The organism is Flavobacterium restrictum, from assembly GCF_007097245.1.
Lineage (GTDB): Bacteria > Bacteroidota > Bacteroidia > Flavobacteriales > Flavobacteriaceae > Flavobacterium > Flavobacterium restrictum.
Window position 1 is genome coordinate 1 of record NZ_VJZT01000002.1, and the last position, 57,671, is coordinate 57,671.

Consider the following 57,671-nt stretch of genomic DNA (forward strand, 5'->3'; position numbering starts at 1 on the left):
CAGATAATTTCATAAAAATGGTATATTATTTAGGTAATGCCTAAAAACACAATTCCACTAATTTAGGCGAAGAGCCTTTTTTATTTTGTGCCAAATTTATTTAATCTTGATAAGGCGGTTTACAACTTGCAGTCAAATGACGCTTAACTGTTTGACCAGAACAACTTGGTATTGTTTCAAAAGTATGATAAGTACCGTCTGGTTTTTTCAACTCTAATTTGGTAGTATAATTATCCCCATCATCATCAACATCTAAAAAATCTGGGATTCCATCAGCTTCCGTGTCATCTGGATTTACTGTAGGAGGAGTAGTCGTAGGATATTTGACTAAATCACGCATATCATAAACATATCCATCTCCATTTTTATCTTCTTGATACGAAAAAATGCCATCAGCATCTTGATCCAATCGCTGTATTTCGTATAATTTGAAGCTAAAAACTAAAGGTGCATAAGCTGGAATTGTTCCTGATCCATAATTGTAATACGCCAATCCAGAAGGAATAAACATTACTCCAGCTCCAAAATCATTGTAACTAACGGTTCCATTGGGATTTGAAGCATACGTTCCTGTTTTAAATTGAGGAAAAATTTCACCCCAACCAGTTATTGTGGAGTATAAACTTAAATAAGTTTGCGGAAACTTTAACTCTTCAAATTTAGTTGCTGTAAGTGTAGTGACTTTATCAGCCGTTATTTGTTCTAAATAATCGCCTCTGTAAGATGTTAAAACACCGTCAACATTGCACGGTTTAGAGCCTGAACCCTCTCTTAAAACCAAATAATACAATTTATAAACAATGCCATGAAGCGGTACATCCCTACTTGTTAATCTAGGATAACCCAAATTATCTTTATACGACATGATAGAAGGTTGCGTTGCTGGATCCGTAATTTTAGTAAACACAACATCCTGATCATCAGTGGCACCAGGGTCATTGGTAACGGTAATAGAAAACGTATTCAAATATTGCTCAATATTAATTAAATCAGTAGCATATTGAACGGCAAAATCTCTAGGTGGTTCAATTGTGGCCGAATCATTTTTAGAACATGAAAATAAAGTGACCGTTGCAATTGTTACAATAAAATAAAACTTAAATTTGTTCATTATAGCTAATTTTTTTAAGTGCGCAAGATACAATTTAGATTGATTTTTGTGAACTATTTAACTTTGATTTTAGAAAATTTATGAGAATAGATAAATATTTATGGTGTGTACGGTATTACAAAACGAGGAACATGGTCACCGAAGCCTGCAAAAAGAATCATGTTACCGTAAATGGTCAAGTAGCAAAGCCTTCCAAAGAAGTTTTTCCTACAGATAAAGTAACGTTTAGAAAAGACCAAATCACACAAATTATCACTGTCTTGGATGTTCCTGAAAACCGAGTTGCTGCAAAACTGGTAGATATGTATCGCCGTAACGACACGCCAGCCGAAACCTACCAGCATCTTGAATTGCTTAAACTCTCGAAAGAGCATTATAGAAAAAATGGAACGGGACGCCCCACCAAAAAAGACAGAAGAGATATTGATGAATTTGGAAACGAAATTGGAATCGAGAGTCAGGAAAATGAATAATACATTTAAGTGATTTCCTGTTTATTGCTATTATTTAACATTCACGATTTAGATTGAAAAAACACAAGACGCTATTTTAACAAAAAAACAACCGCTAATGTTATTTAGGTTCCTCGCCAAAAACAGTGGAATTTAAAAAAGGCAATTTATTAGTGAAACATAAAAAAATCTGCTAAATCTGCGGGAAGCAATTTAAAATTTATCCCGCAGATTTGGCAGATTTAGCGAATCCCATAGCTACCGAAAATTGATTTTCCATTAATTATGGCGAAGAACCGTTATTTACTTATCCAATGTTTGATAGGCTGAATTCATGCTCCTGAACTCGGGTACAATTTTTTTCATTTTAGAAACAATGTCGTCATTGTCAAAGAAACTAGCAATTCCTATGAGTTCTTGAATTTCGGTATGTAAATTTTCATACTCGTCTTGAATTTCCTCCGCAATCATAATTTTTTCATGATAGGTAGGTATCGTTTTGGAGGTGTCGTTGAGTAATTCTTCGTATAATTTTTCGCCTGGACGCAATCCTACTATTTGGATTTTGATGTCTTTGTCTGGAATAAAACCCGCTAATTTGATCATTTTTCGAGCCAAATCAATTATTTTAACTGGTTTTCCCATATCAAAAATATAAATTTCGCCTCCGTTCCCCATAGCTCCTGCCTCTAGAACCAGCTGGCAAGCTTCAGGAATAGTCATGAAATACCTAATAATATCAGGGTGTGTAATGGTTACAGGGCCACCCATAGCAATTTGGTTCGTAAACAACGGAACAACAGATCCATTGGATCCCAATACATTTCCAAAACGTGTGGTGATAAATTTAGTACCATTAGCACCTTTTTCTTTTAGGGTTTTTAACTGCAAGGACTGCACATATTTTTCGGCAATTCGCTTGCTCGCTCCCATAACATTGCTTGGATTTACAGCTTTATCCGTAGAAACCATGACAAATTTTTTGACATTGTATTGACACGATAAATCAGCTAAATTCTTGGTTCCTTCCACGTTGGTGGTGATGGCTTGCGAAGGATTTTCTTCCATCAAGGGAACGTGCTTGTAGGCAGCAGCATGATACACTACTTGCGGGAGATACAGCTTAAAAATCCTATTCATCGCTTCCCGATTGCGGACATCGGCTATTATATTGTAAATTTTGGTACCCTCATATTCCGTTTTATCTGTCAACTCCAAACTTAAGTGATGCAAAGGAGTTTCGGCTTGATCGACAATAATAACTGCTTTGGGTTTAAAACTCAATACCTGTCGTACAATTTCACTACCAATAGAACCTGCCGCACCAGATATCAGGACGGTTTTGTCTTTTAGTTGTTTGGATATGGATTTATTATCTAAAACTATGGGCTTACGCTCCAATAAATCTTCAATTTGAATGTTTTTTACTTTTTGAGAAATCTCTTTTTGATTTTCCCAATCGGAGATTAGCGGCACGGTATAAACGCGGTAATTGAACTCCAAACATTTGTCTACAATTACTAATTGCTCTTCTTTGGTGAGACTTTTATCTGCAATGATAATTGCGACAGCCCCAACGGAACGCATCAAAGTAGGTAGTTTTTTTCTTTGAATTAAAATAGGCAAATCCAGCATTCGTTTGTTCGAATTCTGGTTGTTTTTATCCACAAAACCTACTATTTTAAAACGAGACGGAGTTTCAAATTTCAAGGCATTCGCAACCGATATCGCATTGGCATCCGTTCCATAAATGATAGTTCTTATTAATTGTGTCGTTCCTTTTTCTAGAAAATAAAGCTCAAAAGTTTGCTTTACAATAACACGGTACAAAAACAAACCACAAAAAGACAACACCATATTAATGAATAAAGCGGTATTTGAAAATGCTTTTTGATTAAAAAATAGTTGGTAGCCAAAATTAAAAATTAAAAAAATAATTAAAACTGACATTTGTGAAAACAGCAACTTAACGGCATCAATATAAGAAGAGTGTCTAATAATGCCCGAATAAGTTCGGAATAACCAAAAGAAAAAAACATTAACTCCAAAAAAACCACCAATAAAAGGTAATTTATTATTTGAAATTAAATAATCTAAACCAGTGCCTTTAAAGATTAATGTTGTCATCAAGAAAGCGAACAGCAACACCATTACATCAATAATTACGATAAACCATCTTGGCAAATAACTTAAACTATGAATGTTCAATTTTAAGTTCGCACGCGAAAAAAAATCACTAGAAAATGTATTCAAAATAATTTATTTTTTAGGTTAAGCTTTTTATTGTAGCAAAAATACTAATTAATAATATATAAAAAGACTTCTACTGTTTCAATTTTGTTATAATCTCAATTCCTGTTGGCAACATCCCAGAGCAAGCGTCTAAAAATAAGCAAACAGGAATTCAAACATTGCATTTGTATTTATTTTTTTAGTCTAAAAAAACTACTAAAACGGGAACTAGCAAGATCTTTTAGGGCAAAAAATCATGCGTTTTACCGTTTTAACAATTGTTTTTAGCAACCCAAACTACCTTTTATTTTGTAAACAACAATTCTCGGTATTTGGTAAGCATCCACAATTCGTTGTCAACTAATAGTTCTAACTTGTCACAATGGTTGCGAATAATTTCGAAATAGGGTTTTACGTTATTGCAATATGCTTCGGCCATTTCTTGTGCGTGAGTCAGGTTATTTGCTTTTTTTCGTTCGTTGGTCATGGCATCCACTTGAGAATTAATACCTTCAATATGTCCCGAAATTTCCTTGATAACGATTATTTGCTCTTTGGCAATCGATTCAAAATCAGACCCAAAAATATCTTTCAATCCTTTTACGTTTTCAATCAAAGTATTTTGGTAGCGAATTGCCGTAGGAATCACATGATTTTTTGAAATATCACCTAAAACTCTGCCTTCTATTTGAATTTTTTTGGTGTATTCTTCCAATTCAATTTCGTAACGCGCTTCGATTTCAATGCGATTCATAATTCCCATTTCGGCAAATAAAGCAATTGCTTGCTGTGATGCCCTGACCTTTAAGGCTTCAGGAGTCGTTTTAAAATTACTCAATCCACGAGCTGCCGCTTCAATTTCCCATGCTTCGCTGTAGCCATCGCCTTCAAAGCGTATTTTTTTCGAAACTTTGATATATTCTCTCAAAACATTAAAAATCGCATCGTCTTTTTTCATGTCTTTGGATTCAATTAAAGCATCGACCTCAAGCTTGAAATCCTTTAATTGTTTGGCCACGATAGTATTTAAAGTCGTCATTGCATTCGAACAATTTGCTGAAGATCCTACAGCCCTGAACTCGAATTTATTTCCTGTAAAGGCAAATGGCGAGGTTCTATTTCTATCGGTATTGTCCAAAAGAACGTCTGGAATTTTGCCCACAACATTTAGTTTTAAATCCGTTTTCTCTTCGGGAGAAAGTTTTCCTGTCGTTACTACTTCTAATTCGGCTAAAACTTTGGTCAATTGCTCTCCTATAAATACAGATATAATAGCAGGTGGTGCTTCATTAGCCCCCAAACGATGGTCGTTACTTGCCGTTGCTATGGCGGCACGCAATAGCGATTCATAATCATTGACAGCTTTTATAGTATTGATAAAAAAGGTCAAAAACTGTAAATTACTCATGGGAGTTTTGCTTGGACTCAACAAGTTTACACCCGTATCAGTTGCTAACGACCAATTGTTGTGTTTGCCAGATCCATTAACCCCTTTGAATGGTTTTTCGTGAAACAAGACTTTCAAGTCATGACGTTCGGCCACTTTTTGCATGACATCCATCAGCAAACAATTGTGGTCGACAGCCAGATTCGTTTCTTCAAAAATAGGAGCCAACTCAAATTGATTGGGAGCCACTTCATTATGACGGGTTTTTACAGGAATTCCCAACAGCATACATTCTTGCTCTAAATCCCTCATGTATGTCAAAGCGCGAGTAGGAATGGATCCAAAATAATGATCGTCCAATTGCTGCCCTTTGGCCGAGGTATGACCTAACAAGGTTCTGCCCGTCATCATTAAATCAGGACGAGAATTTGCCAAAGCTTTGTCAATCAAAAAATATTCTTGTTCCCAGCCCAAGGTTGCGGTGACTTTTTTGACATTTTTATCAAAATATTTACATACTTCGGTAGCTGCCTCATCAATTGCTGATAAAGCTCTCAAAAGTGGAATTTTATTATCTAAAGCTTCCCCAGTATACGAAATAAAAACAGTAGGAATACACAAAGTTGTACCGTATATAAAGGCGGGCGATGTGGGATCCCAGGCAGTATAACCGCGCGCTTCAAAAGTATTGCGGATACCACCGTTAGGAAAACTGGACGCATCTGGTTCCTGTTGCACCAGTTGTGCACCGCCAAATTTCTCTACAGAATCACTTCCATCATAAGCAGTTTCAAAAAAAGCATCGTGTTTCTCGGCAGTAGTACCTGTAAGCGGTTGAAACCAATGGGTATAATGTGTGACACCCTTGGACAAGGCCCACTCTTTCATTCCCATAGCGATATAATCAGCTAGTTTTCGATCGATTTTAGTTCCAAATTGAATAGCACCTTGAACGGCTTTCAAAGCATCCGAAGTTAAATACTGCTTCATGGCTTTGGCATTAAACACATTAGCACCAAAAAGGATTGATTTTCGATCTGTTTCTTCAAAATGAACAGGTTTTCTGTTGGATGCTTCTTTAAGAGCTTGAAAACGTAATGTAGACATACAGGCAATTTTTTAATTATTGTAATGCTTTTCTTTATCGTAACAAAGATAATTAATAAAAATAAAGAAAAATTTGTTTTGACAATTATCAAATTATTTTTTTAAGGCTATAAAATTGCTATTTTAAAACTATACCCCCCTATAAAATACACTTATGTGAAAAATAATGCGAAGGTATATAAAAAATACCCCCTGATTTTTACGGCTAAAAAAATTAATTTATATTTGCAATTATAAAAAATTAAAGAATAAAAAATTTATATCATTATGGCAAAAATTAAATTAGAATACATTTGGTTAGATGGTTACGAGCCAACACAAAATTTAAGAAGCAAAACTAAAGTTGAAGAGCATGACGATTTTCAAGGTACTTTAGCCGAATTAGGAAATTGGTCATTTGACGGATCATCAACTAAACAAGCCGAAGGTGGTTCCTCTGACTGTTCATTAGTACCAGTTGCAATCTATCCAGATCCAACTCGTATCAATGGATACTTGGTTATGTCTGAAGTTATGAATGCTGATGGTACACCTCACGTTTCTAACGGTAGAGCTACTATTGATGATGACAATGATGATTTCTGGTTTGGTTTTGAACAAGAATACTTCATCATGGATACTAAAACTTTATTGCCTTTAGGATTTCCAGTAGGTGGATACCCTGCTCCACAAGGAATGTACTACTGTTCAGTAGGTGGAAAAAACACACACGGAAGAAAATTAGTTGAAGAGCATGCTGATTTATGTATTGCTGCTGGACTAAACTTTGAAGGAATCAATCAAGAAGTGGCTTGTGGACAATGGGAATTCCAATTGTTTGCTAAAGGAGCTAAAAAAGCAGGTGACGAAATCTGGGTTGCTAGATATTTGTTAGACCGTTTGACTGAAAAATATGGTTACTATATTGAATACCACCCAAAACCACTAGGTGATACCGATTGGAATGGTTCTGGTATGCACGCTAACTTCTCAAACACTGCGTTGAGAACTTCAGGAGACAAAGAAGTTTATGCTAAAATTTGCGAAGCTTTCCGTCCTGTAACTGCTGAACACATTGCTGTTTATGGAGCTTACAACGACCAACGTTTGACTGGAAAACACGAAACTGCATCTATCCATGATTTCTCTTGGGGAGTTTCGGACAGAGGATGTTCTATCCGTATTCCATTAATCGCTGTTCAAAAAGGATACAAAGGATGGTTGGAAGACAGAAGACCAGCATCTAACGGTGATCCATACAAAATTGCTGCAAGAATTATCAAAACTGTTAATTCAGCTTTGTAATTTTAAATCAATTATACTACTAAAGTGCTTTCAGCAATGGAAGCACTTTTTTTTGGTTAAAAAAAACAGCAAACAGGCATTTCATTCCAAAAAAAATCGAATACTACCGTACCTTTGCTAAATCAATAAACTCATTTTATGATTGTTTGGATTTTATTTATCGCCTTACTATTTGTCATTTTAGCACTCGATTTGGGTGTTTTCAACAAGAAACCGCACATTATCAGTACTAGAGAAGCCAGTAAGTGGACCGCAATCTGGTTCTGCCTATCTATGCTGTTTTCGGGCGTGATTTATTGGCTCTATTCGACTTCATTTGTAGCAAATCCAGATCATTTGAAACCAGCAGTAGCTTCCATGAAGTTTATTACCGGTTATTTAATAGAGCTTTCGTTGAGCGTTGATAACATTTTTGTGATTGCAATTATCTTTGCAGCCTTCAAAATTCCTCAAAAATACCAACATCGGATTTTGTTTTGGGGTATATTAGGTGCTATTATTTTTCGGGGTTTGATGATTTTCTTTGGTGTAATGCTGATTCACAAATTCGCTTGGACGACTTATCTATTTGGTGGCTTTTTACTTTTCACAGCCGTAAAAATGCTGTTTACCAAAGAAGAAGATGATTTTGAACCCAAAGAATCATTTGTATACAAAACCTTGGGGAGCGTAATTCCAATCACCTCCGAAACCGATAAAGAAAAATTCTTTATTACCACCAAAAAAGGGAAAGCGGCCACACCCCTTTTTGTAGCACTTATCATCATTGAAGTTATGGACGTATTGTTTGCTGTGGATAGTGTTCCCGCAATTTTGGCCATTACCGCTGATCCTTTCTTGGTTTTTAGTTCTAATATTTTTGCCATTTTAGGGCTTCGTTCCATGTATTTTTTCTTGGCAAACATGCTCGAAAAATTCAGTTATTTGGAGTATAGTTTAATTGCAATTTTAAGTTTCGTGGGGTTAAAAATGCTACTGCACGATTTCATAGTTATTCCAGAATGGGTTTCATTAGCTTTTATCGCTTTGGCGTTATTGATTGGAGTTGTAGTCTCCTTGAAAGTCAATGAAGATTAAAACAAGTAATATAGACGAGAAGGAAACCATTTTTTTCAATAAATCCACTATATTATTTTTTATTTTTATTTTCAACTAGAAGAAAAAAGTCACTTAATTCAATATCAAAATACAAACAAATATTTGCCAAAGTAGATATTGTTACATTATGTTTTCCTTGTTCAATTCTTGCTAAATGTATCCCCGTATCAAAATAAAAAATTTCCAAAGTAATGTTTTTAGATTTTCGTATTTCCTTAATACAAAAAACAATACGTTCAAGAAGTTCTATATTTTGAAGTTGCTTTGACATTAAGCCAAATTGAACATACTATTCGAAAAAAATAATTACAAATAAGTCATTTTTACAATAAATTTATCTATTTTTGTTCAACTTATTTTTTAACAAATTTTACCTTATGAAAAAAACTACAATTATTTTATTTTTGATGACTTTACTTTACAATGCCACATCGTTTGGTCAAACTGTAACAATTGATGGAGGGCTAATTGTAAACAACAATTCTATAAGTTCAGGAGCTACAATTAATCTAGGAACTTATTCCATTTCTAATGTTAATCTTGCTGCAAAAGTTGTCATTCCTAAAGCTCAAAATGATACTTATCCAGGAACAATATTCATTTATTATCAAAAAAACGCAAATTCTCCTGCAATCATTGCTAATGGAGGAAATGGAGGGAATTTACTTTTTTCAGGAGGACTAGCTACGACAAAAAATTTTAATATAACTCTCGATGCAACACAATTTGACCTAACAGGGGGGAGTCTTTACACTGAATATAAATCTTATTCAGGTGTGAAATACAAAAGCGGTAATGTACCAATTATTAAAAGTTCGGGGGGAGGAAGCTATGTTGATGTAACAAATGTTTCAAATACATTATGCTGCGATCAAATCATAAGATATGGAGACAAACCAAATACTATAACTGGTAACGTTACTCCAAATAATGTTATGGTTTCTTGGACAATAAATGGCACCTCAACTCCAAATACTGAAATCCCTAACACAATAAATTTTGACTATCTATTCAATACAATTTCAACCTACAGAACTTTCCAATCTGGGAATTACTCAAAAAAAAGTAACACTATAACAACAACTGTTGTTCCTTCCCCTATTTTATCTAACTCTATATCTACTAATACCCCGTTAAACGCTGATAGTTATGCCGAATTCTCAAATTTAACAGGAATTGATTTAAATACAACAGCTAATAATGTCAATCTAAATATTTTACAAGATCCTTTTCATATAAATACGAGAGGTGACAATTACGATACAATAGATGGGTTTCAATGGGAATATACTATCATCGATAAAAAAAATCCAATATATGGCACAAAAAACTGGATAAAATTTAGCAACAATATTACTTCAATATTACAAAATTTTAATCCACCTTCTAGCTCAAGTGCTGATGATAGCTATTTTTTAGTACGAGGAATAGCAAGCTACAAAGGTATAAAAAGAGTTAGTAATGAATTAAAAATAATGACAAGAACACTACGCTATAACAATACTATTTGTTGTGATCAATCATTAAAAATCACATCTTTAACTACAATAGAAAATCCTTCTACAATAACTGGGTCAACTCCTGTTTATTCAAATCCTAATTTAGATCCAAATAATTCATATTATTCAATATCATATCAATGGCAAAGTCAAAAAATTAGTCGTAGTACAGAAACGTGGATTGATATTGCTGGAGCTACCTCAAAAGATTATTTACCACAACCTCTCAAAACAATAGCAAACACAAGTGGCGGAAGAGGAAGCAGTGAAATTAATGTAGAAGCTACTTATAATTATAGAAGGATTGCTAAAATTACATATACTGGCTTTATAAATGGGGTTTGGAGTACTGCTTCTGAATTATGCTATAGTAATCAAGTTAATTTATCAGCTTATTATTTAACTACTCCTTACATCAAAATTTATCCAAATCCAACATCATCTTTATTGAATATTGAAGGAACTATAAACTTAACAAATTCAACTATAAATGTAATTAATTCTATGGGAACCACAGTCAATTCAAATAATTACACATTAATAAATCCTAATTTAATCAGTATTGATGTCTCAAATTTATTTACTGGAACTTATTTTATTCAAATTATAACACAAAGAGGCGTGTCTCAATTAACATTCATTAAAAACTAGTAATATTATATATCAACAAACCGAATATCAATTACTTAACACAAAAAAGGAAATCTCACGATTTCCTTTTTTTAAATACAAACCTAAATTACACCTAGAAATTAACTTTCTGGACTTGACTTTCATTAATTTTCAAAGCGGTCATAACGGCAGTAAAATTGTTTTTATTAACCGTAGAAGCAAAATCAGCAGGAACTACAACTATTCTAAAAATTTGATTTAATCTATAATCATTAGAAACTGTTATCAAATTTGTTCCGCTCATATATATATCAACGTATGAGTATGTAAAATTAAAATTAAATGAAAAATCTCTTGCATCGTTATTTTGATAATACGTTTCAGGTAAAAATTTCCAAATTGCTTTACCATTATTATCCACTCCTGCTAAACGATATACCAAAACTACATCTGAATCATATATTTCTTTAGGAAAATTAAATCTAACTTTATAATTATTTGAGGACGTAAAGTTATAGTAACTACTACTTTTATTTTCATAAACACTACCTAATAAGCCATCTTGACCAGGGACTCCTGGTGCTCCTTCTGGGCCAGTGCAACTTGTAAATGCAATCATTCCTACAATTGCAAATAATGTAATTATTGTTTTCATATTGTATTGGTTTTAAGTTATATCCAAGCTATTTCAAAAGTCAAGCCAAAAATTATCTTTTTAGCATTTAAAAATAGTCCGCACACTTAAAACAAATACACAGCAAAAAATTATTTTACAGCCACACCATTATTTTTGAGTATTTTACTAAAAAAAAGTACGTGATACGGCAATGAATTTTCCCAATATTCCCAAGTGTGGGCACCCGGTCTTTCGGTGTAATCATGTGGTACTTTGCTGTAGACCAAGCGGCGGTGCAATTCCCTGTTGGGTTCAATTAGAAAATCATCAACACCACAATCTATAATGAGTGCTAGTTTATTGGCCTTCATTTTATCGACCATTCCCAGCACGGCATGTGAGGCATACACTTCCTGCGATGCGCCTTGTGGACCAAAAACGGGTTCCATTAATTTAATTACTTTGTCTGCCGATTCAGGATTCAACATACTCCCCATATCAACGGCACCACTCATACTACCCGCTGCACAAAATAATTCAGGATGCCGAGCCGAAAGGTACAATGCGCCGTGACCTCCCATAGAAAGTCCCGTTATAATTCGCCCTTTTTTGTCATTTACAGTTCGGTAGGTTTGGTCTATTTTTTGAATAACTTCGGTGGTTATGTAAGTTTCAAATTGGCTCCCTTTGTTTACGGGACTGTCCAAATAAAAACTAAACGTTTCGCCTTCTGGCATGACAATTATAATGTTGTACTGATCGGCTAGATTTTTGACCACATTTTTATCTGGAGTTGAGGACAACCAATCCTTAAAATGTCCGTAAGCCCCGTGCAATAAGTACAAAACAGGATAATTCAATTTGCTTTTGGCATAGGAATTAGGCAATACTATGGCAGCTTTGTAGCTTTTATTCATAGCACTACTTGGAATTTGCAACGTATCTACAGTTGCCCCAAAGGAAAGGAAGGTGTTACTTAACAGCAAGGCGATAACTAACAATTGAAGTTTTTTCATAGTTTGATTCATTAATGAAATGTAAATATACGCAATTCATCAAAAAAAAGCCTGCTGTTTTATTGCCACAGTATTCGGTTTTAAAATACCACCGCAGATTCACAGCTTTTAAAAATAAACTAACTTCAGCCTATTTACGCCTTTCAATTGCTTCCAACTTTAGCTCAATGTCATTACAAATACTATTTTTATTTTCCCACAGATTTCAAAGATTTGGCAGATTTGTTAATCCGTGAAAATCCGTATAATCAGTTTAATCAGTGGCGAAAAAAGCAGTTCCTAACGTTATCCTCAAAGCCTGACCACTTTCTTGAAAATCGGAATTCCTTTTTTATTTAATTGCTAAAATTCGAACAATTCGTGGTAAAACCTTATTTATAAATGACTTTTAGCTCTTGGCGGTATTGCGAGGCGCTTTTGCCCGTGTAGGCTTTGAATGATTTGTTAAAATGACTAAAATTATTAAAGCCACTTTCAAAACAAATTTCGGTGATGCTAATGGGTTTTTCGGCTAATAACTTGGAGGCATGAACCAAACGGTATTCATTAACAAACATTGTAAAGGTTTTATTGGTTATTTTTTTGAAATACCTACAAAAAGAAGAGGTTGTCATGCTCACCAAACCTGCCACTTCCTCTAACGAAATGGCTTCCTGAAAATGATCTTTTACATAATTAAAAACACTATTGATACGATCATTATCCTGTAGTTGCATTTCCATCGAAAATCCATCGGCGTTCAAGACGGTAAACTCATTAGAATATTCCAATTCATTTAGAATACTCAACATGGTTAACAGCCTATCAAATGGGGATTGATGCGCCATAATTTCGATTTTGCTCCCAATTCGTTCCTTGGTTTCACCTGTAAACGCAATTCCTGCTTTGGCTTTGCTGAACAAGGTTTGAATGTTTTTCATTTCTGGCATCTCCAAGAAATCTGTTCCTAAAAAATCAGGTTTCATCTGGATTACTGTTTCATTTCGGTTTCCGGTTTGGTCATTGGTAAACCCACAATGGGGCAAATTGCTACCTATGAGTATCAAATCACCATCGGCATAATAGGAAATATGGCTGCCTATTTGCCGCTTTCCTGAACCTCCATTTACATACACTAATTCAATCTCGGGATGGTAATGCCACAAATGCGATTTGCTATTGGCGTTTTCGACATAGTTAGAAAAAGCAAAAGAACTACCAAAAGAAGGTGCAATACTCTCAAAGGCTGGAACAACATTTTTCATCATTACTTATTTAATAACATATGCAAAATTACCTCTAATATATGCAATATTGTCATTATTTAACCTATAACGTTATCGTAAGGACAATATAGCACCTAAATTAGAAAACACAGTATCCTTTTGATCGGGAGACTTGAAGTAGATTTGTACCAGAAATTATAACTAATAATTTAAAAACAAAAAATTATGAAAACGATTTTAAAATTAAGTTTAGTACTATTAGTAGCGATGACAACTATGAGTACGTATGCAATTGACGGTGATTTTTTACTTAATGTAAAAAAAGCGAAAGGAAACGAAATCAGCTTTTCGGTAAACGGAATCAAAAAAGCAAAAGTTTCTATCTATGACAACGAAAACAATTTAATCTATACTGAAAACGCTAAAGGTCAAAATGGAATCATTAAAACCTACAATTTAGACGAATTTCCGGTTGGAACCTATTATTTAGTTGTCGAAAACGATTTGAAAGAAGTAAGACATGAAATCAAAATTTCTTACAACGAATCTATTTTGAACAAAAGAGCCTCACTAGAAGCGTATTACAACACTGTAAATACTAGTACCGTTGCTAGTAACGACTAAAACAAAAAAACTATTCAAGCAAAGGCTGTCATTTTTGGCAGCCTTTTTTGTTGTAACATAAATCAAAAACTGCTATCACTTTATGATTAAGCTAATACCACATTTTTGAAATAAAAATTATCGAAAATAGAAAAATAAGATTAGTTTTGAGAAAAACATTTTGACAACCTGCGAGTCGTATCTTCTTTCTATTTTTGGCAATAAAACGAACTAAAAAAAAGCACGAACAACAGGATAAAACGGTACAAAATGAACAAATAAACACGCCTTAACAAAAAGCAAATGCAAAAGATTACCATACTCATACATTGTGAAGACCAAAAATCGATTATAGCATCGGTTACCAATTATATCGCTTCAATCGACGGAAACATTATTTACCTCGACCAACATGTAGATGCCGATGAAAATGTTTTTTTTATGCGATTAGAATGTGAATTGCGCACCGATCAATGGAATTTAGAATCTATAAAAGCCCATTTCAAAATGAATTTGGCCACTAAATTCAACATGGCTTGGGAAATGTATACATTGGATCAAAAGCCTAAAATGGCGTTGTTTGTCTCTAAATACGATCATTGCTTGTACGACATTCTAGGAAGGTATAGCGCAGGCGAATTGCCGCTGGAAATCCCAGTAATCATAAGCAACCACGAGGATTTAGAATCTGTTGCTGCACGGTTTTCGATTCCGTTTCACTATGTTCCTTTTACAAAAGACATTAAAGAAATAGGCGAAAAAGCACAGTTACAATTATTAGAACACTACCAGATCGACTTCATTGTTTTGGCGCGTTATATGCAAATCATCACTCCCAATTTGATTGCAACATACAAAAACAACATTATCAATATTCACCACTCGTTTTTGCCCGCATTTCCTGGAGCCAAACCGTATCATTCGGCTTTTAAACGTGGGGTAAAAATTATAGGCGCCACCAGTCATTATGTCACCGAAGGTTTAGACGAAGGCCCAATTATTGAGCAAGACATTGCCCGAGTTTCTCACAGCCATTCCATTGAAGATTTTATCATGAAAGGACGCGATCTCGAACGAATGGTTTTGGCCAGAGCCATCAAGCTGCATGCCGAACGCAAAACCATGGTTTATAACAATAAAACGGTAGTGTTCTCTTAAGAATGCAACCGTTTTTGTTTTAGATTCAAACACTATTTTTTTATATTTTTTTTAGGAAAAATTTCAAATTGATACAACAACGGTTTTACTACTTTTGAAAAAAAACTCAAAATGAAAAAAATCCTATTCCTTATCCTAGTTCTACCTACAATCTGTAATGCTCAATTAAAAGACATATTGACAAAAACTACCGAAAAAATTACCACAATTACAAAAACAACAGGTGGTGTAGACATTACAGCTGGATTAAAAGAAGCACTTAATAAAGGGATTACGGAGCAAGTTTCTAAATTAACCGCAACTGATGGGTTTTATAAAAACGAAGCGGTAAAAATTCTAATGCCCGAAGAATTAGCAAAAGTTGACAAAAGACTACGAAAAATGGGAATGTCTAAACTAGCCGATGAAGGAATACTAGCCTTAAACCGTGCTGCTGAAGATGCTGTAAAAGAAGCCACTCCTATATTTGTTTCCGCAATTAAAAAAATCACAATTACTGACGCCAAAGGTATCTTGCTTGGCAAAGACAATGCTGCGACTGTGTATTTACAATCCAGTACAACAACCGCTCTGTATGCAAAATTCAGTCCAGTAGTTCAACAATCAATAGGAAAAGTAGGTGCCGATGTGGTTTGGACTACGCTCATAAAACAGTACAATTTAATTCCGTTTGTAGCTAAAGTAAATCCAGATATTACTGATTATATTACCAATAAAGCGTTAGACGGTGTTTTCAAAATGATTACCGTTGAAGAAAAAAACATCAGAACCGATTTAAACGCTAGAACTTCTGATGTATTGAAAAAGGTATTTGCCTTGCAGGATAAAAAATAAAGAAAGCAATGGCGATGATAATTTCAATAAAAAAAAGGAAGATAAAAAAATTTAATTGATTCAAACCGTTAAAAAACAACAATTTAGCACTTTTAAACATTGAAACAAACCAATGTGTTAAAAACGAATTGTAAATCTTAACGCTTTCAGATTAACTAATAACAATTCCTTAACAACAAAACAATAACATTATACCGACCTTTGTAGGGTAATAAACTGGTTATTTATTATTTTGGTTTTGGTTAGTTATAAAAATGCCGATGTCTCTAAAGATATCGGCATTTTTTATTGTGCGGTGTTTATAAACGAAAGTACGGCTGCATTAAAAGCGATGGGTTGTTCTACATTGACCACATGACCACATTTTTCGATTACAAATAATTTAGACGATTTGTAATGACTTTCGACCACTTTGCGTACAGAAGGCAAAAACATATAATCCTCCTCGCCCATGACGTATAATGTTGGAATATTCAATTCTACTTGGCGGAACCATTTGAGTACGGGATTGATTTCGGCGGTGAGTTTAAACCATTTGATAAACTCTTTTTGGTATAATTTTTTGGCCTCATTTATAAATAGCAAACGCGATTGTTTGTGACTTTTTTTGGGCATGATTACAAAGGCAAAAAATTGGTATAAAACCAAATACGGCAACACATATTTGAACGTATTCCCGAGTCGCATCAGAATTTGAGAACGGAAATTCATTTTTAAAATCGCACCACCCAGAATCATACTTTGCACGCGATTGGGATACATTTCGGCCAATTGCCGAATCAAAATTGTGCCTAATGAAATGCCCACAAAGTGCGATTTTGCTATTGAAAGATGATCTAGAACTTCCAAAATATCATTGGCCAATGCCGAAAAAGTATATTTTTGTTTGAAAGCCGTTTTCAATGTAGGTTTCGATTCTCCGTGACCTCGCAAGTCCAAAAGCAATACGTTATACTGTTTTTGAAAATCCCGAATTTGTTTGAACCAAATAGAAGAACTGCCGCCAGCACCATGGACAAAAGTGACCCATTGATGGCTGTTTTCGTTCTTGTAAATAGTATAGTTTATCACGCTTTTTTTGGTAAAAATAGAACTTTAATTTTAAATCACAATTTTATCCCAATACTGTTTGTAAAAAACCCTTTCGTGGATTCTTTTTTTTTAGATACTTGCCCGATATTAACCCATAATAAAGCGGATTTTAAGGAAGTAAAACGTAAATTTGCAAAAAATTACACCCATGCTAGGATTACTGAAAGAGAAAAGTGAAATCGAAAAATTACAACGAGAATTCAAAATACTGACCGAAAAAATTTCCAATTCCAAAAAACCAATGCCAATAGCTCCCATTCCTGTGACAGAAATGGAATTAGAGGAATGTGGGGTTTAGGGATTAAAAGATTTTTGTTGCTTACTTTAAAAAACTTACATTTAAAATCCCTTCCATTTCCTGTTGCATTTGCAAGGCTTCTGCTCGAGCTTTTACAACAAAATCAGTCCCTTTTGAAGCATAAATAATGGCTCTTGAGGAATTGATTAGCAATCCCACATTGGCATTCATACCGTATTTACAAACTTCGGATAAACTGCCGCCTTGTGCGCCTATGCCGGGAACGAGTAAAAAACTATCGGGTACAATTTTACGAATCTCGGTAAAATATTCGGCTTTGGTAGCACCAACTACGTACATTAGATTTTGACTGTTTTTCCAAGTTTTGGCGGTTTCAAGTACGTGTTTGTACAACTCTTTACCATCCACTTGCAAAGTCTGAAAATCAAAAGCACCCACATTAGAAGTCAACGCCAGCATAATGGTATGTTTGTTCTCGAAAGCCAGAAAAGGTTCCACCGAATCTTTCCCCATGTAGGGCGCAACGGTAATGCTATCAAAATTCAAATCTTCAAAAAAAGCTTTGGCATACATAGCAGAAGTATTGCCTATATCGCCGCGTTTCGCATCGGCTATGGTAAAAATATCAGGATAATTTTCGTTGATATAATTAATTGTTTTTTTCAAGGACAACCATCCTTTTATACCATACGCTTCAAAAAAAGCGATATTGGGTTTGTAAGCAACGGCAAGATCATGTGTGGCATCAATAATGGCTTTATTGAATTCGAAAATAGGATCTTCTAGTTCCAGTAAATGGGTTGGAATTTTATCTAAATCAACATCTAATCCTACACATAGGAACGATTTTTTGATTTTTATTTGGGATATCAGTTGTTCAGTAGTCATTATTGTGTGTTTAACTGCAAAGTTCGCAACGTTTTTCGCAACGTTCACAAAGTGTTAAAAAAAATGCCAAACATTTCAGCATGGCATCTTTCCTCTTTATTCTTACTTCTATTTTCTTAAAAAACCTCGCTGGCTTCTTTTAATTTCTCCATATTGTTGACCAATTGCAATTCGTCTACAATTTTTTGGATATCACCATTCATGATGTTGCCTAAATCGTATAATGTCAATCCCACACGGTGATCGGTTACACGACCTTGAGCATAGTTATAGGTTCTAATCTTGGCCGAACGGTCGCCAGAGCTTACCTGCGAAGTACGTTTGGTCGCATCTTCAGCTTGTTTTTTGGCCAATTCTTGTTCATACAAACGGGAACGCAAAACACCAAAAGCTTTGTCCTTATTTTTATGTTGTGATTTTTGATCCTGACATTGCGCCACCAAACCCGTAGGAATGTGCGTTAAACGAACGGCTGATTTGGTAGTATTTACCGATTGTCCACCAGGACCAGACGAACAAAAGAAATCCACACGAACATCATTCATATCAATTTGAACATCAAACTCTTCGGCCTCTGGAAGCACCATAACCGTAGCTGCCGAGGTATGCACCCGCCCTTGCGTTTCGGTTTGTGGTACGCGTTGCACACGGTGAACACCCGCTTCAAACTTCAAGGTTCCGTACACATCTTCGCCCGTAACTTCAAAAATTACCTCTTTGAAACCGCCCGAAGTCCCTTCGTTCATATCCACCACTGATGTTCTCCAGCCTTGCCCTTCGCAGTATTTGGTGTACATACGAAACAAATCGCCAGCAAAAATACTCGCTTCGTCCCCACCCGTTCCTGCACGAATTTCGACCATCACGTTTTTGGCGTCTTCGGCGTCTTTTGGAATCAACATGAATTTGATTTCCTCCTCTAATTGAGGCAAACGTTCTTTGGCTTCGTCAAGTTGCATCTTGGCCATTTCAGTCATATCAGCATCGCTATTGTCTGCAATAATTCCGGTGGCTTCCTCAATATTGGCCAAAATTAAAATATATTCTGCTCTCTTGTCTACTAGCGCTTTGATGCTTTTGTATTCTTGATTGAGTAGTACATAACGCTTTTGATCCGCAATGACATCCGGCTGAATGATCAAATCCGAAATCTCGTCGAAACGTTGCTTTGCATATTGTAGTCTATCTAACATTTTCTTAATCCTTTTATTGGAGTGCAAATTTAGTGAAAAGATTGCAGATTTAAGAATTCCCTTTTCAGAAATTTTTCAGGAGCTTAATCCTGCTGTTCGCTGTATCTTTTTCTGGCAGAAAAAGCCAGAAAAAGGATGCCGCTTCCATCAGGGCTGGGGTACTCATTGAGCCAATAGAACAATTTTTCATCTGAAAATCGCTTTCACTTTCCGTCTCTTCGTGTGGTTTTTAATAGTAATGTGATCGCTATACTATTATAAACGGTAGCGAGAAGGCATTAATAATAAGCACTTACTCTAAAACGAATACATTTTAAAAAAAAGACTGTCTTTACGTTTTCCCGTAAGGTTAGCGTTTTTAAAGCAATTACTTTTGGAAAGGATTCAAAACATAATCGTGTTTTATCAGTATTTTCGGTATTAAGTTATATATTTGAGATAAGATAAAAACTTACGCTTGTGAGACCCAAAAAATGGAAAATATATGCAGCGACAGACATATAAACTATTTAGGGTAAAGGCTAACAGAAACAAAGAAAACTCAACAAATAAACAGAACGAAAACAATAAAATATGAAAAAAATAATTGTACGTCCAGCAGCTTTAGTAAAACAAGGACAATTAACACTTTATTCGACTTCTTTGAAAGTATCGGATTTGCTTATTCAAAATTTTTATAATGTAGATACTTTAGACCCTGACGACGACAACGATAAAGGATATTAAAGATTATTAAACAAGGCAAGAGCAAAAAGACTTGCAGATTATATTATTAACGGACAAGAAACAAAAGACGCATTTTTGCCTACTAGTATTTTTATGGCAACAGATAAAAACATTGACTTTAATCCAACTAATAACACAATTGAAATTGATATTGACACAATTGGAGGTTTTAGTGTAGTTGATGGACAACATAGGGTCGAAGGTTTAAGAATGGCAGCAGAAAAAGACACAAGAGTTTTAGATTTTGAAGTTCCTGTTAATATTGCAATAAATCTTCCTAAAATTGCTCAAATGTGTCATTTCTTAATAGTTAATACAACCCAAAGGAGTGTAGAAAAAGGGGTTGAACAAAGAATTTATCAAAGACTTACCCAAGCATTGGAAATTGAAGACATTCCTAATTTACCAAAATGGATTTCAAAAACTATTGATAAAGGAGAAGATGATTTAGCATTAAAATATGTTGATTTTTTAAATTCTGACCCAGACAGTCCTTGGTTAAATAAGATAAAAATGGCAAATAAAGAAAGTAATGAAGGAAGTATTAATCAACAAAGTTTTGTAAAGTCAATCAAAAAATATGTTTTAGTAGCAAATAACCCAATTAGTATTCAGACCGCAGACAAGCAACACAAGATATTTTTGAATTATTGGAAAGCAATTACAAATATTTTAGGAGTTGATGAACCTACAGTTTTATTTAAATATAATGGTGTAGAATTATTCTGTAAATTTTCTGTTCCATTCTTTAACAAAATGATAAATATGCCTGACTTCAAAGTATCAACTATGCAAAGTATTTTAGAACAAGCATTTGAAGAAGTTGAAGGAGATTACGCGGGTGTTGGTCATACAGATTTTTGGACTAAAGCAAGTACAGCAAGTTTTTTAAATTCTGGAGCTTTGGCAGTTATTAATACTGAAATGATAAAAGCATTACACAAAACAAATTTCAAAAGAGACATTGAAATATGAAAATTGAAGAGCTTACCCCTAGACCAGTAGATAAAGTTCAATTTAAATTTAGTTCTTTCAAAGTTGTTCCTCAATTAAATGGCTGTTATATTTTAACAACTTTTGAAAACCACATTTTATACATTGGTTTGGCGACAAATTTGAATAATCGATTCAAACAACATTTGGAAAATTCTGAAAAGACAAGTCCAACTTCTGAAGGAAAAGCAATCTGGTTTTATTATACAACATTTGACCCGAAAAATTTACCAAAACTTGAACGGACTTGGATAAATCAATTTACAAACATTCATGGGAAACTACCAATTTTAAATAAAGTAAATTCCCCCATAAGTTGACATAAAAATATTTCAGATATTGACGCATAAAATCCGCTTTGTTTGTAAATTCTTTTAGACCAGTCAGAGACTGATACACACCTTCTCAAAGTCAGAGACTTTGCGGAGCTAGAACAACAGCAATAGTGTCTGTTTTTAACCCAGCTCCGCAAAGTCTCTGGACTTTGAAGTAGTGCATTTCGGTTTTCAAACGCTTTGTTTGTAGATTCTTTTATAGCAGTCAGAAACTGATACACACCTCCTCAAAGTCAGAGACTTTGCGGAGCTAGAACAACAGCACTACTGTCTGTTTTCAACCCTACCAAATTTCCTTTCCATACCAATTTTTAAAATTGACGAAATCAAAAAACTACTCAAAATTTGAATTATTTCAAGATTTGTGCGGCATGTGCTTTGGTTTTCACATCGGAGATTACTTCCTCTATAATACCGTTTTCGTCGATAATAAAAGTGGTACGGTGAATGCCATCGTACTCTTTGCCCATGAATTTTTTAGGTCCCCAAACGCCAAAGGCTTCAATAACCGATTTGTCCTCATCGGCCAATAATGGGAACGGAAAATCGTATTTTTCTTTGAATTTGGCTTGCGCTTTTTGTGGGTCGTCACTTACGCCCAAAAGCGCATAATTATTGGCTTGAAAGCGTTCGAAATTGTCTCTCAAATCACAAGCTTCGGCGGTGCATCCCGGAGTATTGGCTTTTGGGTAAAAGAAAACCACTAGTTTTTTTCCGGCATAATCCGCTAATTGATGGATGTTTCCGTCTTGATCTGGACTGGAAAATTGGGGTGCTTTATCGCCTTTTTTTAAAGTTGTCATATTTTTTTTTGTTATCGGTTGTAAATTATGAGTTTAGTATTATCTACCACACTAGCTGCAATTAGGGCATTTAAAATTCATAAAAACAGAAGCAAGTACTTTGTTTTTAACTGAAAGACGCTTGTACTTGTTTACTCTTGTGGTGTTATTTGGATCATTATTATTTGGACTCCTCGTTGAAAATAGTCTATTTTTACTTTTTATAAAAATACAAAAATGACAAAACAAGAACGGGTAACATTTGTTATAAATACGTTAAAAGAATTGTATCCCACCATCCCAATTCCGCTGGATCATAAGGATCCGTATACGTTGTTGATAGCCGTTTTATTGTCGGCGCAATGCACGGATGTTCGGGTAAATCAAATTACGCCTTTGCTGTTTGCCAAGGCTGATAATCCGTATGATATGGTAAAAATGTCGGTAGAGGAGATTCGGGATATCATTCGCCCGTGTGGTTTGTCACCCATGAAATCAAAGGGAATTCACGGCTTATCACATATTTTGATTGATAAACACAACGGAAAAGTACCCAAAAGTTTTGAGTTCCTGGAGGAATTGCCCGCCGTAGGTCACAAGACGGCGAGTGTGGTGATGTCGCAGGCTTTTGGCGTTCCTGCCTTTCCGGTTGACACGCACATTCATCGCCTCATGTACCGCTGGAATTTGACTAATGGCAAAAATGTGGTACAAACGGAGAAAGATGCCAAACGCCTTTTTCCAGAGGAAATTTGGAATGATTTACACCTCCAAATCATTTGGTACGGTCGGGAATATTCGCCAGCTAGAGGTTGGGATTTAGAGAAAGATCGCATTACCAAAACTATAGGAAGAAAAACGGTTTTGGACGCCTATTATAAAAAATAAAAAGTGCACTGATTTATAAAATCAGTACACTTTTTGGTTTAACGGAGCTTTTAGATTTAAACACCAATCAAAGGGTGTTTAATTGGCTATGAATTCGAAATTTTTGTTGTCCAATTTCAATATGTGTAACGCTTTTGAATAACTTAATAAAAAAGAAACGACTTCTTGTTTGGGTTTCATTTCTTTAGCAAGTGCATTTTTTTTGGAGTAAATTTTTGCCATATCGTACTATTATTATTTTATAATAGAACGCTTAAATTAATGATTTAGTATCAATTCGTTAAAATAATTTGATGCTTGTCTATAACTTTTCTCAAATTCATCAAAGCATACCGCATTCTGCCCAAAGCGGTATTGATGCTTACTCCCGTTGTTTCAGAAATTTCTTTAAAACTCATGTCTTGGTACATACGCATTACGAGCACTTCTTTTTGATCATTAGGCAGTTCTTCGATTAGTTTTTTTAAATCCGTTTCGACTTGATCGGCAATGATTTTATTTTCAACAGTCATAACATCATCGGACATGATAGAAAAAATAGAAAACTCCTCGGTTTCGCGAAACATGGGCATTTTTTTGTTTTTTCTAAAATGATCTATAATAAGATTGTGAGAAATTCGCATTACCCAAGGCAAAAATTTACCTTCTTCGTTATAGGAATTGGTCTTCAAGGTTTTGATTACTTTCATAAAAGTATCTTGAAAAATATCATTGGATATGTCCCTATCGGAAATTTTGGAGTAAATGAATCCGTAGATTTTAGATTCGTGTCGCTTGATTAATGTTGCCAACGCATTTTCATTACCAGCGATGTAATTTTGTACCAATAAAGCATCGGAGATTTCTATAGTAGCCATAGTTGTACTTTTTAGTTTAGTTTTAAATCGGGGATATTTTTTCTAAAAAGTAATTTTATGGTATAGGCTAAATTGGTTTTGGTTTATTAAGAGTTCAAATTTAACAAAAAATTATCTAAACAAGCAAATAAAACGTACTAAAATTAACATAATAAAAACAATAAATAGGATTTAGTTGCAATGAAACTGTTATTTCCGTAGGGTTTTATTGCCGTGAACACTGTTTTGAACCCAAAAAAAATAAAACCTGAATCCAATAGTACAATCGGATTCAGGTCTAGTAGTAAGCACTTGTAAACGTATGGAGTCAATTTAGGTTTGACATTAACCTTAACTCCATGAAAAACAGGTTTATTATCGCCTATTCTTTTATAATTTTAAAATTCTGGACACCATGAGCATTGGTGACTTTTAAAAAGTAAATTCCGGATTTAAAAGCACTCATGTCAATATTATGAACAGACTTCACCTCATCTTCAAGGATTTTTCGTCCGAGTATATCAGTCAAAATGATTTGGTTTTGGTCGTCTAACAACTCCAAATAAACTTTATTTTGTACCGGATTTGGATAACAAAATTGTTTCAATTCTGAAAGATTTTCTACACCCAAAGAACAACTACTACCCACCACATACGAAATATATTTGGTTACAACAATTCCACCGCCTGTATAAGCAAATTTGACTGCGTAATTAATGGTTGCTCCTGTGGTTTGACCCGTAATAGTTTTGGTAAAAGTAGTTCCTGAAACAAGCGTCATTTGAGATTCGGCAAAAGGGGTTTGTTTCCATAAATACGCCACAACACTCCCTTTATCTTGATCCAAAAGTTCGAAAGTAATTTTGACATTCGTTCCTAGAGTTTCAAAAGCATAATTATAGCCCGTTGAGAATATTCCTTGTTGCGCACTAGTAGCCGTACCTGTACATTCCAGTACGGTTGTCGTTTTGGCGTTGAGCACAATTGGATTATTGGCAGCGGTATTTCCAGTCAAATCGCTTGCTGTGATGGTAAACGTATAATTGGTATTGGAAGTCAAATTTGGAATTACCAATGATTTTTGAACCCCCGAAGGGAAAGAAGTCGTCGTAGTTCCTGCGCTAGAAGTAACTTGATACGCTACTGTTCCAGAATCATCGGTAGCGTTCAATAGTAATTCGACAGTAGTTCCGGTTATTGTCCCCAATGTTGCTGTGAAATTAGCAGGTTTTTGGGTGTCGACAGTCGTGTTTTGATAGACTCTCACATAATCGATATCCATAGCGGTTTGTGTAAAATTAGTAGGCAAATCACCTGCAATTCCGCCCAATGCAATGTTCAATAAAAGGTATTGCTCTTTATCAAATGGCCAAGTGGTAACATCCTTAACCGCAGGATTGTAGGTATAATAAACAGTTCCATCAAGCAAAAACGATATTTGATTGGGTGACCAATTAACCGAATAAATATGGTAACTATTAGCCAAATCAGAGGCTATTATACCGCCGTTATTTACTGAATTTCCATGTGAAGAGGGCGTGTGCATGGTACTCTGAATGTAATTAATGGGTTGAGAACCAAAAATCCCGTGCTCCATAATATCGGTTTCGCCACAATAAGGCCAATCTGTAGTGCCGTAAGTAGCATCAAAATAACCACCGTCTTCGTTTACGTTTTTGCCCAACATCCATATTGCAGGCCAAGTTCCCGATTCAATTGGTAATTTGGCTCTAACGTCTACACGACCATATTTAAAAGCAAATTTAGAGTTCAATCGCGCCGACGTATAGTCCTTTGTGACGCCATTATCCGTAAAGGTTTCTTTTTTGGCCACTATATGTAGCAAGCCTGAAGCCACATAGGAGTTCGTAATGCCATCCGTGTAATGTTGCACTTCGCCATTGAACCAGCTTCCGCTAGCGGGTAATTGGGTTTGATGAAACCAATTATTTGCATCGACGGCGCCATTGGTATTGAACTCATCTGACCAAACTAAATCATTGTAAACGACATCGACTTGAGCAAAGCAAAAGTGCGCCATTAGAAAAAATAAAAACAGAATTTGAAGGGACGTATTTTTTTTCATGCTACTATTTTAATTTTTTAATTACTATTTGAAATTTGAATATAATTTAAGAAAATAACTTATCGTTCTACTAATTTCATAAAATCATTTGGCTTTCCATTACCAACTTTGGCGTTCGGTCAATTTTAAAAAGACCCCAATGTTTTTCAGGTTCCAAAGGTTCATTCGAGCCTTTCCAGGATTCATCAAAAGCTTCAAAAACAAAAGTCAAAATACCATCCTTATCCGTCCAATTGACTAAATCGTGGTAATAAATCTCTTGGTTTTCTTCGCTTACATTATGGGGTTCAATTCCTCGACCATTAGAATTTGTTGCCCAACCTGCCTCGGTAATCACCACTGGTTTATGGGGATACATATTGGCAACAGCAAAGTAATTATCCTTGGTATATTCTAATGCTTCATGAATGTTCTTGTATTCCCATACTGGATAGGTATGAATGGATATAAAATCAACCACCTCCACTAGCGGTTTCAATTTGCTCAACCATGGCACATAATTTTCGCAAAAAGTAACGGGTTGTTTGGCTTCGCTTTTAATTTGTTTTACATAATTAATCACACTCGAAACCGATACGTAATGATCTGTCCAATCCACGCAAGCTTCGTTTCCTGCTGATAGTGTACAAATAATTGTTGGATATGTATTGGCTAAACCAATGAGTTTTTGAATTTGGTTTTGGTTTTTAATGCGGTTGGCATCGAGTTCCGCTTCGGTGTACACGCCACCGCCCCAAGGACAACCAAAGTTGTTCATTTCGGCTACAATATAGGCACCAAGCATGATTTGGAACGGCAATTTTTCTTTTTCGATAACCTCAAGAACCACTTCGGCATGATCGTCGCAATCATATAAACGCAAGTAACTCCAATGGTCTTTTAATAATAGTAAATCTTCTTTTACTTCGTTATAACTGGGACAAATGCCACCTGGTTGTTGCCCTTCGCGAAAACCAGAATAACATATCGATCGTCCTGGAGTTAAATTTAATGCTTGAAATGTATTCATTTAATATTTTAATTTTTCATTTTTATCCCAAATACCCCAATAAGCCCCTACTTCGCCCTCTGCTCCTACTTTCCAAGATTCATCAAAAGAAGAAAAATAGAAAATATCAATATTTTCTTGTTGTGACCAAAGCTGTGTGTTTATAAAATATTTTATAGCGTTATCTCTGGACGGATGCGAATCTTTGAAGCTTTCGCCTTGGCTTGGCCAACCCGTTTCGGTAATAATTACTTTTTTACCATTTCCAGCGTGCAACGCTTGATGGTACATTTGTTTCATGTGTCCCAACGAATAATCAAGATTACAGCCTTCCCAATACGGATAACAATTGGTGAGAATCAAGTCGCAAGCCGCTGTTATTCTTGGTTTGATTGTAAATTCATAATATGCATCGACATAACTTACTGGAATAGTTGCTGTAATGGCTGTTTTAACTCTGTGGATGAAATCTAAAAGTTCATCTTCGGTTAAATCTTTTCGATACATAACCTCATTTCCTACGGCAGCAATATCTACAAAACCTTCGTTAGCGAGTTGTATCAGTCCTTCTATTTCTCTTTCGTTGACTTCCGGATCATCGCCCAACCAAGCTCCAACTAGCGTTTTAATACCATATTCTCGTGCAATTCTTGGTATAAATTCATTCCCTTCGGTACACGAAAAAGAACGAACCCATTGGGTATAAGGTGCAATGATTGCCATTCTACGGCGTACTTGCTCCTCGGATATGATGTCGCCCGGTTTTTGTCCATCTTCATACAAACTAAAACAAAGTCCGTGCATTCCTGTTTTTAAAACGGCATTAAAAAGGGTATCTAATTCTTCAGGTGATTTGCCATCATAATCAATCCCATTGTAATGATTACTCTCGTTAGTGTTATCAAATTTAACTTGATAAAGCGAATCTTCTTTTCTACTAAATGACATGTTTTCTCTTTATTTTAAAATTTTAATTTTTCGTTTTTATCCCATATTCCCCAACCTGCGCCAACTTCGCCTTCTTGTTTTGCTTTCCAAGATTCATCAAAAGAAGAGAAATAGAACAGTTCCACATTCTGCTTTTTGGCCCAATCTTGTACCCCAATAAAGTATTTCATGGCATTTATTCCTGATGGTTCTGCGGCATCTACTTTTTCTCCTTTACTTGGCCAACCCGTTTCGGTGATGATTACTTTTTTGCCTTTGGCTACTTGCTGGGTAACTTCGAGCATTCTGTCTAAATACGAAATCGCATAAGCATTATCCGCTCCTTCCCAAAAAGGATAACAGTTAACCAAAATAACATCGCAGGCATCGACCAAAGCAGGTCTATCTAGATATTGATAATAGGCATCTACATATCCAACAGGAATTGTGTCTGGCAAAGCAGCTCTCACTTTCTGGATGTAATGAATTAACTCCTGCTCGGCAATCTCGCCCCGATGCAGCACCTCATTTCCTATAGCTGCAATGTCAACTAAACCTACTTTTGCTAGAGCAATTAGCGATTGAATTTCTTTTTCATTTCTCTTTTTATCATCACTAATCCAAGCACCAACTACTGATTTCAAACCTTTTTGGTTTGCCATTTCTGGAATCAACTCGTTGCCTTCGGTACAAGAGAAAGAGCGAATCCATTGTGTGTGAGGTGCAATTATTTCTATACGGCGTCGAATTTGATTTTCCGACAAAATAGCACCCGCTTCCTGACCTTCGACATAAGGACTAAAACACAATCCGTGTAAACCCGTATTTAAAATTTCTGAAAATTGTGTTTTGATTTCAGCCTCACTTTTTGAACTTAAATCAATGCCCGAGATGGTATTAATCGCATTTCCGCTTTTTCCTAACGAAAGTAGTTTCCCAGAAAGATACGATGAAGATTGTTTTTTTACTGGGTTTTTTCTATCGTCCAATTGTTTTTTGATGGCTCTAGCTTTTTCTTCGGTTAAGTCATAATTCCACATAATCATCATGGCTATCAAAGTACCTGCAATAGGAACTCCTGAGAAAAAAAGTCTCAACCCTTCAACAGCACCTTCTGGTTGTACTGGCAAACTTGGATTGAAGCCAACAGAAGACATTATTACTCCCGTTAATAAACCAGCAATTGCAAAACCAAACTTTACCATCCACCAATATATAGCTCCAAAAACACCTTCTCTTCTTTTGCCAGAAGTCAATTCGTCCATATCACACACATCGGCTGTCATAGACATCATTAATGTAAATAAACTACCGATACCAAACGAAAAGAAAGGCAAAGCAAAAATGAACATATACGGTTTGCCCGGCACAAAGAAAAACCAAAGCATAATATATCCTACAATAGAAATGGCTTGGCAAACTAAAAAGGCTTTCTTTTTTTCCATTTTTTTTGACATCCAAGATACAATAGGAATAACCACAAAAGTGGTAGACAATGCACCTAAACATCCAAAAAGAGTTGGCCAAATACCAGCGTCTGTAGAACTTCCGTTAAATAGATAATACACCACAATAAAGAAAGTAAATCCTGCAACCGTATTAAAGGCATTAAAAATTAAAAAAGTCGCTATACAAAGTTTTGTAAAAGGCCCGTTTTTAAAAGCTTCTCCAAAACTTTCTAAAATTTCTTTGAAACTGCTTCCAATCGTTTTTATGGATAATGGCGAGAAACTTTCCTCTTCTAAAGTTGATTTACTTTTTATAAAAATAGCAGGAATCATAGCCAAAATCATACATGAAATACCAACCCAAATAGCCAAAGTTCTTGTGGCTGTATCTGCATTTGGAAACCATTTAGGGTCGTACATTACCACCCAAAACCAAGGTGCAATTACCCAAGCCCATTGTCCAATAAATTGTGATATTGCCATGATACTCGTTCTTTCATGAAAATCATCGCTCATTTCGTATCCCATTGCTACAAACGGAACACTAAAAATAGATAATCCTAAATAAAATACAGATGACCAAAAAAGAAAGTAGTAAAAATTATAATTTACCGAGTCTTCTCTATACAATTGCCACATAATCACAAATGAAATTCCCATTATTATAGAGCCAATAAAAACATATTGTCTTCGTCTTCCCCATTTAGATCGGGTATTATCCGAAATAAATCCCATAATTGGGTCTATAAAAGCATCTAAAATTCTAGGCAGAAAAAATAGCATACCCCACATCCAAGTTGGCATTTTTAAGTTTTCAACTAACACAACCATAAAAATACCCAAAGCTGCTGGAAACATTTGGTTGGCTAACATTCCTAATCCAAAGGCAATTTTTTGTCCCATTGGAACCAATCCTTTTGGGTTTGAATTTTGATTTGACATAATATTTTAAGTAATTTTTAGTTATATAATTATTTTGGTTTTGAATTTCATTTTTATATTCTCTTTTTTTCAAAAAAACAATACCCGATTAAACTTTTCTAATTGTTTTGTTTATTTTTTAATTAACAACGATGGTGTTTTGACGTCCATCCACAAAGCGTTTTCGTTACCGTTGTAGGTTTTAGTAATTGGTTTTCCGTTTCTCCCTAAACCATCAAAAGCACCCTTATCGACCAAATTCCAAAGCGCATATTTGGCTTGAGATTGCAAATTGAATAATCCAAAATGATTCTCGGAACCCACAGGATTACTGGTATCTTTCCAGTTTTCGTCAAAAGCTTCAAAATAAAAACACGTTATTCCCGACTTATTTGTCCAGTCGCGCATGAGTTTGTAATATTGAGCCGATTTGTATTCGTCGGTTGCTTTCGAGCCGTCATTGCCGTAAAAATCTTTATCCATTGTTGCCCAACCTGTTTCGCCAATATGGACGGGTTTTTTGACACCAATAGATTTCATATACTTGACCACGTTTTCGTATTGCGAAATGGCATAATCTCTGGCTCTTACCATAGCTGCGTCGATTTTTTCCCGTTCGGATAATCCATTTTCAGAAGCCAATACTCCCCAAAAATTGGGATTGTAATGCGTATCGTGCATCGGGTACGTATGCAACGAGATATAATCGACTGCTTTCATCAATTTTTTTAAATCTTCGGTGTGGTATTCGGTATCACCGCCGCCCCAAGACGCAAAATTATCGGAACTTGTTATCCAAAGTTTGTTGGGTAATTTGTGTTGCTTTTTTAGATTCTGCAAATGATTAACCCATTTCAAAATAATACTGGGTTGCACATAATAACTCGCCGCCCATTTGACCATTGCTTCATTTCCAACCGCAATTATCTTGATAATATCTGGATATTTGTTTGTCAATCTGACTGCTTCATCAATTTCAATAGCGTTTTTACTACTTTCTTCGTTGTGGTTGGGCGGTAGATTTGAAAAAGCATTTTTGCAATCAATCCAAGCTCCGAGCATGACATACATTTCAAATTTTGGGTCTTCTTTTTTTAATTCGCTGATGGCCATTAGCAAATTCGAAACCTCTTTGTAATGCACATTGTAGGTGCGAAGTATTTTGAAATTCGCTGCGGAAAGCAACTTTAAATCCTCTTTTATTTCCGGAATAGTAGGCTGTACTTCTCTAGAATTTGTTCTAAATCCACCATAACAAATGGCTTGATAATTGGGGTTTCCCAATAATTTTTCAGCCGTAATATCTTTTGCAGCCGCATAAACGTTTTTGCAATACAACAAGAGCAAAACTAAAGCTAGTATGTAAATGATTTTATTCATTAGCGTAAAAATTCTTTATTAATGGACACGACAACTTGCACTATTTCGTTAGTTCTTTGAAATATTTTTTTGCTGGTATCTGCATCTAATTCTAATGATTGGAATACTGAATTGCTACCATCTGCATAGTGCAATTCGATTTGGTTTTCTGCTGCGATTTTGTAAATTATAGGCACTTGACAAAAGCTAAAAGCCAAACTCTCTTTGGGTAATACAATTGGGTTTTGTTTTCCATCTACAGCTACAAAAATAACTTCTTGCTCCTGAAGAATAAATTCCTTTTTTTGAAGAATCGTAGGTTGAAATTGCACTTTTCCGTTGTTTATTTTCACTCCTAATTCGGCTATTCGAACCAGAATATCTTCTTTCACTTGCCCAGTCATTCCGGGTTGTTGCGCACCACGATGTTGTGGTGTATGCGAGTACGGATCAGTAGGAAATGCGCCGTAAACAGCTGGCGTTTTATGCACACCAATACCGCTACCAATTTCCTCATAATGAGCCACTAATTCTTTGATTACACTAGAATCTTCGTTTTGATTGATGGCTTTTATACACACTTCTTGTACCGCCAAATGCAGTTTGGAAACCATGTGCCAATAAATAGAACCCAATCCTTCAAAGGAGAAAAACGTTCCTGATCGCCCTGTAAACGCTTTGTGATTGAACACTTCTTCAAAAATGGCTAATACCGAAGTAGTTTCCTTGGCAACCAATTCTTGATAATTTTCTTGGGTTTTTAACGAATCCAAAGCAACTTTCAAATCACCGGCATTGTGAAAATTACCATTAAAATGATAATCGCCTTTGATGTCTTGATTGATAATCGAAAAATTACTGTTTTCGAGTAGTTTTTTCAACAAATCGGATTGTGCCACTTTTGCTTTAGGCAACCTATTTTTTTCTAAAAATTTAGGTAATTCTTTATTTGGGTATAAAATATAACTGTTTTGATCGGCTCTATACAAAGCACTTTTTCGCAAACCATTAAGGATTTCCAAGGTTTGTTTCCCATCCAAAAATCCAGAACTAATAACAGCAACTTGCCCTTCGAGCATTTCCGAAAGGTGCGAAATGGAGACTTCATTTTCTGTAGAAGACATCAAATTGTAAGCATGATACAACTTGTCTTCTCGCTGATTGGCTTGTATAGAATGATCGATAAAAGCCAAACTTACTTGGATAAAACTTTTTAAACCCGCAACCGAAATGGTAGTTTTTTGTCCATTAAAACCATTTTGATATACGTGTTCTCGGTATTTAGAAGCCGCAGTTCCTAAAGCATCTAAAATATTTTTGCGCTCCACATCTCCAATCGAATCCGCCAATAGCGGTTCAAATTGCAATAGATTTTCTCGAATAGCATCGTAAAACGTGACCATTTCGGTCGAAATTTTAATTTCTGTAACGGTTGAGTTATTTACTGTTTTTTGTAAAAAATCAAAAAATCGTCTCAAATAATACAACGTAACCATCGATACGCCATTGCCGACCAAAGCATTGTTGGCATCATTCCATTCTGGACGTTGGGTGTTCATCCAAATGCCGCCTTCGGGAATAAAGTTTGACATTTTTGCCAAAACTGTAGCGAGTATTTTCTCCACAAAATTGACATGGTATATCACCTTGTTTTCGGTTTGCAACAAAGCACCATCGGCACCAACGCTTTTGCGCAAGCCATTAATTTGAGTATCCAAATGATGATTAAAGGAAATTGTATCTTTTGGATTCTGCAAAATTTCCTCATACGATTTTATACAATATGGCACCGCAGCATACACAAAACATTCTTTGTCAAAATACGAATTCAACTTACCAGGATGCTGTTTCTCGATGAATTCCAAAAATTTCAATAAGTAAATAATTTGGTGATCGCCCCAATATCCTATGTACGACCACGGATTATCGGGTTCTATAGTTTCCCAATCAAAGCCTGATTTTGTCACTCGATACGGATTGTATCCATCAAATGTTGAAGCATTCAAAAACTTGAAAATCATGCCGTCAATAAATTCTGGATAGGCATACGCCAAGGCTTCCCAGTTCTGGAAAATATCGCGCCAGTTGCCTTCGTAATCCAAAATTTTGGAACCATCAATTTCACTTCGGGTATTAATAGAAAATTTATTCCAAGGGCGACTCGGATCGCCATGACGACGACTGAATTTAAGTGGTAAATATTCAGTACACAGACGCACCAAATCAGCATCTGTTTGATTAGAAAGCAAACTATTCAAGTAGGAATGAGAGAAAAAAGCTTCTAAATCGTTGATGAAAACGCTATTTCTACCGCAAACTTCTTTGTTGGCTTGGTTCAAATAAGTTACAAAATCATTTTTCTCAATTTCGTAATTGTGGTCAAAAATACCACCTCTCATGATATTAAAAAGCACGTTAGAAAAATGGCGGGTATCTTTTCGTTTATCGGCGGTGAATTGCAATCCGTCGGCTGTGGCATTGAGCGAAATCAGGTTTTGCTCTCCCAATTCTATATCCTCAATTACTTGATTTTCAATATTTTTATCGTGAAGTATTGCTTCGCAAAGTGCTATAACTTGCGACTGATTTTGATTGACATTCGCAATAATTTTCCAGCTTTTGGAGGAATCTTTTGGTAAGAGCAAATCGGCTACAACAAAATAGGCACCTTTTTCACCTTTGACATCGGTTTCGGATTGTATATTTTGTTTTTTTCTAAAGGTCGGAAGTTGTAATGAAGAGAGTAAATAGGTTGGATTTTCGATTCCCAATGACCATGCAATATTTGTTTTTAGCGACTCACTCGGTTCCGCTTTGTCAACAATTATAGCACTCAATCCAAAAATTCCCACACCACTTTCTGCCTGAATTTCGTTTCGTTTGTAGGCATCAACCAAGTTACTGGTGGTGGTTTGTAAATCACTCGTTACGCCATTTGGCATAATATTCTGGATTCCGTCTAGAGCTGTAATGGAATAATCGTTTTGAGAATGATTGGTAATTTCGGATTTTTTCACAAAACCAAAACGATCGCTGGAACACCATTCGTAGCTAAATGTCAACTCCAAATCATGATGAATTTCCTCAAAAATGATTTTGTTACCAAACAAATTCTTGTACAAATTTCTACTGATGTTGTACTTGTCATTGAATCGTTCCGAAAAAGGTTCCCAAACCATTACTTGATTGTCATGCTGAATTTGAAAAATAGATTTGCTTCCTGTGATATCAGCAAATTCGGTAATTTTATCATCCGTATAATAGGGAAAAAGTGCAAATTCGGCATTTTTTCGTCCTGCGGTGAGTCCGCCATTACTGGAAATAAACATCCAATGATCCGAATCGCTTACGACGCTCATAAAAAAGGGTCGCATGTTTTCGTTGTTGGCAATTTTATAATAGTTTTCTCCTGCTATACTTACTATTTCCATCGTTTTAATCTTTAATTTTGGTTTTATTAGCTCTAAAAAAGGGGCTGACTGCGCTCCTTCTTTTTAAAAAATCGTCTTTATTTCTTGTTTTTGGATGACATTAATCCATGACAAAAACACTATTAGCTCTTTTTTAAAAAAAAGCTAATACGTATTCCAGTTAATTTCAGTTTGAATTATAATTTAATTCGCCTACCCTTTTTTGTAAGCTCTTACGTAGTCAATAGTCATTTTTTGAGGAAATGGTGTTAGGGAATTTGGATTACCCAAGAAATTCCCACCTACAGCTACATTCAAAATCATGTAGAAAGGATGGTCAAAAACCCAATTTCCTCTTGCTTCCACTTCGGATCTTTCGATTCGTTTGAACAAATAATCATCCACGAAAAAATCGATTTTGGATTCATCCCATTCCACAGCAAAAACATGAAAATCAGTATCATAACGACTATCGATTAGGGTATTTTTGCCTGTTATAGGATCTGCACCATAATACCCAGGGCCATGAATAGAGCTTTGAATGATATTAGGTTGCTGTCCTCTTAATTCCATAATATCAATTTCACCACAAGTAGGCCACGTAGGAAATTCGGCATTATCACCTAACATCCAGAAAGCAGGCCATAATCCTAACCCGTAAGGCGTTTTGAGTCTGGCTTCGAAGCGTCCGTATTTTTGTTCTAAAATTCCTTTGGTTTTTATCCTAGCCGAAGTGTAAGAAGCGGTTTGAAAATTTTCTTTGATGGCGGTAATTACGAGATTCCCCGCTCCATCCATCGAAATATTTTGTGGACGATTGGTGTAATATTGCAGTTCCTTATTTCCCCATCCGTTATCACCCGTTCCTATGTCATAAACCCATTTGGTAGCGTCTGGAGATTCGCCAAGAGTTCCATTAAATTCATCGCTCCAAGCCAGTTGCCAGTTGCGTTTGTCTAATTTTTGGGTAGCATCGGTACTGCAACTCATGGTTACCAGTAGCGTACTAATCGCTATATATTTGGCGGCAGATTTTAGTATTAAATTGCTCATAATTTTTAATTAAATTGTTATAAATTTTTTGAAAAGCACGCATTCAAAATCGAAATCAAAAAAAGCTGATTCCTTTTTTGTTATCTATTGCTAATTTTTGTAGAAATAGATATTATCGGCATAAAAATTAGAAACGTTGGTTCCCGAAAAAATGATTTGTGCTAGATGCGCTCTCGTTGTTAAGCTAGGCATATTGGTAAATGGAACGTCTAAACTAATCCAATTTTTAGCAACCAATGTTGGACTTGTATAGGTTAACGTATGACTTTTATCATCCGTACCACCATAAACTCCATCAGCACCAAAATCTACTAGTTGAATTTTAAAATTAGCACCCGAAGCTAAAGTGCCCGGAATAAAAAGATCTAGGTGCATGTGTGTCATGGCAGTAACATTTATGGTAGGTTGACTAAATTGTATGCCCACAAAATTAAAATTAGTGTAGTTCAACACTGTATCACCATTTACATTAAAATCAGCCGATTGCGTGGTTTGGTATGGTGCCCAGTAGCCATTGTAATATTCTACAGGAGCATTGGTATACGCATTACTAAAAATAGTAATCACATTAGCGGCAGGTTTTACAGGCGTAGGTGCTGCTGCAAAAGCGCCTAATGACTGCACGGTTAGAGAACCTTTGGCTTGAACTCCTCCTATCGAAGCCGTAATAACGGCTGTTCCGGGGCCAACTGTACTCACTACCCCTTGCGAATCTACTGTTGCTACAGCGGTATTAGACGAAGCAAAATTGAAATAATTGACCGATGTAGTCACCACTTGATCCGTTCCGTTTAACAAATTAAATGTTGATGCTAAACCAGTAACCGTTGCCGAAACGCCAACAAAAGAAGTTACTGATGTGTCTAAACCACCATTTATGGAGGGTTGAGGATAGGCGATAGTGCCAATGTTTTCGAACTTTACCTCATCGATCCAAAAAGAGAATCCGTTACCATTTTCTGGCCCTGCAGAGATGTAAAACATTCCTTTTTCGGTTTTTAATTTGGAGGCATCAGGAATTGGAATCGTATATTTTTTCCAAACGGTGCTCAATCGTAAATTACTTAAGGAAGCAGGATAGGTATTGGCACCTAAATCAATCCCGAAACCAACAACCCCAAGTGTTGATGCCACCGAGGATTTTGCCCAAAAAGTTAAGGCATTATAGCTCGAAAGGTCTCTACCAACTGCGGTAAAAAAAGCGCCACCGGCATAAGACCCAGCGGGATCATTCACATTAGGAACATCAAAACGCATGGAAGCACTTGTGTTGTTGTAAGTCACTTTATTATCTACTTGAAAAGCAAATATATCAGTACCACTAAAGGCGGCATAAATTAATCCACTACTAAAACCGTCAATAAATACATTGGGGTCTTTGGAGAATTTAGCTACTTGCAAATCGGAATCGTCGTTTTGACAGCCCAAAAAGAATAGTAATGTAAAAAGACCTATAACTATTCTATTAAATTTAATACTTGAGAGAGTTTTCATTATATCTATTTTATTAATTACCAATGTTTATTTGTAGATAGGTTTTAATTTCCCATTCTTGACCATTAGGAAACCCAATGGCGGTAGGATTAGGAACTAAATTCCCTGTTACATCCAATATTTGTGTTGGATTATATCTATTAGAATATTGATCTAATGAGCGCCATGTCCCTCTAATACCAAGTCTAGTTCCTGGAAGTATGAACCAATCTGGTTTTCCAATTCCAAAAGAAATATCAGTCATTAATTGCAAAGGGTAAGTCAAATTGAAATCTCGGTGGTAATCATAAGGTCCCCAATCGTTTACTTTTACAAATGAGTTTACTTTCATTTTTTTGTAAATCATTTTGAAATCGACTCCATAACGTTTAATCGTTCTCGCATTACTACCATTTCCTTGAGCAGGCCCACCATAAACATTAGCAATAAAACCAAAATCAGAACTAAATTTAGAAACAATTCTTGCTTGTGTTTCCCACAAATCTTTTGCAGGTGGTGCTCCTGGAAAAGCAAAAGTTGTTCTTCCATTAGACAAAATACCTATTGCAGCATCTTGTGTCGTTGGCAAATGGCGGTACACAAATCCTGCACTTATGGCAAATTTAGCATCTTCGGATCGGTCATTATCCCAATCGTACATCCAAGTACCTGGAGTAGGGTCAAACGTGAATAATATCTCACCCGCAACTTGTTTTCTATTTACTCTAACAACAAATGGATCATCAACAATATTTCTTGGTCTTCCTGGTGCTGCAACAGTAGTTGTTATAGGCCCTTCAAGCGGTTCTTGCCATAAAAAGTTAGGCGCAATTTGCAACTTACCCGCATTATAGGTAAAACCACTTAAAAAGTTGTATTGATTCCCGCTACCGCTATCTTTAAGTCTCCAACCAGTAAAAGTTTGTGTAAGGTCAGCTCCACCACCAGCAACTAATCCTTGAGCGGCAGCTTGTGCGTACCAATTAATTTTTCCTCCAGTATAGGTTAGTTTTACTTTCCCTCCCAAATTGTCTTTGGATTCAATTTGGTTTACAAATACTTGTTCGACACCATTTATTTCTCTCATGACTTGATATTCGCGTCCTTTGAGTGGTTGCCCAGCCCAAATTCCACCTAAATCAACTGCTAATTTTCCGAATTTTCTATTTACTTGAACTGTAAATCGGCGTGTTTTAGGTTGCGGAATAGCAAAGGAACTTTCGGTAACTCCACGTTGTTCTATATCTTCATGGAAAATTCCTGTAAAATCATATTTCCCAATACTTTTGGAATATTTAAGCAACACCGCTGGATTCGCTCCCCACCAAAGTTGTGGTCCAAAAGCCAATTTAAATCCCTTAAATGTTTTCTTTCCTTCCATTTCAAAACCAAAAGGAGCAACGCCATTGTAAGTATCAATATTAGGTCCATAATTAGCTTCGGGATATAAACCAAAGAAATCGCCTTCGTACCCCCAGTGGTAATGACCAGTTCTATAAAAACCATTTAAACTAAATAGTTTTTCATCCCATTTGTAACTCGCTCTGTACACTTCGACACGGTTGTTTGATTGTAAACTTACGTCGCCATTAGGACCAGTTACCAATACTGGTCTGCCTCTATTTTCATAAAACACTTCGTCAATTTGATTGAGTGCTACATTGCCTAAAATATTGAATTCTACATTAGCAGTCATATTTCCAGACGGACTTCCCTCCACGCCCACATAATAGGATTGCATGTGGTCAAAACCAAGTTTGTTTGGATACGTTGTATTGTTAGTTGGTGCTTCTGTAGGTGTTGTGATTAAATTTCCACCTGTATTAAACGTACTGAATTCAGCTGATAATCTAGAAAATTTAATTTTACCTCCTTTTTGACTATCCAATGCTGCTTTATCGGCTCTTGCTTTTAGCGAAGCATCTAAAATTTGAATTTTATCAAAATAAGGATCTATATCACTTGCTAATTTTCCGTTGGCGTAAGGATTAAATTGATGCACTTCTTTCAAAATGTAGTAAGCAGATCTTGGATAAAGTTGGTAATTACCATGGCTATTGGTTGGCCCTTTGGCACAAATACCAAACCACTCTTCATTCATATTGTTTTCGCCTTTTACAAAATCAAAAGCATACCCTCCATTAGCCCAAGAAGCATTGTTGTCATGTACGTCTAAAAATTTAGTTTGACCAAATTTCCACCATCCATCGCTAAATTGAAAGGTAAATCCACCCAAACAGTTGCCGCTTTTACCCATGCCAGCAGCGTTTTCGTAAATTTCTTTCCAATTGTTTTTTAGAATCTTTGCTTGTGCATTTTGATCTTCTTCACCTGTTACAGCATTAAAAGCATCCGATCCAAATTCTGGAAACATAACTGGTTTTCCGTACTCTTTTTTGACACGTTCAAACATATCCCCAAACGAGTTGCCGCGGTATACATTTACACCTAAAACATCTACATCTGGACATTCTTTGGCAATAATATCTAAAAATAATAAGTCACCATTGCATATCGCCATTGGATGCGACGGGTCTATAGCTTTCATTGCTACAACCGCTTCGTTGAATAAAGAATAAAGGTATTGAGCACGTTTGGTCGATTGTCTATCCATTACTGGAATATCTTCTGTTTCGGCTCCATCCCAAAACAAACCGTAATTATTTTCATTTCCTAATAAAAACAAAAGCAATCCTTTGGTATCCTTATATTCAGCAACCATCTCTTTTGCTTCTTTCAAAAGCAGTTCACGAGTATCAGCGTTAGCATATTCGGTGTTGGCAACCCAAGTCCCTTTTATTGTCAAACCATAACGTCCAAACGAATGGTTCAACATCGTGTAAATCCCAAAATTGGTATACACATACTCTATCCATTTTTTGGGCATACCAGCATAGACTCTTATGGTATTAACCCCCATATTTTTGAGCAATCCCATTTCATTGTCCAAAGCAGTCTGAATCACATTATCTGGCTGTTTCCAAAGGCTGTAACTGTAATTGGTTCCAATAGGAAAATAATCCCAGTTTACTCCGTTTATCATAAAGTCATTACCATTGACTTTAAGCCTCATTCCAGAAGTGCTTTTGTCTACAGTTACCCTATCTGCTTGGGAATACATATTGAGTGAACAATAGCAGCTGATTAGTAAAAAAATTATTTTTTTCATAATAAAAATATTTGTTTTGAATGTTTAATAAAATTTAATGCGAAATCAAAAAAAGTGTATTCCTTTTCTATCCGTGTTCTTAATAGGAACAACTCGATAATAATTATAGTTTGTAGGGCTACAAATCTGTTTTTAATAAAAAAATATTGGAATCATTAAGCCGAAATAGCGCAATTGATTGAAGAGACATTAGTACTGATTGGAAGATCATAATGGGTTGTGGTTTTGGGTTAGTCATTTGGTTTAAAATTCTAGAATATAAAAATAACATTACTACATCGTAATAGATAAAAATGAACCACAACAAAAAACATACAACGAAAAAAAAATTAACTTTTTTTTAATAATCCAATAAAAAACAACAGTATTATTGCGAAAATCCAAATTGCGTTTCACCAAAAAATAAAAAAAAACCACAACAATATCGCTATTGTTGTGGTAATGTATAGTTAAAAAAATTGTTTTTATGAGAACCTATACAGCCATTATATACTCTACAAGTCCTTGTTCGTGGGTTAAATCCATTTTTTTACGCAAACGGTATCGTTTTATCTCCACACTACGAACGGATATATTAAGGAGCGGTGCCACTTCTTTGGAAGAAAGATTCAAACGCAAGTAGGCACAAAGTCTCAAATCATTTGGCGTCAAGGAAGGATGCGCTATTTTGACTCTTTTTAGGAAATCTTTATCGGCATTATCAAATGCTTCTTTGAAAACTTTCCAAGAATCCTCTTCGGTTATGTTTTTATTAATCGTACTAATTACTGATTTGATACTAATTCCACCGTTTTCGGCATTCTTTTTCAAATCTTCTTTTATAAAAGCCAACAACTCGTTTTTGCTATTCAAACTCATTGTTGAAGCCGCCAACTCTTTATTTTTCAAATCTACATCATGCGATAATTCTTCATTCCTGATACGCATTAATTGCTGTTGATTTTCCAGTTCTTTGATTTCTAGCAGGATACTATTTTCCTCAATTAGTTTTTCTTTTTGTTTCAAGTAGTACGCTTTATAGGTTTTATGAATAAATCGAGCGAGCAAGACTAACAAAATGAAGTAAAAAAACATCGCTAGATTAGAATTATACCAAGGTTTCTCGACGGTAAAAGCATAAACAGCAGTGTTTTCTAGTACCGAATTCAAAAATTTAGCTCTCACTTTAAACACATAGTCGCCAGGCGGTAAATTTTTGAAGTTGACAGTTGGTCGTGCGCTCCATTTACTCCATTCGTCTTGAAAACCAATTAACGCATACTGGTATTCGGCATTGATGTATTTATTGAATTCAGGCACCGTAAAACTCAACGTGACATTATTCACGTCATAATCAAAACTTCCTGCCTCGTTAATAGCGCAATTCTTGAAACTTTCGTTCAGTTTATTTACGGCAATATTCGAAATGGATACCGTATAATTTTTGAAACTCAAGTCATTTATATTCAACATATAATACCCATCCGTAGTTCCTATCAAATAAATAGTATTCGAAATTTGAGTAATATTCTCATAGCCCAACATCGAGTTTGTCAAAGAAGCAGGAATAGGAATCACATTTTCCTTGAGTTGATTACTCAATTTACTCAACGAAAAATAATGAATGTAATTCTTGGACAACAACCATATTTTATTGGTATTATCCACAATTAATTTACCAGAAGTATATTCGTCTTTTTCGAAAACGGCACTTAACAAACGGTCTTTTTCGAACTGCTTTGTTTTTGGATTTAGTTTAAAAATCCCTTCTTTGTACGCATAATAAATAACATTATTAAAGGTAATTAAACTAGCACTTTTCCCTTTTGTAGGCGATGTGTAGGTAAAAAACGGGGTAGTTTTAAGCAAATCTGGATCTAAATGCAATCTAAAAACACCTTTGTATTCATGGCTCACATAAACATCGAGTGATTGCGTAACCTCAAAATACCGTGACGAATAATCAAAACCAGCTATTTTATTCCTGTACACCCATTGGTTATTTACTTTTTGCAAAACCGAAATTCCGTAATAATTCCCTTGTATCAAAAAATTAGGATAGCCAGGAATGATTCCAAATTTCCAAGTTCCAGCCATCGAAAAAATAGTCGTAGCAACGCCTTCATTTACGGTAAAAGTCCCTGAATCATGTCCACAAAAAAGCGTTCCTTGGTACTCGAACAAGGACCAAACTTGCCCTTTTGTCCCCGCAATAAATTGAAATTCTTGATTGCTTTGGTACTTTTTATAAAACAATCCTTGATTTGTACCCACATACAAGTTGCCATTGAACAATTTAGACGCATATACTGTTCCTAAAATACCGGTATCATCCGTAAAACTTTGAACAGGCGATTTCAAATTGATACAATTAATACCATTATCCAACCCAATCCAAAGGTTTTTATCACCATCCTCATACAAGGATAAGGCGGTATTATTACTCAAACCATTGCTTTGCGAAATGTGGTATTTCAACTTTCCATCGGGTGTAATTATAAAAATTCCCTTGGATACCGTACCAATAGCAAAGCTACCATCCGACAATAATTTACTATTATAAATACTACTTGAAGCTAATTGAGTATCCACATCGGTACTGAATTTTGTCAAGATGTTGCCTACTAGTTTATAAAAACCATTCCATTGTGTTTGAATCAAAAGCCCTTCATTACTGGCAAAAACATTGATAATGCGATTTTGTATCAAAACAGGATTATTAGAGACTAAATGTCCCTTGCCACTCTCAATTTCAAATAATCCTTCGTTAACCGTTTGATAATAAATAGCGGAACTCGTGCGATAGGATTTGGTTATTTCATGTTGGGGTGCAATGATGTTAAAATGCCCGCTTTTAGAATCATAAATATATATTTTATCCAAAGACTGAAAAACGACCCATTGTTCATAATTCCAAATATTCCAAAATTCCTCATCATCTAAAATACTTTTTTTGAGCGTTTTGCTCAAGGAAGTGTATTTTAGTTTACCATCATTTTGACGCGACCAAAAACCAAATTCCATATAACAACCCGTATAAATCTTGGCTCCAATTACTTTTACCGAACGAATAATTGTTTCGTTTGGCGATGGGTACAACTCCCAACTGGTTCCGTTAAACTCCAAAAGTCCTTCGTTATTAGCAAAATAAATAAAACGATTCTTGTCTTGCGAAATCATCCAATTTTGATTTCCAGCTCCATATACGTTGGGTGCATATTTTACAATAGGAGGCAATTCTTGAGAAAAAACAACGGAACTCAACAAAAAGAGTATCCCATATAGTTTATTTTTCATTTGTAGTTGAAGATTGAATTTGGTGTAAAACTAAATTAAAAATAGCTTTTTTTTAAAAAATTTTACACAATTAAGAGATACATTCTTAAAAAATTACAATTTAGTAAAATTTAATTCCCTTTGGTTTTTAAAACCAAAATTTGTGACTTGTTCAAGGTCTTTTCTCATCTAGAAATTGATTACTTTTGTAGAAAATACCTTTTTGTATGTCAATTGACCTTTCTACAATAGATCCCAAACACAATATAATTATAAAAGGAGCACAAGTACACAACCTAAAAAATGTGGACGTTGTTATTCCTCGCAATAAATTAGTGGTCATTACAGGTCTCTCGGGTTCTGGAAAATCCAGTTTGGCATTCGACACCTTATATGCCGAAGGGCAGCGACGCTACGTAGAGAGTTTGTCCTCGTATGCAAGACAATTTTTGGGGCGGTTAGACAAACCAAAGGTAGAATACATCAAAGGAATTGCTCCCGCAATTGCTATTGAACAAAAGGTAAACACCACCAATGCCCGTTCTACAGTAGGAACCTCAACAGAAATTTACGATTACATCAAGTTATTATTTGCTAGAATTGGTCGAACCTATTCGCCTGTTTCAGGTCAGGAAGTCAAAAAAAATACCGTTACCGATGTGGTTACTGATGTAAAAAGTTTGGCACTTGACAGCAAATGGTTGCTCCTCGCTCCTATTCATCTCGAAGAGGGTCGCGCACTCGAGGACAAACTAAAAGTACTATTACAACAAGGATTTGCTAGGGTTTTAATCAACAACGAAATGGTTCGGCTCGATGATTTAACAGGCGCTGACCAGCATGATTTAGATCATAAAGACCTGCTTTTGATTATAGACCGAATTGTTGTAAAAGAGGAAGAAGAATTTTTTAATCGTTTGGCCGATGCTGTGCAAACCGCTTTTTTTGAAGGAAAAGGAATTTGTTTCTTGCAGGAATTAAACTCGGATAAAAAATATTCCTATTCGAATAATTTTGAATTGGACGGTATTTCTTTTCTGGAACCTAACGTTCATTTATTTAGTTTCAACAATCCGTATGGGGCGTGTCCGGTGTGCGAAGGCTACGGCAACATCATAGGAATCGATGCGGAGTTGGTAGTTCCCAATACCACTTTATCCATTTTCGAGAATGCTATTTTTCCGTGGCGTGGTGATAGTATGAGTTGGTTTCGAGACGAATTAGTCAATAGTGCCTACAAATTCGATTTTCCCATTCACAAACCCTATTTCCAACTTACCGATGCCCAAAAAGAACTGCTTTGGACTGGAAACAAATACTTTCAAGGGCTGAATGCTTTTTTTAAAGAATTAGAAGAAAAAAATTATAAAATCCAAAACCGTGTCATGCTCTCTCGCTACCGAGGCAAAACCAAGTGCTATTCCTGCAAAGGAAAACGCTTGCGCATAGAGGCTTCTTATGTAAAAATAAATGGCAAAACAGTTTCGGATTTAGTAGATTTGCCTATTAAACATTTGGTTACTTTTTTCAAAAACAGCACTTTGGATGTGTACGAAAAACAAATTGCCAAACGATTGTTACTCGAAATTAACAATCGGCTGTCCTTTTTGACCGAAGTAGGCTTGGATTATCTGACCTTAAATAGAAATTCGGCAACACTTTCTGGTGGCGAATCACAGCGTATTAATCTTGCCACTTCGCTAGGAAGTAGCCTTGTTGGGTCGATGTATATTCTGGATGAACCTAGCATTGGTTTACACCCCAAAGACACCGAGCGCTTGATCAAAGTATTGCTCTCCCTGCGGGATTTGGGCAATACCGTTATTGTAGTCGAGCACGATGAGGACATCATGAAAGCTGCTGATATGATCATTGATATTGGACCCGAAGCAGGCACTTTGGGCGGAAATTTAGTAGCACAAGGCACCTACGCCGAAATTCTACAATCGACTTCGCTTACCGCTAAATACCTCAACGGAGATTTAGAAATTGCTGTTCCTAAAAAAAGACGCACTTTCAAGAATTATATTGAAATAAAAGGGGCAAGAGAAAACAATTTACAAAACATTGACGTCACGTTTCCGCTGGATGTTTTAACCGTAATTACGGGCGTTTCTGGAAGTGGAAAAAGTACTTTGGTCAAGAAAATTTTGTTTCCAGCTATGCAAAAAAAACTCGATAATGCGGGTGAAAAAGCAGGTCAGTTTAGCGAAATGACGGGTTCTTTTTCGCAAATAAAACACATTGAATATGTTGATCAAAACCCAATTGGACGGAGTTCTCGTTCCAATCCAGTAACGTACATCAAAGCTTATGACGATATCCGAGAATTGTATGCCAAAGAAAAACTATCCAAAATAAGAGGCTACCAAGCCAAACATTTCTCGTTTAATGTCGATGGCGGACGCTGCGAAACCTGCAAAGGCGAAGGGTCTATCAATGTTGAAATGGTTTTCATGGCCGATGTTCAATTGCCCTGTGAAACCTGTAATGGACAACGTTTCAAGAAAGAAGTGCTAGAAATTACTTTTGATGGCAAAAACATACATGATATACTCACCCTCACTATTGATGATGCTATTGCTTTTTTTGCCAAAAACAAACAAACTAAAATCACCCAAAAACTACAACCACTTCAGGATGTAGGATTGGGATATGTACAATTGGGGCAATCCTCCTCTACTTTATCTGGTGGAGAGGCACAACGGATAAAACTGGCATCGTTTCTAGTAAAAGGAGTGACCAAAGAAAAAGCATTGTTTGTGTTTGATGAACCTACAACAGGATTACACTTTCATGACATCAAGAAATTACTAGCTTCCTTTGATGCCTTGATTGAAAAAGGGCATTCTATTCTAGTAATTGAGCACAATCTAGATTTGATAAAATGTGCTGATTGGGTAATTGATTTAGGCCCAGAAGGTGGCGAAAATGGAGGATTAGTTCTCGCCGTAGGAACTCCAGAAGAAATTGTAAAAAACAAAAAATCAGTAACAGCACCCTATTTAAAGGAAAAATTATAACAAACGCTAGACTTTTTCCATATAACAATCTTCTTCAAAAGGAACACCGTCCTCATCGATTGCAACTAATATTTTTTTGGTTTTGGTCGAAACTTGGCTTAAATAAATCCAAGCCAAAGACCAAATTCCTAAAGTAGCACAACTCATCAAAAAATGAGAATAATGATCTATTTTTTTGCCTTCGCGTTGCAAAACTATAAAAGGTAACTTGTCATTTTGCTCCACTATTTTGAATCCTTTGTCCAATCTATTGCTTAAAATAGCTGAAAATTTTTGTGTGTTTATATCTGACATAAATAGTGTTCCCATCTTTTTCTCTTTTTAAATGAATAGCCTTTAAAAAATAGTTCTTCCATAAGTAACAGTACAAAAATAAGCCGTTTATCCACTCTTGTCAATACCGGAAATTAGTGATTTTTCAAAAAAGATTTAAAGGCTATTTTGTGTTTTATTTGGCAACAAAAATAACCCATGCAATAGCTTTTATTGTATCTCAAAAGTTAAGAAATCATTAGTAAAACAGATCAAATTGCTTGTAAAAGCGGCATTATTTGCTATTTATTTTTCACAACAAAAACAGGAGTTTGAACATCGGTGCTCAAATAATTTTCGGGAATGGTAGTTTTGTTACCATCTCGAAGTGCTTTGTAATGTGGCGACATAATTTCAATGCCCTCTTCATTAAAACAATCCTGAATATTTTGATGCAAATGAGAATATATCAAAGGTTGTTGGGTGGCAGCTTTTGTGTAAGCATTGATTTCATACGAAACATAAAAATCATCTAAACTCGTTTGCAACACAAAAGGCTGCGGTTCTTTTTCTAATAAATCGGTTCGTAATGCGGCATTAATAAGAGCTTGATGAATGCTTTTCCAGGGCACATCGTAACCAATAGTTACGGTGGTATGAATCACTAATCCATGGGTATTGGCTTTGGTATTCGCCGAAAAATTAATAGAGGAACTTGATAAAACTGTCGCATTTGGGATCGTAATATCTTCTTTTTTTGGGGTTCTAATTCGGGTGACCAATGCCGTTTTCTCAATAACTTCACCGCTTACATCGCCAATTTTTATAAAATCTCCAATTTTAAACGGTCGCATGTATGTAATGACCAAACCTGCAACCATGTTGGCAATGGCATTCGAGGATCCTATCGAGAATAAAACCCCAACAAATACCGTAACTCCTTTGAAAATGGGCGAATCAGACCCCGGTAAATACGGAAAAATAATAACTAACATGAACGCATACATCAAAACCTTAACGATATGGAACGTTGGTTTTGCCCAATCGCTATAAAATCCATCGATGTTGATGTTTTCTTTTTGAATTTCATCAACAAAATACTTGATGATTTTTAAAGCATATTTAAAGAGAAAAACAATTACCAAAATTGAAAATAAATTAGGCAAGAATGCGACAAATCCCATTAAGGCTGTCTTGGCTGGTTTCAAAATCCAATTCAAAAGCGTCGTTGTATATTCCTCTGTAGCCGGAAAAACACTAAAAAGTAACGGCAATGACAGGTAAACTGTCAAAATTAAAACCGCAATTCGCAACAGGTCTATTGTTTTCAAAACCAATTGTAATTGTTGACTTGTGGACAACAAATTGAAATTATTGAGTTTTACCCCTTTAAAATGCTTTTCGTCATTGCGAATCAAAAAATACTTTAAACGCCGAAAGAGTACATTTATAAAATACAAAACCAATCCAATAAGTCCTAAAAACAAGAGTTCTAATGCAATGCGTTTCAAGAAGTTAAAAGTCGTATTATTTGCTTTTTGAAAAAGGATAGCTTTGGTAATAATCGAGCGATTTTTGTTCATCAAAACGGAACGGTCTAACCCCACGCTTTTGGCATCAAAATCCGTTACGGAAAGGATAATGAAATCCCTTTTATAAACCAAATCCAGACTCAAATCACTTGTTGAAATTTGCAACGAATCGGGTTCAAAAAACGGATCTTCGTACAACTGCGTAATGCGTTCTGAAATGGCTTTGGCTCTATTTTGAGCCGTAAACGAACCTATTTTTTGATACATAAAAAGCAACGTATCTTTAGAAAGAACAACTGGAAAACCAGTAATGGCTGGGGTAGTTTTGGTAATAGAATCCGTTTGGGGCAATGCGCGATTGACGGTATTGCCAACAGTGCTTTTGGTTATTTTTACTTGAGAAAACACCATTCCTGTTCCCCAAATTAAAAAAACAATACTACAGAAAAAATTACTTATTTTCATTTTCAAAGGATTAGAAATTGGTACTTACACGTGCAGTTTATAGAACTCAAAACGCTTTTAAACCCGCATTTAAACGTTCGTAAGTAACAAATATAAAAAACAAAACGGAGTATTTTTGTCCTGAATTGTTTTTATTCCTTCCAAAAAAAAAAATTATTTGATTTTAAACTTTTTGAAAACCAGATCTATAGCGGCATTAATTTCGGTAGAAATCACAAATTTATAATTGAGATAAACATACACTATTGTTATCAAAATTGATTTTAATGCAATAGCAATTATGGGATGAAAAGGAAATTGCCAAAAGTAAAACAACAGAAATAAAACCATAGTAATTGCAATAGAATACAAGGTTTGATTGGTAAAAGGATACAAATCCATGCGTTTTACGACAAACAATAATTTGGCCAAACTGTAGATTGTGATGGATAATAATGTAGCAAATGCGGATCCCATAATTCCATAAATTGGGATAAAAATCATGTTCAACACAATTGTTAAAACGACTAATCCAACGCCCAAAAACAATACTGTTCTGTAATATTTAGTATTAAAAATGATGGCGTTATTGTTACCTAAAATCAAATCGAAATATTTAGAAAGTCCAATCATAAAAACGACCAAAATACCACCGCTATACTCTTTTGGCACCATTTCGTACAACTGATTGATATTGACAAAAATTCCCAACATGACCAAACCGCCCACAACCTGTAGATTGATAGATGTTTTCTTATACAAATTATTAAGTTCATCGTGCTTGTTTTCGTGCATTAATTTAGCCGTAATAGGATACACAATTTGGTGCATGGCACGACTTGGCACCGAAATCACCAATGCAATATACGTTGCCACCGAATAAAAAGCGATGTTTTCAATGTGCATGTATTGATTGAGAATCATTTTGTCGCCATCCAAAAGTAAATTCGCAACGCTTCCTGACAGAATGATATAAAAAGTATAGATCAAAATTTCCTTTGTATTCTCCGGTATCGAAAACTGAAAACTAGGTTTCTGAATGCTAAAAGCATAAAACATAGTCACCAAAAAAGCCAAAAAATACAAGACCGCGGTAGCATACACAAAGCCTTCGACCGAAAGCCACTTGTAGTAAACTCCAATCAACAAAATCAGTGAAAACAATCGCAAACCAACTTCCTTGATAAAATTCCCAAAAACAGAGTGCATGTGTACGCGCAACCAAGCATAAAAAATCTCAAAATAAGCCATACACAATCCTATAAAAGGAATCAGCCAAATGTAGTTTTTGACGATGGCATTTTTTTTGGATAAAAAAAACAAAATCTCATCATAAAATAAAAGTCCAAGAATAAGCAATGGAATTATTAATAGAAAAGGAAATAGCACCGTAAAGGATAAAAATTTAGATTTCTCGTCTTCGGTTTTGTATTGCGAATAGTACCTAACCAAGGTATTTTGCATCCCAATGGCAAACAAAGGCATGATTACATTGGCGCAAGAAGTAATGTAATTTGTCAAACCATAAAATGTCGCTCCAAGAAAAACTGGATACAAATAAATCGTGTTGATGCCACCAATTCCAAAACCGATGTATGTGATTATAGTGTTCTTTAAAGACTGATTTAATACGATTCCCATTTATAAATTTGGAGATTAGGCGTTAGAAGTAAGGAGCTTTGCCAACTCATTGGTCAAATTTTTCCTAGAATAGTGTTGCAAACCAACGGCATTTGATTGCAATTTCCCTTCCAAAAACTGATTATAAAAGCCCAAAATTACACTTTTAAGTTTTGTTTTCTCGGAATAATCAAAAAATACACCTGTATTCGTGTTGGTAATGATTTCGGCAAAATCGGATCCTTTAGGACCAATGGCAATAATAGGCCTTTCGGAAACCATGTATTCAAATAATTTCCCCGGAATAATACTTTTGGTATCTTCAGAATCAATTTCTATGAGCAGTAAAACCTGTGATTTTCGTTGCTGAACAATCGCTTCTTGATGCGAAACGTAGCCCAAATTATTCAAATAGGAATGCAATCCAAATTGATGGATGGTTTCTAAAACTTCTTGACTAACGGCTCCAATCAATTTTAATTCCAAATGTGTTTTGAAGTCAGGAATTTCGTTGAGCAATTCGACTAGGACTTCCCAAAGCATTTTTGGATTTCTTTCCGAAAGAAAAGAGCCGATATGCGCCAAAGAAAAAGCCGTGTCCAACGCCTCTTTTGCCACATTTTCAAAGTCATAGCCATTTGTAATTACCGCAATTGGTTTGCTGGTAAGTGCATGAAACTCGGTTTTGGTGGTTTTGCTAGTCACAATAATTGCATCGGCAGCATTCAAAACTTGGTGTTCTAATTTTTTATGTTTTTGCGCAGCAAAAGCCGATAATCGTAAGGATTTATGATACCCAATCGTGGTCCAAGGATCTCTAAAATCAGCAAACCATTTTACGTTTTGTTTTTTTTGTAATTGAAAACCAATCAAATGCAAACTGTGCGGTGGCCCAGATGTGATGATGGTTGTGATGTTGTTTTCTTGAATGTATTTTTCTAAAAAAGCTACCGAGGGTTTGACCCAAAAAACACGCGCATCTGGAATGAAAAGATTGCCCCGAATCCAAAGAAAAATTTTATCCAATAAGGATTGCTTTTTTTGGTTGGGAATAATTCCAGAGCTAATTTTTTTGGTTTTATTCTTCGAAAAAAAGGAAGCCAATTGATAGGGTTCAAAAATGGTATGCTTTAGAATAATTGCCTTATTGGAAACTTCTTCTAACAACTTTTCGTCAATAATGGGGTACGTTGGATTTTCTGGAATGTAAACAATCGGTTGAATACCAAAATCAGGTAAATATTTGACAAACTTCAGCCAGCGTTGTACCCCCGGACCGCCTGCAGGTGGCCAATAGTAGGTTATGATAAGGATTTTTGTCCCCATAACCCCCAAAGAGGGCATTCCTGAATTGTCAGTAGTATTTGTTTTCATTAATGACAATCTTTATTGATTTTTGCTTTTTTCAAAAGATAAGAAATCTCAATAATAGCGATCAATTTTTCAAAACGTTGTTGGGGTGTCATTTTTTTAATCTCTTCAATGTATCGAATTTCCATTTCAGAAGGATGCTCATGATGTAAGGTAGTTGCTTTCATCTTTTTTTAATCAAATTTAATAAATTAACAGCAACTATTTTGAACGCTTTTTTCTTTCAACATAAATCCCACCTAGTACAAGCAACAGCATTCCAAAACAGCTTATCAAAGCTATCGATCCTCCCGTTTTGATGACTTGCGGCTCAAACTTGAACACAACGGTATGTTTTCCCGCCGGAATTTGCAACGCTCTCAAAACATAATCTACTCTCAAAATAGCAGTTTCTTTGCCATCAATAGTCGCAATCCAACCGTTTTTATAATACATCTCGGAGAAAACTGCCAAACCAGCATTTTGATTATTGGAGGTGTATTTTATATAATTGGGTTTGTAAGTAGCTACCGTTATTGTCGCCGAACTGTCTTTGGCGAAAGCCTTATTTTTAACTTCAAACTCATTGGCATTAACAATCGCTATGTTTTTGGAATCCAATTTATCCAAGGATTTCATTTCCTCATCCGAGGTATTTACTGCCTTCATTTCTTTTACAAACCACGCATTTCCATTGGCATTCGGGTTCGAAGTAGGAAATTCTTTATTCTCTTTATCGGTTTGAATTACGTATTTTACATTGAGCATGTTCAGGATTTCCATATTGTTTTTAGCAATTTGGTAATCAATTAATTGTTGCATTCTGCGAGGTCGAACTGCGCTGTACCCCCCAATTGATTTATGAAAATAGGATGCTCTTGCTCCCATTAAATCTTGCACTTCAAAAACGCGGTAAATCGAAGTGTCTTTTAGAATTTCAAGATCCGAAGGTTTGGCCTCAAAAGGGACTTCAACAGCTCTTGCATCCTTAAAATCTTTCCCAGAAACGTATTTTTTGTCTACAAAGAACAGATCCAAAATCATAAGTATCCCAACCAAAATAATGGTGGTGTTTTGTGCCAAACGTTTTTTGATAAACAACCACAAAGTAGCAGCTGCAACTAGTATAAAGAAACCTGAACGCAATAAATCCGCATTAAATAATGTTTTCCGATCTTCCTTGAGGGCATCCACAAAACTAGGCCCGTAACTTTGAAGAAAATAACTATCGCTACCGCCTGAAAAACTAAATAGCCCTTTGCAACCCAACAAAATCAACAAAATACCCATACAAAAAACAACAGTTTCTAGCAAAGCTTTGGATTGTTTCTCTTTTTCTAAAGTAAAAAAAGCGTGCAATCCCATAATGGCCAAAACTGGCAAACACAATTCGAGAATAACTTGTATGGAGGAAACGGCTCGAAATTTATCGTACATTGGCACGTAATCGATAAAGAAATTGGTCAATGCGCCAAAGTTTTTTCCCCAAGAAAGCACCAACGAAGCTAGTGCTCCAGCCAAAAATACATATTTGATTTTGCGTTTATCAGCAAACAAAGCCAAAATTCCTAAAAAGAAAACAATCGCTCCTATGTATGCTGGTGCAGCAACTATAGGTTGATCGCCCCAATAAGTGGGCATGGCACCCACAAAATCAGTCGCTTGTGCTTCTGGAACGCCTTGACCAATCATGAATTCATACATATGACTATCCGTTCCAACGGCTTCACTATTGGAACCCCCAAAAAGTCGTGGTGCAATCAAGTTAAAACTTTCGGCTATTCCGTAACTGTATTCGGTAATATAATCGTGGGTCATGGCACTATTGGTCGTACTTTTGGAACCATCAGGATTAAAAGTGAGTTCACTTTTGCTTCTAATACTAAAACCCGCATACTCTGATGTGGCCAATAAATTAGTCGCATTTGCCCCAATTGCCAAGATTCCTGCAACTGCCAAAACACCAAACGAAAGCAGTAACGACTTATATTCTTTGGCTTTTAGCCCCAAATAAATAAAATAACCAGAGACAATAAGCAATAACAACAGTAAATAATAGGTCATTTGAAAGTGGTTCGCATTGAGTTCTAATGCTACGGCAAACATGGTGAGTAAACCGCCCCACGTATATTTTTTTTGGAAAACCATAACAAAACCAGCAATAACAAGTGGCATGTAGCCTATGGCATGCGCTTTGGCATTGTGTCCCACGCCCAAAATAATAATCAAATAGGTCGAAAATCCAAAGGCAATAGCTCCAATAAATGCTTTGAGAGGATCTATTTTTAAAACCAACAACAACCCATAAAAACCAAGAAAATAAAGGAATAAATAATCCGCAGGGCGTGGCAAAAACCGCAACATATCGTCGATTTTCCCAATGTAATCGTGCGGATAATTGGCACCCAACTGATAAGTTGGCATACCACCAAAAGCAGAATTAGTCCAATAGGGCTCTACATGATCCGTCGCTCTAAAATCATTTTGCTCCTTTGCCATTCCCGTATATTGGGCAATATCCGATTGCGCTATTTGCTTGCCTTGTAGCACGGGATAAAAATAAATTACAGAAATCAGGATAAAACCCAATATGGCTAGGGCGTGCGGGTAAAACTTGTGGAGTATTTTCAAGGGAATCGGGTTTGGATTATAAAAATAATTTGCAATTGACGGCAAATTTAATCTATTTCTTCGTAATCCACATAGTCTCCCACTTTTTTGGTCTCGCGAGATTTTTTGGCATTGGCGGTATCTATAATGACTTCATCATTATTTTTGGTTTTGCCCCAAGTGGTATTTTGAGCATTTTGTTGTTGCTGCTGAAAATTTTGCCCTGCTTTCTCGACTACTTTTTTTACGAGCAAAGGCAAAAACAACTTGGCCAAAAATTTAAAAACGTAATAAAAAATATAAATAAATAAAATTGTTTCTATGATAGTATTAAAACCTGACGTTTGCATAATCGAATATTTTTTTCAAAATTAATAAATCAAACGTTCAAAATTAAATTAACATTCTTAAATAAATAATAAAATATAGTACATTTGAAATGCGTTATCACATTTGAATCCAAAAAACAATACTATGTTCAAAATCAAGATTGCCACTATTTTTGCCGTTCTATTGCTTCCAATGGCGCATTATGGTCAACATACGGATCAAATAAACTCGAACAGACCTGGAGAAACCATGTCCGCATTTGCGGTAGGAAAATCAGTAATTCAAGTCGAAACCGGTATTTATGGCATCAAGCAACACCACGAATTATTGAATTATGACGCTAACGGATTTGGATTGGATTTTACCTTACGCTGGGGATTATTCAAAGAAAAACTGGAACTAATTGCCGATTTACAATATCAAAACGAAAAATACACCACTTTGTTGAGTAGTACCAATAAATCGGCACTGAAACAAACCGTTTTGGGAGCTAAATATTTGTTGTATGACCCTTTTAAAAACTACGAAAAAAAACCTAATATTTATAGTTGGAAAGCCAATCACGCCTTTGATTGGCACCAAATGATTCCGGCGGTTTCGGTATTTGTAGGCGCAAATTTTACGGGAGCAAATAATCCGTATGCTGCCACTATAGAATCGAGTATTTCGCCAAAGATTATGTTGATAACACAAAATCATTTTGGCGATGGCAAATGGGTATTTGTAACCAATATCATTGCCGATTATATTTCGACAGATTATCCTAGTTACGGTTATGTCCTTACTATGACACGCGGTTTTAATGACAAATGGTCGGGATTTATAGAAAATCAAGGTTTCAAAAGTGACTTTTATAGTGATGCCATTGTACGTGGTGGTGCTGCTTACTTGCTCAACAAGGACATGCAAATAGACGCCTCCATAAGTACTAGTGTCAAGAATACGCCTTCTATTTTATATGGGGGTTTTGGGTTTTCGTGGCGGTATGATGCCAAATACAAAGAAGTCCGAATGCCTATAGATGGAGGAAAAAAGGATAAATCATCCAAGAAAAAAGAGAAAAGCAAAAAACGCAAAGACGCAATAGAACCCATTCCAGACAAACAATAATGATTAGTATACACGAAGCCAAAACTTAAATTATATAAGAAAAATATTTTTAAAATAACTAAAAAAAGCTTATTCAATAACAATAATTCATTAAATTTGAATGATTTATGTTAAAATCTAAAACAACTAATTTTATTATTTAATTTATGAAAACAAAACAAAACAAAACAAAATTTGAAATTTCAAAAGTGATTAGGTTGTGTTTCAAAAACATCTATTTGTTCTTTTTAGCAATAGTTTTTTTAGCATCTTGCAGTAAAGACACACCTGTCAACATTGAATTACAAAATAACTTAAATGAAGTTCCAAAAACAACCATCATTGAAATCGCCCAGAAAATTTTCAAAAATTCTGGTTCTATAAATAGTCGTGTTGTAAATAGCAACAAAACAATAAAGGAGATAGTCGAACATCAAACAAATAAAAATAAAACTGCTTTTTATGTTATCAACTACAACGAAGGTGGTTTTGCAGTTATCGCTGCCGATAATAGAGTTACACCTATTTTGGCTTATTCTGATTCAGGAAGTTTTTCATCTATCCCTTCTGAAATTATTTCCCCAATCAAAGACTGGATAATTGCGGAAAAAGAGCAAATCCAGTATGTAATAGACAATAATCTTACACAAAACAAAGACAGAAAGCTGGAGTGGGAAAAAGTAACTGAAAATAATTCCTTATTACAAGTGAAAGGAACAAGTATCTCCGCAAGAGAACCTCTACCTTCCCCTAAAGATTGTCCTGACACGAGTGTTATTAAAGGACCTTTAACAACAACTATTTGGGGACAATCCAATGGATATAACAATTTAGTTACAGTAAATTGTAATCCAACATATCAAAATGCTGGAAAAGCAGTTACTGGATGTGTAGCTACTGCAATGGCACAAATAATGCGATATTTTCACAAACCAAATACATACAATTGGGCGAATATGCCGAATGACGGTAGTGGCAGTTTTGCATCCACAGATATACAATCATTGATGAGAGATGCAGGTTTGGCTGTAAATATGAATTATGGTTGTATTGAATCTGGGGCATATGCTAATGCTATTGCACCAGCACTTAAGAATACTTTTGGATATACGAATGCTTCTTTCAC

The 57,671-nt window shown here is 35.5% G+C and carries 44 protein-coding genes and 1 pseudogene (1 of these 45 running past the window's edge); 15 read left to right on the forward strand and 30 right to left on the reverse strand.

The window, feature by feature from the left end; all coding sequences use genetic code 11:
* Positions 1-100: 100 nt before the first annotated feature.
* Complete coding sequence (locus FNW21_RS02195) at positions 101-1,111, reverse strand: FKBP-type peptidyl-prolyl cis-trans isomerase (protein ID WP_144255100.1); 1,011 nt, start codon at positions 1,109-1,111, stop codon at positions 101-103.
* Positions 1,112-1,191: 80 nt separating this feature from the next.
* Between FNW21_RS02195 and FNW21_RS02200 the strand changes: the two genes are divergently transcribed.
* Positions 1,192-1,584 carry an RNA-binding S4 domain-containing protein gene (locus tag FNW21_RS02200; protein WP_144255101.1) on the forward strand — a complete coding sequence of 131 codons (393 nt, stop codon included), beginning with the start codon at positions 1,192-1,194 and terminating at the stop codon, positions 1,582-1,584.
* 282 nt (positions 1,585-1,866) lie between these two features.
* Here the strand turns inward: FNW21_RS02200 and FNW21_RS02205 are convergent, their stop codons facing one another.
* Both FNW21_RS02205 and FNW21_RS02210 read right to left on the reverse strand, forming a co-directional pair.
* Positions 1,867-3,816, reverse strand: a complete 1,950-nt coding sequence (locus tag FNW21_RS02205; protein WP_394344683.1) for a polysaccharide biosynthesis protein — start codon at positions 3,814-3,816, stop codon at positions 1,867-1,869.
* Between the two features lie 283 nt (positions 3,817-4,099).
* Entirely contained in the window at positions 4,100-6,289 is a 2,190-nt protein-coding gene (locus FNW21_RS02210; RefSeq protein WP_144255103.1) for a glutamine synthetase III family protein, read from the reverse strand.
* Between the two features lie 267 nt (positions 6,290-6,556).
* Here FNW21_RS02210 and FNW21_RS02215 point away from each other — a divergent pair, with 267 nt between their 5' ends.
* Together FNW21_RS02215 and FNW21_RS02220 are read left to right on the forward strand one after the other, a co-directional pair.
* On the forward strand, positions 6,557-7,573 hold the full coding sequence (locus FNW21_RS02215; RefSeq protein WP_144255104.1) for a glutamine synthetase beta-grasp domain-containing protein: 1,017 nt from the start codon (positions 6,557-6,559) through the stop codon (positions 7,571-7,573).
* A gap of 138 nt (positions 7,574-7,711) precedes the next feature.
* The gene (locus FNW21_RS02220; RefSeq protein WP_144255105.1) at positions 7,712-8,650 is read left to right on the forward strand and encodes a TerC family protein; all 939 of its coding nucleotides are present in this window, start codon (positions 7,712-7,714) and stop codon (positions 8,648-8,650) included.
* Between the two features lie 52 nt (positions 8,651-8,702).
* Here the strand turns inward: FNW21_RS02220 and FNW21_RS02225 are convergent, their stop codons facing one another.
* Positions 8,703-8,942: a helix-turn-helix domain-containing protein gene (locus FNW21_RS02225; protein WP_144255106.1), complete on the reverse strand. Its 240-nt coding sequence runs from the start codon at positions 8,940-8,942 to the stop codon at positions 8,703-8,705.
* 106 nt (positions 8,943-9,048) lie between these two features.
* On the opposite strand from FNW21_RS02225, the gene FNW21_RS02230 reads away from it, so the two are divergent.
* Positions 9,049-10,821 (forward strand): T9SS type A sorting domain-containing protein, encoded by a 1,773-nt coding sequence (locus FNW21_RS02230; protein WP_144255107.1) that lies wholly within the window; start codon positions 9,049-9,051, stop codon positions 10,819-10,821.
* A gap of 94 nt (positions 10,822-10,915) precedes the next feature.
* Here the strand turns inward: FNW21_RS02230 and FNW21_RS02235 are convergent, their stop codons facing one another.
* The 3 genes from FNW21_RS02235 to FNW21_RS02245 all read right to left on the reverse strand — a co-directional run bounded on the left by FNW21_RS02235 (position 10,916) and on the right by FNW21_RS02245 (position 13,658).
* Entirely contained in the window at positions 10,916-11,437 is a 522-nt protein-coding gene (locus tag FNW21_RS02235) for a hypothetical protein (RefSeq protein ID WP_144255109.1), read from the reverse strand.
* A gap of 110 nt (positions 11,438-11,547) precedes the next feature.
* Positions 11,548-12,414, reverse strand: a complete 867-nt coding sequence (locus FNW21_RS02240) for an alpha/beta hydrolase (protein WP_144255110.1) — start codon at positions 12,412-12,414, stop codon at positions 11,548-11,550.
* Positions 12,415-12,785: 371 nt separating this feature from the next.
* Positions 12,786-13,658 carry an AraC family transcriptional regulator gene (locus tag FNW21_RS02245; protein WP_144255410.1) on the reverse strand — a complete coding sequence of 291 codons (873 nt, stop codon included), beginning with the start codon at positions 13,656-13,658 and terminating at the stop codon, positions 12,786-12,788.
* 186 nt (positions 13,659-13,844) lie between these two features.
* Here FNW21_RS02245 and FNW21_RS02250 point away from each other — a divergent pair, with 186 nt between their 5' ends.
* The 3 genes from FNW21_RS02250 (at position 13,845) to FNW21_RS02260 (ending at position 16,214) form a co-directional block, all read left to right on the forward strand.
* Positions 13,845-14,243 (forward strand): secretion protein, encoded by a 399-nt coding sequence (locus tag FNW21_RS02250; protein WP_144255111.1) that lies wholly within the window; start codon positions 13,845-13,847, stop codon positions 14,241-14,243.
* A 282-nt stretch (positions 14,244-14,525) separates the two neighbouring features.
* The gene (gene purU / locus FNW21_RS02255; protein ID WP_144255112.1) at positions 14,526-15,380 is read left to right on the forward strand and encodes a formyltetrahydrofolate deformylase; all 855 of its coding nucleotides are present in this window, start codon (positions 14,526-14,528) and stop codon (positions 15,378-15,380) included.
* A 111-nt stretch (positions 15,381-15,491) separates the two neighbouring features.
* Positions 15,492-16,214 (forward strand): DUF4197 domain-containing protein, encoded by a 723-nt coding sequence (locus tag FNW21_RS02260; protein WP_144255114.1) that lies wholly within the window; start codon positions 15,492-15,494, stop codon positions 16,212-16,214.
* Between the two features lie 285 nt (positions 16,215-16,499).
* Here the strand turns inward: FNW21_RS02260 and FNW21_RS02265 are convergent, their stop codons facing one another.
* The gene (locus FNW21_RS02265) at positions 16,500-17,285 is read right to left on the reverse strand and encodes an alpha/beta fold hydrolase (protein WP_144255115.1); all 786 of its coding nucleotides are present in this window, start codon (positions 17,283-17,285) and stop codon (positions 16,500-16,502) included.
* A gap of 169 nt (positions 17,286-17,454) precedes the next feature.
* On the opposite strand from FNW21_RS02265, the gene FNW21_RS16235 reads away from it, so the two are divergent.
* The gene (locus tag FNW21_RS16235) at positions 17,455-17,604 is read left to right on the forward strand and encodes a hypothetical protein (RefSeq protein WP_185963867.1); all 150 of its coding nucleotides are present in this window, start codon (positions 17,455-17,457) and stop codon (positions 17,602-17,604) included.
* A gap of 21 nt (positions 17,605-17,625) precedes the next feature.
* Here the strand turns inward: FNW21_RS16235 and pyrF are convergent, their stop codons facing one another.
* Both pyrF and prfA read right to left on the reverse strand, forming a co-directional pair.
* Positions 17,626-18,453 (reverse strand): orotidine-5'-phosphate decarboxylase, encoded by an 828-nt coding sequence (gene pyrF, locus FNW21_RS02270; RefSeq protein ID WP_144255117.1) that lies wholly within the window; start codon positions 18,451-18,453, stop codon positions 17,626-17,628.
* A 116-nt stretch (positions 18,454-18,569) separates the two neighbouring features.
* The gene (prfA, locus tag FNW21_RS02275) at positions 18,570-19,646 is read right to left on the reverse strand and encodes a peptide chain release factor 1 (RefSeq protein ID WP_144255118.1); all 1,077 of its coding nucleotides are present in this window, start codon (positions 19,644-19,646) and stop codon (positions 18,570-18,572) included.
* A 573-nt stretch (positions 19,647-20,219) separates the two neighbouring features.
* Here prfA and FNW21_RS16240 point away from each other — a divergent pair.
* From FNW21_RS16240 to FNW21_RS02285, 3 genes and pseudogenes are all read left to right on the forward strand, one after another.
* On the forward strand, positions 20,220-20,372 hold the full coding sequence (locus tag FNW21_RS16240) for a hypothetical protein (protein ID WP_185963868.1): 153 nt from the start codon (positions 20,220-20,222) through the stop codon (positions 20,370-20,372).
* A 12-nt stretch (positions 20,373-20,384) separates the two neighbouring features.
* Positions 20,385-21,347: pseudogene (locus tag FNW21_RS02280) on the forward strand (DGQHR domain-containing protein); the annotation flags it as partial.
* Positions 21,344-21,685, forward strand: a complete 342-nt coding sequence (locus FNW21_RS02285) for a GIY-YIG nuclease family protein (RefSeq protein WP_144255121.1) — start codon at positions 21,344-21,346, stop codon at positions 21,683-21,685. The pseudogene FNW21_RS02280 and the gene FNW21_RS02285, both read left to right, overlap by 4 nt.
* Before the next feature lie 365 nt (positions 21,686-22,050).
* Here FNW21_RS02285 and bcp read toward each other — a convergent pair whose 3' ends face one another.
* A complete protein-coding gene (gene bcp, locus FNW21_RS02290) occupies positions 22,051-22,503 on the reverse strand; it encodes a thioredoxin-dependent thiol peroxidase (RefSeq protein WP_144255123.1) in 453 nt (150 codons plus the stop codon).
* 216 nt (positions 22,504-22,719) lie between these two features.
* Here bcp and FNW21_RS02295 point away from each other — a divergent pair, with 216 nt between their 5' ends.
* Entirely contained in the window at positions 22,720-23,370 is a 651-nt protein-coding gene (locus tag FNW21_RS02295) for an endonuclease III domain-containing protein (RefSeq protein ID WP_144255124.1), read from the forward strand.
* Positions 23,371-23,448: 78 nt separating this feature from the next.
* Here FNW21_RS02295 and FNW21_RS16245 read toward each other — a convergent pair whose 3' ends face one another.
* The 12 genes from FNW21_RS16245 to FNW21_RS02350 all read right to left on the reverse strand — a co-directional run bounded on the left by FNW21_RS16245 (position 23,449) and on the right by FNW21_RS02350 (position 44,316).
* Positions 23,449-23,592: a hypothetical protein gene (locus tag FNW21_RS16245; RefSeq protein WP_185963869.1), complete on the reverse strand. Its 144-nt coding sequence runs from the start codon at positions 23,590-23,592 to the stop codon at positions 23,449-23,451.
* A 50-nt stretch (positions 23,593-23,642) separates the two neighbouring features.
* A complete protein-coding gene (locus tag FNW21_RS02300; protein WP_144255126.1) occupies positions 23,643-24,227 on the reverse strand; it encodes an RNA polymerase sigma factor in 585 nt (194 codons plus the stop codon).
* A gap of 361 nt (positions 24,228-24,588) precedes the next feature.
* Positions 24,589-26,292: a family 16 glycosylhydrolase gene (locus FNW21_RS02305; RefSeq protein ID WP_144255127.1), complete on the reverse strand. Its 1,704-nt coding sequence runs from the start codon at positions 26,290-26,292 to the stop codon at positions 24,589-24,591.
* A gap of 76 nt (positions 26,293-26,368) precedes the next feature.
* Positions 26,369-27,301 carry a glycoside hydrolase family 17 protein gene (locus FNW21_RS02310; protein ID WP_144255128.1) on the reverse strand — a complete coding sequence of 311 codons (933 nt, stop codon included), beginning with the start codon at positions 27,299-27,301 and terminating at the stop codon, positions 26,369-26,371.
* Positions 27,302-28,228, reverse strand: a complete 927-nt coding sequence (locus tag FNW21_RS02315; protein WP_144255130.1) for a glycoside hydrolase family 17 protein — start codon at positions 28,226-28,228, stop codon at positions 27,302-27,304.
* A 14-nt stretch (positions 28,229-28,242) separates the two neighbouring features.
* On the reverse strand, positions 28,243-30,597 hold the full coding sequence (locus FNW21_RS02320; RefSeq protein ID WP_221932042.1) for an MFS transporter: 2,355 nt from the start codon (positions 30,595-30,597) through the stop codon (positions 28,243-28,245).
* Positions 30,598-30,708: 111 nt separating this feature from the next.
* The gene (locus tag FNW21_RS02325) at positions 30,709-31,956 is read right to left on the reverse strand and encodes a glycosyl hydrolase family 17 protein (RefSeq protein ID WP_144255131.1); all 1,248 of its coding nucleotides are present in this window, start codon (positions 31,954-31,956) and stop codon (positions 30,709-30,711) included.
* Entirely contained in the window at positions 31,956-35,366 is a 3,411-nt protein-coding gene (locus FNW21_RS02330; protein WP_144255133.1) for a hypothetical protein, read from the reverse strand. The genes FNW21_RS02325 and FNW21_RS02330 overlap by 1 nt, the downstream gene beginning before the upstream one ends.
* A gap of 192 nt (positions 35,367-35,558) precedes the next feature.
* Positions 35,559-36,398, reverse strand: coding sequence for a glycoside hydrolase family 16 protein (locus FNW21_RS02335; RefSeq protein ID WP_144255135.1), 840 nt, complete (start codon positions 36,396-36,398; stop codon positions 35,559-35,561).
* Positions 36,399-36,488: 90 nt separating this feature from the next.
* Positions 36,489-37,892: a glycosyl hydrolase family 16 gene (locus tag FNW21_RS02340; protein ID WP_144255137.1), complete on the reverse strand. Its 1,404-nt coding sequence runs from the start codon at positions 37,890-37,892 to the stop codon at positions 36,489-36,491.
* Between the two features lie 13 nt (positions 37,893-37,905).
* Complete coding sequence (locus FNW21_RS02345) at positions 37,906-41,040, reverse strand: glycoside hydrolase 5 family protein (protein WP_144255138.1); 3,135 nt, start codon at positions 41,038-41,040, stop codon at positions 37,906-37,908.
* Positions 41,041-41,514: 474 nt separating this feature from the next.
* On the reverse strand, positions 41,515-44,316 hold the full coding sequence (locus FNW21_RS02350; RefSeq protein WP_144255140.1) for a helix-turn-helix and ligand-binding sensor domain-containing protein: 2,802 nt from the start codon (positions 44,314-44,316) through the stop codon (positions 41,515-41,517).
* A 206-nt stretch (positions 44,317-44,522) separates the two neighbouring features.
* Here FNW21_RS02350 and uvrA point away from each other — a divergent pair, with 206 nt between their 5' ends.
* Complete coding sequence (uvrA, locus tag FNW21_RS02355; RefSeq protein WP_144255142.1) at positions 44,523-47,318, forward strand: excinuclease ABC subunit UvrA; 2,796 nt, start codon at positions 44,523-44,525, stop codon at positions 47,316-47,318.
* A gap of 6 nt (positions 47,319-47,324) precedes the next feature.
* On the opposite strand, the gene FNW21_RS02360 is transcribed toward uvrA, so the two are convergent.
* The 7 genes from FNW21_RS02360 to FNW21_RS02385 all read right to left on the reverse strand — a co-directional run bounded on the left by FNW21_RS02360 (position 47,325) and on the right by FNW21_RS02385 (position 55,476).
* Positions 47,325-47,627: a hypothetical protein gene (locus FNW21_RS02360; protein ID WP_144255143.1), complete on the reverse strand. Its 303-nt coding sequence runs from the start codon at positions 47,625-47,627 to the stop codon at positions 47,325-47,327.
* 245 nt (positions 47,628-47,872) lie between these two features.
* Entirely contained in the window at positions 47,873-49,567 is a 1,695-nt protein-coding gene (locus FNW21_RS02365) for a mechanosensitive ion channel family protein (RefSeq protein ID WP_235889575.1), read from the reverse strand.
* A 153-nt stretch (positions 49,568-49,720) separates the two neighbouring features.
* Entirely contained in the window at positions 49,721-51,187 is a 1,467-nt protein-coding gene (locus tag FNW21_RS02370; RefSeq protein ID WP_144255144.1) for an oligosaccharide flippase family protein, read from the reverse strand.
* 15 nt (positions 51,188-51,202) lie between these two features.
* Entirely contained in the window at positions 51,203-52,540 is a 1,338-nt protein-coding gene (locus FNW21_RS02375; RefSeq protein WP_235889576.1) for a glycosyltransferase family 4 protein, read from the reverse strand.
* Complete coding sequence (locus FNW21_RS16250; protein WP_185963870.1) at positions 52,540-52,704, reverse strand: hypothetical protein; 165 nt, start codon at positions 52,702-52,704, stop codon at positions 52,540-52,542. Before FNW21_RS16250 ends, FNW21_RS02375 begins: the two co-directional genes overlap by 1 nt.
* 34 nt (positions 52,705-52,738) lie before the next feature.
* On the reverse strand, positions 52,739-55,147 hold the full coding sequence (locus FNW21_RS02380; protein WP_144255145.1) for a YfhO family protein: 2,409 nt from the start codon (positions 55,145-55,147) through the stop codon (positions 52,739-52,741).
* Positions 55,148-55,194: 47 nt separating this feature from the next.
* Positions 55,195-55,476, reverse strand: a complete 282-nt coding sequence (locus FNW21_RS02385; protein ID WP_144255146.1) for a DUF4834 family protein — start codon at positions 55,474-55,476, stop codon at positions 55,195-55,197.
* Between the two features lie 124 nt (positions 55,477-55,600).
* On the opposite strand from FNW21_RS02385, the gene FNW21_RS02390 reads away from it, so the two are divergent.
* Both FNW21_RS02390 and FNW21_RS02395 read left to right on the forward strand, forming a co-directional pair.
* On the forward strand, positions 55,601-56,566 hold the full coding sequence (locus tag FNW21_RS02390) for a transporter (RefSeq protein ID WP_144255147.1): 966 nt from the start codon (positions 55,601-55,603) through the stop codon (positions 56,564-56,566).
* A gap of 146 nt (positions 56,567-56,712) precedes the next feature.
* Positions 56,713-57,671 carry the 5' portion of a C10 family peptidase gene (locus FNW21_RS02395; protein WP_144255148.1) on the forward strand. The gene runs 298 nt beyond the window's last position, so 959 of the gene's 1,257 nt are visible here — the first part of the coding sequence; it begins with the start codon at positions 56,713-56,715; its stop codon lies off the right edge, out of view.

Excerpts from the sequence above, each read along its gene's own strand:
- FNW21_RS02285 (WP_144255121.1), top strand. The coding sequence starts at position 21,344 with ATGAAAATTGAAGAGCTTACCCCTAGACCAGTAGATAAAGTTCAATTT.
- FNW21_RS16235 (WP_185963867.1), top strand. The coding sequence starts at position 17,455 with ATGCTAGGATTACTGAAAGAGAAAAGTGAAATCGAAAAATTACAACGA.
- FNW21_RS16245 (WP_185963869.1), bottom strand. The coding sequence starts at position 23,592 with ATGGCAAAAATTTACTCCAAAAAAAATGCACTTGCTAAAGAAATGAAA.
- uvrA (WP_144255142.1), top strand. The coding sequence starts at position 44,523 with ATGTCAATTGACCTTTCTACAATAGATCCCAAACACAATATAATTATA.
- FNW21_RS02375 (WP_235889576.1), bottom strand. The coding sequence starts at position 52,540 with ATGAAAACAAATACTACTGACAATTCAGGAATGCCCTCTTTGGGGGTT.
- FNW21_RS02315 (WP_144255130.1), bottom strand. The coding sequence starts at position 28,228 with ATGTCATTTAGTAGAAAAGAAGATTCGCTTTATCAAGTTAAATTTGAT.
- FNW21_RS02330 (WP_144255133.1), bottom strand. The coding sequence starts at position 35,366 with ATGGAAATAGTAAGTATAGCAGGAGAAAACTATTATAAAATTGCCAAC.
- FNW21_RS02235 (WP_144255109.1), bottom strand. The coding sequence starts at position 11,437 with ATGAAAACAATAATTACATTATTTGCAATTGTAGGAATGATTGCATTT.
- prfA (WP_144255118.1), bottom strand. The coding sequence starts at position 19,646 with ATGTTAGATAGACTACAATATGCAAAGCAACGTTTCGACGAGATTTCG.
- FNW21_RS02295 (WP_144255124.1), top strand. The coding sequence starts at position 22,720 with ATGACAAAACAAGAACGGGTAACATTTGTTATAAATACGTTAAAAGAA.
- FNW21_RS02340 (WP_144255137.1), bottom strand. The coding sequence starts at position 37,892 with ATGAAAACTCTCTCAAGTATTAAATTTAATAGAATAGTTATAGGTCTT.
- FNW21_RS02385 (WP_144255146.1), bottom strand. The coding sequence starts at position 55,476 with ATGCAAACGTCAGGTTTTAATACTATCATAGAAACAATTTTATTTATT.
- FNW21_RS02390 (WP_144255147.1), top strand. The coding sequence starts at position 55,601 with ATGTTCAAAATCAAGATTGCCACTATTTTTGCCGTTCTATTGCTTCCA.
- FNW21_RS02360 (WP_144255143.1), bottom strand. The coding sequence starts at position 47,627 with ATGGGAACACTATTTATGTCAGATATAAACACACAAAAATTTTCAGCT.
- FNW21_RS02250 (WP_144255111.1), top strand. The coding sequence starts at position 13,845 with ATGAAAACGATTTTAAAATTAAGTTTAGTACTATTAGTAGCGATGACA.
- FNW21_RS16250 (WP_185963870.1), bottom strand. The coding sequence starts at position 52,704 with ATGAAAGCAACTACCTTACATCATGAGCATCCTTCTGAAATGGAAATT.
- FNW21_RS02230 (WP_144255107.1), top strand. The coding sequence starts at position 9,049 with ATGAAAAAAACTACAATTATTTTATTTTTGATGACTTTACTTTACAAT.
- FNW21_RS02350 (WP_144255140.1), bottom strand. The coding sequence starts at position 44,316 with ATGAAAAATAAACTATATGGGATACTCTTTTTGTTGAGTTCCGTTGTT.
- FNW21_RS02300 (WP_144255126.1), bottom strand. The coding sequence starts at position 24,227 with ATGGCTACTATAGAAATCTCCGATGCTTTATTGGTACAAAATTACATC.
- FNW21_RS02220 (WP_144255105.1), top strand. The coding sequence starts at position 7,712 with ATGATTGTTTGGATTTTATTTATCGCCTTACTATTTGTCATTTTAGCA.
- FNW21_RS02305 (WP_144255127.1), bottom strand. The coding sequence starts at position 26,292 with ATGAAAAAAAATACGTCCCTTCAAATTCTGTTTTTATTTTTTCTAATG.
- FNW21_RS02245 (WP_144255410.1), bottom strand. The coding sequence starts at position 13,658 with ATGAAAAATGTTGTTCCAGCCTTTGAGAGTATTGCACCTTCTTTTGGT.
- FNW21_RS02215 (WP_144255104.1), top strand. The coding sequence starts at position 6,557 with ATGGCAAAAATTAAATTAGAATACATTTGGTTAGATGGTTACGAGCCA.
- FNW21_RS02260 (WP_144255114.1), top strand. The coding sequence starts at position 15,492 with ATGAAAAAAATCCTATTCCTTATCCTAGTTCTACCTACAATCTGTAAT.
- FNW21_RS02200 (WP_144255101.1), top strand. The coding sequence starts at position 1,192 with ATGAGAATAGATAAATATTTATGGTGTGTACGGTATTACAAAACGAGG.
- FNW21_RS02345 (WP_144255138.1), bottom strand. The coding sequence starts at position 41,040 with ATGAAAAAAATAATTTTTTTACTAATCAGCTGCTATTGTTCACTCAAT.
- FNW21_RS02225 (WP_144255106.1), bottom strand. The coding sequence starts at position 8,942 with ATGTCAAAGCAACTTCAAAATATAGAACTTCTTGAACGTATTGTTTTT.
- FNW21_RS02335 (WP_144255135.1), bottom strand. The coding sequence starts at position 36,398 with ATGAGCAATTTAATACTAAAATCTGCCGCCAAATATATAGCGATTAGT.
- FNW21_RS02320 (WP_221932042.1), bottom strand. The coding sequence starts at position 30,597 with ATGTCAAATCAAAATTCAAACCCAAAAGGATTGGTTCCAATGGGACAA.
- FNW21_RS02325 (WP_144255131.1), bottom strand. The coding sequence starts at position 31,956 with ATGAATAAAATCATTTACATACTAGCTTTAGTTTTGCTCTTGTTGTAT.
- FNW21_RS16240 (WP_185963868.1), top strand. The coding sequence starts at position 20,220 with ATGAAAAAAATAATTGTACGTCCAGCAGCTTTAGTAAAACAAGGACAA.
- pyrF (WP_144255117.1), bottom strand. The coding sequence starts at position 18,453 with ATGACTACTGAACAACTGATATCCCAAATAAAAATCAAAAAATCGTTC.
- FNW21_RS02310 (WP_144255128.1), bottom strand. The coding sequence starts at position 27,301 with ATGAATACATTTCAAGCATTAAATTTAACTCCAGGACGATCGATATGT.
- FNW21_RS02240 (WP_144255110.1), bottom strand. The coding sequence starts at position 12,414 with ATGAAAAAACTTCAATTGTTAGTTATCGCCTTGCTGTTAAGTAACACC.
- purU (WP_144255112.1), top strand. The coding sequence starts at position 14,526 with ATGCAAAAGATTACCATACTCATACATTGTGAAGACCAAAAATCGATT.
- FNW21_RS02365 (WP_235889575.1), bottom strand. The coding sequence starts at position 49,567 with ATGAAAATAAGTAATTTTTTCTGTAGTATTGTTTTTTTAATTTGGGGA.
- FNW21_RS02195 (WP_144255100.1), bottom strand. The coding sequence starts at position 1,111 with ATGAACAAATTTAAGTTTTATTTTATTGTAACAATTGCAACGGTCACT.
- FNW21_RS02370 (WP_144255144.1), bottom strand. The coding sequence starts at position 51,187 with ATGGGAATCGTATTAAATCAGTCTTTAAAGAACACTATAATCACATAC.
- bcp (WP_144255123.1), bottom strand. The coding sequence starts at position 22,503 with ATGACAACTTTAAAAAAAGGCGATAAAGCACCCCAATTTTCCAGTCCA.
- FNW21_RS02210 (WP_144255103.1), bottom strand. The coding sequence starts at position 6,289 with ATGTCTACATTACGTTTTCAAGCTCTTAAAGAAGCATCCAACAGAAAA.